This is a genomic window from Cryobacterium adonitolivorans (assembly GCF_004402695.1).
GTDB lineage: Bacteria > Actinomycetota > Actinomycetes > Actinomycetales > Microbacteriaceae > Cryobacterium > Cryobacterium adonitolivorans.
In genome coordinates this window covers 169,198-224,745 of the sequence record NZ_SOFL01000002.1, presented here as the reverse complement: position 1 = coordinate 224,745, position 55,548 = coordinate 169,198, and the positions used below count along the sequence as shown (strand labels likewise).

Here is a 55,548-nt window from a genome sequence, read left to right as displayed (position 1 = left end):
CTGGGCACCGGAGCCCTGGTGCAACCGCAGGTCTCCAGGCTCAACTCGATCACTCACGGCCGGGCCATCCTCGTGGGCATGGGCCTCATGCTCACGGGTATCCTCAGCGCCGTCGGCACGGCCGTCACGCTCTCCCCGGTGCTGGCTCTGATCACGGCCATCCTGCTGGGCGCGGCCTACGGCATCACGGTCGTCGCCGGCCTTGTCGAGATCCAGCGGATCTCCACCCCCTCGGATCTCGCCGGCATCACCGGCGTCTATTACAGCCTCACCTACGTGGGCTTCCTGCTCCCCGTGGCTTTCGCAAGCCTGACCAAGTTCGCGAGCTACCCGACCATGCTCGCGCTGCTGGCCGCCGCGTGCGCCGGCTGCCTGGTGCTGACCGCGGTCGGGCTGCGCCGCGCCTGAGCCGGGTCGAAACCGGGCTTCAGGACGCCTGGCGTCACGAGTTCGGGTGGGCTGCCTCGCCGCGGTTGTCCATCGCCTCACGCAGGAACACCAGCGGCAGCAGGAGCGTCGCCACGGCGGTGCTCAGCCAGACCACCAGCGCGGCCAGGATCCAGGACTGCCAACCCTCGATGGTGAGTCCGCCGGTGACAGTGAGGCGATCCACAACGCTACGAACGTCGACAACAGGCCGATGCCGCCCAGGAACGCCGGCGCTCACCGCGCGACGACCTTGGCGAGGAACGGTGAGAGCGTCGCGGCTTCTTCGGCCGTGTCGTCGAACCAGAGGCAGGGGTGATCGGTTGCACGCTGGATTCCTTCGTCTGGGCCGAGCACGTCTGGGTCGAGCACGTCTCGGTTGAGCACGTCTCGGTTGAGCACGTCTCGGTGATCTCCGACGACTGTGCACCCGGCGCCGGTGATCACAAGGCGAGTCGTCCGCACCGGGGCAACTCGATCTCGCGTTGCCACACCCGGAGGGGTAAACTTCGAACATACGTTCTATCTGTTGAGGTGATGTGCCATGAGTCTGATTAACGAAACCGTCGCAGTCTGGGTATCACCGGAGGGTTCTCCGGTTCGCCTGGTCTGGCGCGCCCGCCGGTTCAGGGTGACCGACACCCCCACCCCGTTGACGGCGTCGGTGTCGCTGCCAGACGAGCTGCTGCACTTCCTCACCCACCCGCCCAAACCGGTGGCCGCCTGGCGCTGCCAGGGCACCGCCGACGACGGCACCTCGCTCGTCTTCGACATCCAGCACGACGACGGCGGCGGCCGCTGGAAGTTGCTGCGCGCCTACGACTAACTCCCCCGGTGGCGCCCCGGTGCCCGCATTCCGTGCGGCCGGATGCGGCGCTAGGCTCCCACCGACAAGGGAGGTGCCGTGAGCGAGAACCAGAATGAACCCAGCCAGGGGCGCGGCGGGCACGGGAACGACGGCCAGGGGAAAAACGGCCGATGGGAGGCGCGGATCACCTTCCTTCGCAGCCGGGCGGCGGTGGCCCGCGCCGAGGTGTCCGCGATCGAAGCCATGCACCGGGATCCCGACGTTCTCGAGGACCTGCTGGCCAACGCCTCCCCCGACGAGGTGGCGATGGCCGAAGCCGTGGAACACCGGATCACCGAGCGCGTGATCGCCGCCCGGCAGGTCGCCGACGCCGCAGAGGCCGACTACGAACGCGCCGTGCTCGACGGAACCGAACTGCATCCCGACGAGGACAGCGCATAACGGACAACGCCCCGGCTCACATGCTTGCCCTGGTGGACGTGGGCCATTCGCCGGTCGCCCCCACCATCTCGGCCTCCTTGATGCGATGCACGGTCTTCAGGAACGAGTCCGGGTTGAGCGAGATCGAGTCGATGCCCTCGCCCACCAGGAACTCGGCGAAATCGGGGTAGTTGCTCGGCCCCTGCCCGCAGATGCCGATCTTGATGCCGGCCGCGTGGGCCTTGTCGATGGCCTCGCTGATCATCCGGGTCACCGCCTCGTTGCGCTCGTCAAAGAGCGCCGCCAGGGCGCCGGAGTCCCGGTCGACACCGAGCACCAGCTGGGTGAGGTCGTTGGAGCCGATCGAGAAGCCGTCGAACCTGGTGGCGAACTGCTCGGCCAAGATGACGTTGGCCGGGATCTCGCACATCATGTACACCTGCAGCCCGTTCTCGCCCCGCACCAGACCGTTCTTGGCCATCGCGGCGAGCACCCTGTCGGCCTCGGTGGTGGTGCGGCAGAACGGCACCATCACGATCACGTTGCTGAAGCCGATCCGCTCGCGCACCCGCTTGAGCGCCCGGCATTCCAGCGCGAAACCCTCGGCATACTTGGCGTCGTAGTACCTGGATGCCCCACGGAAGCCGAGCATCGGGTTCTCCTCCGCCTGCTCGAAGACGTCTCCGCCGATGAGGTGCGCGTACTCGTTCGATTTGAAGTCGCTCAGCCGCACGATCACCGGATGCGGGTAGTACGGCGCCCCCAGCTTCGCGATCCCCAGCGCCAGGGTGTTCACGAAGTACTCGCCGAGGTCGTCGTAGCCGCGGGTGAGCTCGGTGATCTGGCGCAGCACGGCCGGGTCGGTGACCCGCTCGGGATGTACCAGCGCCATCGGGTGGATCTTGATGAGGTTGTTGATGATGAACTCCATCCGCGCCAGCCCCACCCCGGCCGTGGGCAGCCGCCACCATTCGAAGGCCGCGGCCGGGCTGGCGATGTTGACCATCACCTGGGTGCGGGTGATCGGCACGGCGCCCAGGTCGATCTGTTCGGTCTCGGAGGCCAGGATGCCCGCATAGACGAATCCTTCGTCGCCTTCGGCGCAGGAGATCGTGATGGGCGCGTCCTCGGCCAGCACCTCGGTCGCATTGCGGGTGCCGACCACGGCCGGCACTCCGAGTTCACGGCTGACGATGGCGGCGTGGCTGGTGGGGCCGCCGTGATCGGTGATGATGCCCGCCGCCCGCGTCATGATGGGCACCCAGTCCGGGTCGGTCATCTCGGTCACCAGAATGGCGCCGTCGCGGAAGTTCTCGATGTCGGCGGGGTCCCGGATGACGCAGGCCGATCCGGAGGCGATGCTGTCGCCGATGGCCACCCCGGAGATCAGGAGCGGTCCGGTCTCGGTCAGGCGGCTCACCGAGAACCGGGTCAGGCTCTTCTGCGAGTGCACCGTCTCCGGGCGCGCCTGCACGAGGAACAGCTCACCGGTGAGGCCGTCCTTGGCCCATTCCATGTCCATCGCCCGGCCGTAGTGGGATTCGACGATGGCCGACCAGCGCCCGAGTTGCACGATTTCGGCGTTGCTGAGCACGAACGCCCGGCGTTCCCGTTCCGGAGTGTCGATCACCCGGGTGCGTGCGCTGCCGCCCTCGGCGTAGGTCATCTTGCGATCTTTCCGGCCCAGGGTCTTCTCGATGATGGGCTCGTAGTCCGGTTCGTCGAGAAGAGCTTTGAAGACCAGGTATTTGTCCGGGTCGACGGCGCCCTGTACGACGGTTTCGCCCAGGCCCCACGCCGCGCTGATCACGGCGGCGCCGGGGAAGCCGGTGTCGGTGTCGATGGAGAACATCACGCCGGAGCCGGCGAGGTCGCTGCGCACCATCCGCTGCACCCCGATCGACAGGGCCACGTCGAGGTGGTCGAACTTCTTCACCTCGCGGTAGCTGATGGCCCGGTCGGTGAACAGCGACGCGTAACAGCGCCGACAGGCGTCGAGCAGGTCGCGTTCACCGCTCACATTGAGGAAGGTCTCCTGCTGGCCCGCGAAGCTGGCGTCTGGCAGGTCTTCGGCGGTGGCGCTGCTGCGCACGGCGACGGGTAGGTTGGTCACCTCGGCGTCCCTGGACAGGGTGCGGTAGAACACCCTGATGTCGTCGGCGATGGCCGCAGGGAACTCGCCGGCCAGGAACGCCTCCCGCAGGTTTTGGCCGGTTTCGCGCAGGGATGCCCGACCAGAGTGGTAGCGGTCGAACTGCTCGCGGATCACGGATTCCAGTCCGTTGGCGTCGATGAACGCGCGGAAGGCATCCGCGGTGGTGGCGAAGCCGTTGGGCACCCGCACGCCGCGGGCCGAGAGCGAGCGCACCATCTCGCCGAGGGAGGCGTTCTTGCCGCCGACCTGCGGGATGTCCGTCAGGCCGATGGAATTGAACCAGACCACTTCGCGACCACGCATGAGCCCTCCCGAATTCGACGCATCCGCACGCCTCAGCCGCAACGTACTGCGCCCGAGCGGATGCTGCTAGCGTTCCCGAAGCCGCCGTGCTGTCGGTGAGGTGGTCAGTCGGTGGAGGGGTTTTCGTCCGGGATCTGCGGATCGCAGAGGCACTCTATCCTGCGGGGGCGCAGCTCCTCCGTGACGGAAGTACACCCTGCGACCCCTGAGTGACAGGTGCGGGTACGCTGAGCGTCATGGAGCACGCCAGCGTCGGCACGGATTTCGACCTTCCCGCAAACCTCGACCGATGGGTGACCGACCAACGCTGGTTCGCCGGCAAGGGCCACAGCCCCGTGCTGCGGAGCATCGGCCTCTGGACGCTGCCCACCGCCGAGCCCGACGTGCGGATCGCCTGCCACCTGGTGCTCGACACGGCCAGCCGGTACTCGACGCTGTACCAATTGCCACTGACCAAGCGCCCGGCGCCCCTGCCGGACACCGCCGCCCAGGCCCTCATCGAGCAGACCACCGACGGCGACGGACGTCCCCGGTACGTCTACGACGCCACCCACGATCCGGCCTATGCCGCTGCCCTGCTCGCCTTCATCCTCGCCGGCGGCACGGGAGCCGCGGCTCCGACGGGTGTCGGCGCACGGGGCGAGATCCTCGGAGCCACCCTCGCCGGCGGTGCGCCGGCCGGCGCAGTCGCCCTTACCGGACTCTCGGTCACGGCCAGCCGCGTGCTCAGCGGTGAACAGTCCAATACCTCCATCATCGTCGACCTCGCCGATAGTTTCGGCCGCACCAGCCGGCCGGTTATCTGCAAGGTGTTCAGGGTGGTTGCCGACGGCCAGAACCCGGATGTCTCGGTGCAGTCGGCCCTCGCCGGCGTCGGTTCGCGGTTCGTTCCGGAGCCGATCGGTGTCATCTCGGGCGACTGGACGGCACCGCTCTCCCCGACGCAGCACAGCGGCCATCTCGTGTTCGTCCAGGAGTTCCTGCCCGGCGTGGAAGACGCCTGGCGGGTGGCGCTCGGCGCCGCCGAAGCCGGCGAGGACTTCGACGGGCCGGCCCACGCCCTCGGTGCCGCGACGGCCGCCGTGCACCGGGACCTCGCACGGGCGTTTCCCACCGTGAACGCCACCGACGACGTGGTGAACCAACTGTGCGGAAGCATGCGGGAACGCTATCGCCTGGCGGCGCGGGAGGTTCCGGAGCTCGCCGGCTACCGCGACGCGATCGGCGCCGTCTTCGCCAGGGCACAGGCAGCCGCCTGGCCGCAGCTGCAGCGCATCCACGGCGACTACCACCTCGGCCAGGTGCTCGACGTGCCGGGTCGCGGCTGGGTCCTCATCGACTTCGAGGGTGAGCCGCTCCGGCCGCTCTCCGAACGTTCCCTGCCCGACATCCCGCTGCGGGACGTGGCCGGTATGCTGCGCTCGTTCGACTACGTGGGAGCCACCATCGGCCGGCAGGATCCGGCGGCGGAATCGGGGGCCGGCGTGTGGGCGGCCAGCGCCAGGGCGGCCTTCCTGCGGGGCTACCGCGACGCCTTCCCAGGCAACTCCCTCGCCGGCCAGGAGCCCCTGCTGGCCGCGTTCGAGCTCGACAAGGCTATCTACGAGAGCGTCTACGAAATCCGCAACCGGCCGTCCTGGCTGCCGATCCCGCTGCGGGCCGTACGACGCCTGGCCGAGCATGCGGGGTTCAGCGCCTCCGCGCCCCGCCACGCCGCGCAGGATCGTTCCACCCACGCATCCGCCGCACCGGCACACCACAACGGCTAACGGTCGCATTTCCGTTCTGCGCCACCGAGGTCGTGCCGAGGATCACGGCCACGAGCTCGCGGACACCCCGATCACGGCGGTGAGGAAGAGTCGAGCGAGGGTCGCGCCGATCAACTGCACGAGGATGTTGCCGGAGACCCGCCGTCAGGGAAAAGGGTGCCGTACGGCTCGGAGAACAATCGCCGCCATTCCTGACGCGGTCGGAGAAATTCCGGATCCGGTCGAGGACGGCCCGGGGGACGACTTCGGTCCGGTGACTCATCTGGGCTCCCGTCACAGGCCAGGGTCGCGCTCTACGGGAAACATACCCGCCCAACGCCCGCACCGCTGGGCCTGCCGGGGCTACGACCGCTTCTTCAGCTCCGGGAACTGGTCGTCGCGCCACTCATCGGCCAGCCGCACGTGCGCGGCCGCGGCCTCGTTCTCCCGCGCCCGCAGCTCCACCCGGCGGATCTTGCCCGAGTTGGTCTTGGGCAGCTCGAAGAACTCCACCCGGCGCACCCGCATGTACGGCGGCAGGCCGTTGCGCGCGTGCCGCAGCACCGCGAGGGCCGTGTCGGCGTCCGGCGGCCAGCCCGCCGCCAGGGCCACATAGGCCTTGGCGATGTTCAGCCGGGTGTCATCGGGGGCGGGCACGACGGCGGCCTCCATCACGGCGGGGTGCTCTATCAGCACGCTCTCCACCTCAAACGGCGAGATTTTGTAGTCGGAGGACTTGAAGATGTCGTCGGTACGACCGACGAAGGTGAGGTAGCCGTTCTCGTCGCGGACGGCGACATCGCCGGTGTGGAAGTAGCCGTCACGGAGCACTTCGGCGCTGCGCATGTTGTCGCCGTGGTAGCCGGACATCAGGTTCACCGCGGGCGAGGTGAGGTCCAGGCAGATCTCGCCCTCCTCGGTGAGGGCCCCGGTGATCGGGTCGACGAGCACCACGGCCACACCGGGCAGCGGCATCCCCATCGAGCCGGCCTTCAGAACCGAGCCGGGCACGTTGCCCACGATCGCGGTGGTCTCGGTCTGGCCGTAGCCGTCCCGGATGGTCAGGCCCCAGGCGCGCTGAATCTGGTTGATGACCTCGGGGTTCAGCGGTTCGCCCGCCGAGAGGATCTCGCGGAGGCTGTCCGGCTTGGCGCCGACATCCGCCTGGATCAGCATGCGCCACACTGTCGGCGGCGCGCAGAAGGTGCTGACGGCGGCGCGGTGCAGCTGGTGCGCCAGCGCGCCGGGGTTGAACCTCGAGTAGTTGTAGATGAACACCGTGGCCTCGGCGATCCACGGCGAGAAGAAACAGCTCCAGGCGTGCTTGCCCCAGCCGGGCGAGCTGATGGCCAGGTGCACGTCGCCGGGGCGAAGGCCCAGCCAGTACATCGTGGTGAGGTGCCCGACGGGGTACGAGGTCTGGCTGTGCACCACCATCTTGGGCTTGCTCGTGGTGCCGGAGGTGAAGTAGATCAACGACGGGTCCGAGGAGGACACGGCGACGTCGACCTTGTCGGCCGTGGCGCGGTGGGAGTCGGCGTAGCTGGTCCAGCCCGCCCTCGGCTCGCCAACGCAGATGCGGGAGAACTCGCCCGCAACGATGTCGAACTTGGCAGTGTCCTCGGCGTTGGCGATCACGTGCTGCACGCCGGCGCGCAGCACCCGGTCGGCCAGGTCGGAGGTGCCGAGCACCGTGGAGGTGGGCAGGATGACCGCGCCGACCTTCAGGATGGCGAGCATGGTCTCCCAGAGCTCCACCTGGTTGCCGAGCATGAGCATGACGTGGTCGCCCTTGGCGACGCCGTGCTGCACGAGCCAGGTGGCGACCTGGTCGGAGCGGGTGACCATCGCGTCGAAGCTGACCCTGAGTTCGCGACCGTCTTCCTCGACGATCCACAGGGCAGTCTTGTCGTTGCCGGTGGCGATGACGTCGAACCAGTCGGTGGCCCAGTTGAAGCTGTCGCCGACATCCGGCCAGACGAAGGCGGCGGACGCGCCACGGTGGTCGCTGCGCAGCTCGAGGAGCTGGTCGCGGGCGCGGCGGAAGGTGGTGGTACTCGAGCGCTCAGTCATCCTTCCATTTTCCTCACCGTGGATGCCTTCAGTGGCATGGACGACCATCCGGCTGGGAATATGTGCAGCGAGGGTGTCCAGCAGCCGCGAAGCGGGCCAGACTGCGGGCATGTCAGTCGCAACAGCCGTCTCCCCCATGCTCGCCAGGGCCGTCGACACGGTTCCTGAACCGGACAGCGTGCCCGGCGGGCTCAGTTACGAGCCCAAGTGGGACGGCTTCCGCAGCATCGTCACGTTCGACGGCACCAGCAGCACCATCGCCAGCCGCGGCTCCAAGATGCTCACCCGGTACTTTCCCGAACTCACCTACGCGTTCGAAGACCTGCTGCCGGAGCCCTGCGTGCTCGACGGCGAGATCGTGCTGCGCACCGGAGACCCGGGCGGCGAACACCTCTCCTGGGAACAGCTGTCGCAGCGGATCCACCCGGCGGCCAGCCGGGTGCGCCGCCTCGCCGACGAGACCCCGGCCACTTTCGTCGCCTTCGACCTACTCTCCCGCGGCGGCCACAGCCTGCTCGACACCCCTTTCGCTGAGCGCCGGGCGGCCCTCGAAGACCTGGTCGGGGCGCTGGGCGACCCCATCCACCTCACCCGCACCACGCGCGACGTCGCCCTTGCCCGCCGGTGGCTGGTCGAATTCGAGGGCGCTGGCCTGGACGGCATCATCGCCAAGCCGCTCGCGGCCGTCTATGCGCCGGGCAAGCGGTCGATGTTCAAGGTGAAACACCACCGATCCGCGGATGTCGTGCTGCTCGGCTACCGCCTTCACGTGAGCGGCAGCGGCGTGGGATCGCTGCTGCTCGGCCTCTACGACGACGACGGCGAACTGCACAGCGTCGGCGGGGCATCCGCGTTCAGTGATGCCTGGCGGTTGCGGCTGATCGACGAGCTGGCACCGCTGGTGCTGCACGACGAGGAGGGCACCGTGGTCACCGGGGAGACCGAGCGCAACCGGTTCTCGGCGAACAAGGACACCTCATACGTGCTGCTACGGCCCAGCCGGGTGCTCGAGGTGCGCTACGACCACATGGAGGGCGAAAGGTTTCGGCACACCGTGCAGTTCGAGCGGTGGCGACCGGACCGGGACGCCCGGTCGTGCACCTTCGACCAGCTGGAACGTCCGATCGCCTACGACCTCGGCGACGTGCTTGACCAACCGGCCGGCGAATGACGGGGTGTGACGTAACGGCGGGTCGCATTCCACCGGGCTGTCTGAGGCGTGCCCAGGGTTGCATCACCTCGAGAGAACGCTCCGGGAGGATCCCAGCGGCAGTACCAGTGCCGCTGTTTGGTCGTGCTTGCGCGCCGCCTCGAGCATCCGATGACGACCACGGTAGGACCTCCGATGACCGACACCGCACTTTTCCCCCGCAACGTCGCCCGCGGTGGAGGAGCTCTACACTGCGAACAACTTTCTCTTCGACGGCGACTGGGCCGCTGCGGCACGCACGCGGCGGGCCGACCAGGGTCGCGAGCGGTCGTTTGCAGACTTCCCGCCATCCTGCTGGAATCGAAGGCGGGACGTTTGCAAACGACGTGCTGCTTGCCCGCTGGTTAGTCCTTGCGGCCGGCAATGAAGTAGGCGATGGGGCCGGCGTAGTTGATGGCGATCACGGCGGCCCAGACGCCCTTGGGGCCGTTGACCTTCTTCGCCGGCCGGTGCGCCAGGTCGCTCCAGGCGAGCCCGGCCAGAACCAGCTGCACGATCCCCCCGGCCACGACGCCGAATTTCTGGCCACCGGTCATCTCGCTCCACTTCCGTGATGCCATGGTTCTCTCCCATCGTCGTTGCGCGGCTCCGGAACTGGCGGCGCGCGTTAGTCGCATCATGCCACCGGTGCACCACCCGCGCGACGAGCCGGGGATTCGGAGCTGTCAGTCGCGCTTATGCTGGTGTTGTCATACCGCGCGCGCAGACGCGGGCGCTCGGGAAAGAAGCCACCATGCACGCCGAAATCGCCAACCTTCCCCCGCTCGTGTTCGGCGAACCGGGCGAGTTCCGCGAACTGATGGTGGCCCTGGTCATGTCGGGGGCTAAGACCGGGTCCTCCAACCTGCGGGTCGCCTACGAGATGACCGACGAGGCGCTGCCCACCGTGGGCTCTCTGTATGCCCTCGTCGACTCCGGCAATACCCGGGTCGCCGTGCTCGAGATCCTCGAGGTTGTGGAGACTACAGTTCGCGAGGTCACCCTCGAGCAGGCGAAGCACGAGGCGCCGACGCTCGAGCACTGGCGCACGGTTCACCGCAACTACTGGGAGACGCTGGTTCCCGCCGTCCGCACCCACCTCGGCGAGCCCGACTGGCAGCTGACGGATGCCGAACCCGTGATCAGCAAGGTGTTCAGGGTCGTATAGCTCAGCGTCGAGTGACGCCAGGAGAAACTGAAGAAGAAAAGGAGCCGAACCTTCGGCGCCGGGGCTGGATCTCGATGCCGTCCCGGGGCATGATCGCCGACGCCGGCGGAACCGAGATCTATTACACCGAGCGGGGCACCGGCCAGGCGGTGCTGCTCAGCCACGGCTGGCCCCTGAGCTCCGATGTCTGGCAGGTTGAGCTCAGGCTGCATGTGCCGACCTTCATCGCCCACGGCGACGACGACCAGATCGTTCCGATCGGGGCCGCCTCGCTCAAGACTGCCGTCTACGGTGACTACCGGGCCGCTCTGGACAAGGACATCCTGGCGTTCCTCGCCGAATAACACTCACTCCCGCTGCCGGCGTCGAGGTCAGCCGGCGCGGCGGGATGCGGCGGCAATGCCGGCGCCGACGAGCAGGAGCCCGATTCCCACGACGGCCGCGAGGAGCCAGGTGACCAGGTCGAACCCGCCCGGCACCAGCTCACGGGCCGCCGTGAAAGCCGCGAGCGCGAGCATCAGGGCGCCCCAGAGGATGGTCGCGAAGAGCGGCCGTCGCCTGGGCAGCCGGTCGGCCGTTGGGGAGGCCGGATCTGTCGCTGGTGTCGTGTCCTGCGGCGGCGTCTTAAGCGGCGTCGTTTTCACCAGCGTCGGCGGAGTCGTGGAGAGCGGCGTCGTCGGTTCGCTGTCCGGTGCGCCGGTGGGCCTGTCCGGTCCGGCGGTGGGGTTGTTCGGGTGGGTCATGGTGTTCTCCTTGCAGGCTGATGGCTAGCGCAGTGCCGGTTGGTTGATGGTGACCTGGCCGAAGAGCGTCCAGACCCGGACTGTCGTGACGCCGGTGCCGCTGCCGTCGGCAACGAGACGATAGTCGTAGAACAGCACACCGCCCCGGTCGAGGTCGTCGATGCCCGTGTAGTCGACCCCGCCGGCGAGGCTGCTGGCCTCAACGGCCACGGTGCGGTTGTCGGGCAACAGCAGTTCCACGTCGCCGAACGCGATCCAGACGTCAACGGTGTGGTCGGCGCTGGCCGGCGCGGTGTCGACATCCGACAGGTCGATCACGGGTGCGCCGGCGATCATTGCGAAGCCGGTGGGGCTGCTGGTGCTGTACTGCCAGGTGGGATCGCCGAAGGGGACCACGTCGGTTCCCACGGGGATGAAGGCGGTCCACGCCATGGCAGCGGCCAGGACGAAGCTGAAGAAGTTCAGCCAACCGCCCTCCTTGCCCCGCACACCGGCCACGACGATGCCCAGGGCGATCACGGCGAGCGCGGCGGAGGCGCCCACGAGGAAGGCGCTGTTCGACCAGGCCCCGTCGGCCACGAAGGATGCCGCGAGGGCCCCAGCGCTGAGGGCGAGTCCGGCGACGACCGAGATGAAACCGGCGCCCAGGTGCTTGCGGCGATGGATCGCCCGGTAGGTGTGGGGGTCGAAGGCGGCTTCGGGAGCGGGCCGGCCGGGGTCCGACCCGTACGGGGCGGCGGAGCCGGCGGCAGCGGAGCCGGCGGCAGCGGAGCCGGCGGGCGCAGAGCCGTAGGCAGCGGAACCGTACGGCGCAGAGCCGTAGGGCGCTGATCCAGCCGGCGTGGACTTACCGGTCAGGTCATCCCAGAGTGACGGGCCGGCGGGGGCCGGCGACTCCGGCACCGGCGGAATCGGCGGGATGAAGGTCGCGGTCGGGGTCGGCTGGGACGTGCTCGCCGACTCGGACTGAGTGGTCGGCTGAGCTGTGGCAGGCTGAGCTGTGGCCGTCTGAGGCGCCGTGGGCGGCTGGGGCGCGGCGCTGGGCCGGTACCCTCCAGCAGCCTTGCTCGCCGGGTAGCCGGCCGGCCGGCTGCGCGGGGAGGGCACCCGCTTGGCGATGTAGATCACCAGCACGATGATGCCCGCGGTGAGCCCGATGGCCCAGCTGGTGCGCAGCAGCACCTCCAGCCACCCGGGCATCCCCCAGACCTCCGGCGGTCCCTGCCACCAGATTCCCTGCATCCACGGGACGAAGGTGAAGAACAACAGGGCACCGACGGCGATCATGGCCGGTTCGAAGACCTGCCGGGCGGCCTGCTCCACCAGGCTGCGGCCGGACTCATCGGGCATCAGCGCCCAGCCCACCGCATAGAGGAAGAAGATCGGACCACCCAGGATGGCGATCACAACGGCGATGCCGCGCACGATCAGCGGGTCGAGTCCCGTGCGTGCCGCTATCGCCCCGCACACGCCGGCCAGCCAGCGGTCCTGGCCGCGCACGAAGCCGAGGCCACGCACCCAGTCGAAGAACGCGGCGCCGCCCGGGGCCTGGGGCGGCCGGGTGGCACTGGGAGCGCCGTACGGGGCTGGCGGCGGGTTGTAGGACGGTGTCTCGGTCATGACTCCATCTTGCTGCCGCGCGGCGGGCCCGGCCATGGGGGAAGACCCTGATTCCACCCTGACCATGCGATTCGGGGTGCGAGTGAGCACTTCATGGGTGCTTGGATGGTGCAGTGACCCAGCTGCGTCCCACCGATCCCCGTTTCACCGGGCACCTCGTGCGGCCACGCCTGCGCATCGTGGCCGGCGTGTGCGCCGGGTTCGCCCGGCACTCCGGCCTTCCCGTCACCTTCGTGCGCACCGTGACGTTCGTTCTTGCCCTGTGCGGCGGCGCCGGGGTGTTGCTCTACGGCTGGCTGTGGGCCACGACCCCCGACGAATCGGCGGATGGCGCGGCCGGCAGCGATGCGCGCCGGGACCCTCTGCCCAAGGCCGCGCTCACCGGCTCCCACGCGACCCTGCCCGACACCCGCACCCAGCTGCGCGACCCGTCCCCCGGCGCGACCTCCGGTCCGACTGTCGCAACGGCCGACGCAGCGGCGGATGCCGGCGGCGGGGAGCCCCATCGCGCGCCGGTGACCGAGATCCTCCTGGGGCTCGCGCTCGTCGGCACGGCCGGCGCGCTGATCGCCAACCGGCTCGGCGCCGAACTGCCGCTGGATGCCATCATCCCCGCGATCGTGGCGCTCGCCGGCACCGGGCTGGCCTGGCGCCAGTTCGCCGAGCTGCGCAGCGGCGCCGGTCCCCGCAGCTCCGGCATGCTCGTGCGCGCCCTCGGGGCGCTGGTCCTGGTGGCGCTGGGCATCCTGCTGTTCTTCGTCACCAGTGAGCAACCCAATGTCTGGACCGTGGTCGTGGCCGCCATGTCGGTGCTCGTGGGGGTCGCGGTGGTTGTGGCCCCCTGGGCGGTGCGGCTGACGCGCGACCTCTCCGACGAGCGCGCAGCCCGCGAGCGTGAGGCCGGTCGGGCCGAGATGGCCGCGCACCTGCACGATTCGGTGCTGCAGACCCTCGCGCTCATCCAGCAGAAGGCGGGGCCGCACTCGGATGCCGCCAGGCTCGCCCGCGCCCAGGAACGCGACCTGCGGGAGTGGCTGTTCACCGGTGCCGCGAACGGTCCGGTCGACCTGGCCGCCGAGCTGCGCGGCATCGCCACCACGGTCGAACGCGAATTCGCCGTGCACGTCGACGTCGTCTCGGTGGGCACCGTCGACCGTGAGGTACCCGAGGCGTTGCTCGCTGCCGCGCGCGAAGCCATCCTCAACGCCGCCAGGCACGCCGGCGGCAGCGTGTCGGTGTACGTGGAGTCGTCGCCGACGGCCATCGAGGTCAGCGTCACCGACCGCGGGCCGGGCTTTTCGATCGGTGACATCCCGGCCGACCGCATGGGCGTGCGCGAGTCGATCCTGGCTCGCATGCAGCGGGCAGGCGGAACCGCCTCTGTACGCCCCGGCCCGGGTGGCACCGGCACCGAGATCCGGCTCTCCCTCCCCCTCGACGTCCAGGAAGACACCCCATGACCGACCCGACCACCGCCACCGCCACTGTCTGCGACCTCACCGTCGTCATCGTCGACGACCACTCGATCTTCCGCTCCGGACTGCGCTCGGAGCTGGACCCGGCGCTGCGGGTGCTCGGCGAGGCGGCGACGGTCGACGAGGCCATCGCCGTGGTCGTCGCTACCCAACCCCGGGTGGTGCTGCTGGACGTGCATCTGCCCGGCGGCACCGGCGGTGGCGGCGCCGAAGTGATCCGGGCCGCCGCGCCGCTGGCCCCGTCGACGCTGTTCCTGGCCCTGAGCGTGTCGGACGCGGCCGACGACGTCGTCACGGTCATCCGTGCCGGCGCCCGCGGGTACATCACCAAGAGTGCGTCAGGGGCCGAGGTATCGGATGCCGCCCGCCGGGTGGCCGGCGGAGACGCGGTCTTCTCGCCGCGTCTGGCCGGCTTCGTGCTCGACGCGTTCGGCGCGGTCGCCGGCGAAACCGCGGCGACCACCGACGAGCTCGACAGGCTCTCGGCCAGGGAGCAGGAGGTAATGCGGCTGATCGCTCGCGGCTACGCCTACAAGGAGGTGGCCAGTGCGCTCTTCATCTCCCCCAAGACCGTGGAGACCCACGTCTCCGCGGTTTTGCGCAAGCTGCAGCTCTCCAGCCGGCACGAGCTCACGGCGTGGGCCACGGCGCGCAAACTGCTCTAAGACCCTTCGGGTGGGCGGCTGAACTACGCTGTGCCGAACCGCTCCACGAAGGCCTTCATGATGGTGGCCGGCTCGGTCACCATCGAAGCGTCGATGGCGGCGATGACCTCGTCGTAGGCATCCGGCTCGAAATAGCCGTTGTCGTGGTAGACCCGCAGCCGGGTGAGGATGCCGGCCTGGGTGAGTTCGGGGTGGAACTGGGTGGCGTAGACGTTCCGGCCGATCCTGAACGCCTGAACCGGGCAGTCCTCCCCCGTGGCCAGCAACTCCGCCCCGGTCGGCAGCACCGTGCAGGCTTCCTTGTGGCCGACAAAGGCCTGGAAGGTCGGGGGGACCCGGCCGAACAGCTGGTCGGCGACGCCCGCCGCGGTGAGGCTCACCACGATGGGTCCAGCCACCTCTGACCAGGTGTCGTCGACGACGCCGTCGAGGTAGCTGGTGAGCAGGCCGATGCCGTAGCAGGCCCCGAGGAACGGGAAGTCCTCTGCCACCACGTTGTCGAGCAGGCCGGCTAGTTCGCTTTCGACGCGGTGCTGCACCGCGGATTTGGTCTCATCGGGGTCACTCGCGTTGAACGGGCTGCCGCCCACGATCACGCCGGAGTAGTCGGCGAGGGTGATCGGCGGCATCGGTGCGGCCTCGAGGCGCACCCGGTGCAGCTGCTCGGGGAACAGGCCGCCGGCGGCCAGAAAGCCGGCGTACTCGTCGTCGGCGGCTTCGTCCTCGGAACGGGTCGCCAGCAGTAGAAAGGGCTTCACCGCCCCATGCTACCGAGGAAGCCAGCCAGGGCACCTGATGTGACGGCTCCCTACTGGCATTGCCCGCGCACGCTGTAGATTTGAACCGATGAACACTCCAGCCGAGCCCAGCTCCATCGCCACTCCGTACGAAGACCTGCTGCGCCTGGTTCTGGAAACCGGCGCAACCAAGGCCGACCGCACCGGCACCGGCACGCTGAGCGTGTTCGGCGCCCAGCTGCGCTTCGACCTCAGCAAGGGCTTCCCGCTGATCACCACCAAGCGGGTGCATTTTCCGTCGCTGGCCTACGAGCTGCTCTGGTTCCTGCGCGGTGAGAGCAACGTGGGCTGGCTGCGCGAGCACGGCGTGCGTATCTGGAACGAGTGGGCCGACGAACAGGGTGAACTCGGCCCGGTCTACGGCGTGCAGTGGCGATCCTGGCCCACCCCGACCGGCGGCCACATCGACCAGATCGCCCAGGTCATCGAGACCCTGAAGACCGACCCGGATTCCCGGCGCATCATCGTGTCGGCCTGGAACGTCGCCGACATCCCTGACATGGCACTGGCACCCTGCCATGCCCTGTTCCAGTTCTACGTGGCCGACGGCAAGCTCTCCTGCCAGCTCTACCAGCGCAGCGCCGACCTGTTCCTCGGCGTACCGTTCAACATCGCCAGCTACGCCTTGCTCACCCATCTCGTCGCCGCGCAGACCGGCCTCGAGGTCGGCGACTTCATCTGGACCGGCGGCGACTGCCACATCTACTCCAACCACCTCGAGCAGGTCACCGAGCAGCTCAGCCGCACCCCGTTCCCGGCGCCCCACCTGAAGATCACCACCGAGCGCGACAGCATCTTCGACTACGAGTTCGAGGATCTCGAGGTCGTCGACTACGTGCACCACCCCGCGATCAAGGCTCCCGTTGCCGTCTGAGGATGCCGCGACGACCGGTGCCGCACCGCTCGGCCTGATCTGGGCGCAGGCTGTCGCCGGGGTCATCGGCGACGCCGGCAGCATCCCCTGGCGACTGCCCGAAGACCTGGCCCGGTTCAAGGAGCTGACCCAGGGCGGCGCGGTCATCATGGGCCGCCGCACCTGGGACTCCCTGCCGGAGCGGTTTCGCCCGCTCACCGGACGGCACAACATCGTCATCACCCGTCAGCCGGATTGGTCCGCAGCCGGCGCCACGGTTGTGCACTCCCTGGCCGAGGCGCTGGACGCCGCGGTGCCCTCAGCCGTCTGGATCATCGGCGGTGGCGACATCTACCGGCAGTCAATGCCGCTGGCCGACCGTCTCGAGGTGACCGAGGTCGACCTTGATGCGGCCGGCGACACTGTGGCTCCGGGCGTCGACGCCGCGTTCAGGCAAACCGACGTCAGCGAGTGGCTGACCTCCCGCACCGGGCTGCGCTACCGCTTCGTCAGCTACGAGCGGGTCACGGCTTAGCGGCTATCCGCCGCAGGGCGGAGATGCCGGGTGCTGCGGTCACGGGTCGTGCCTGGCCCGGCTGGGCTGCACGCGCGGGGGCTCACCGGGCATCTTGGGATAATCCGGCGGGAAGGGCAACTCGCCCAGCCCGGCGGCCAGGTCGCGTTCCCACCACTGAAGCAGCGTGTCGATGCGGCCCGGCTTCTCGTGCATCTGCGCCCAGGGGTCGCCGGCGTCCTGCAGCCGCTTCGGCACGGTCAGGATGGTGTGCGCCTTGGGGTCGGTACTCCCCAGTTCGTCCCAGGTGATCGGACACGACACCGGAGCGTGTGCCAGTGCCCGCGGGCTGTAGGCGCCGGCCATGGTGCGGTCCCGGTTGGCCTGGTTGAAGTCCACGAAGATGCGGGCTCCGCGCTCCTCCTTCCACCAGTTCGTGGTGACTGTCGTCGGCATCCGCCGTTCGACCTCGCGGGCGGCCGCGATCACCGCGTGCCGCACCACCTGGAACTCCTGGGTCGGCTCGATGGGGGCGAAGACGTGCAGGCCGCGGTTGCCGGAGGTCTTGACGAACGCCGTGAGGCCCGCCTCGGCGAGCACCGCGCGCAGCTCGATGGCCACCGGGATGGCGTCGTCGAAGTCGGTGCCGGGTTGCGGGTCGAGGTCGATGCGCAGTTGGTCGGGGTTGTCGGTGTCTTCAGCCCGCGACGGCCAGGGGTGAAAGACCACGGTGTTCATCTGTGCGGCCCAGACCGCGCCGGCCGGTTCGTCGATCACGAGCTGCGGATGTGTGCGCGCGCTCGGATAGACCACGGACACTGCCCGCATGAACTCGGGGGCGCCCTTGGGCGGGTTCTTGGAAAAGAACTGTTCGCCGTCGATGCCGCCCGGAAACCGTTGCAGGGAGACCGGGCGGTCGCCGTTGGCCCCGATGAAGGGCTCCCCCACCGCCACGAGGTACTCGGCCAGGTCGAGCTTGGTGATACCCACCTCCGGCCAGAGCACCCTGCTCGGGCTGGAGATGCGCATGACCCTCTCGCCGTGTGGCCCCTGGACAACAAGCTCCGTCGCTTCACTCGCCATGCGCCCAACCTAACCCGATCTACCTCGCGAGCCGTGAGCTAAGCCCCAGAATTTCGCGATTTGGGGTGCTTTTCTCACAGCTCGCGGACCGGCCAACGGGGTTACTGCGGAGCGCCCGCGATGTTGACCATCCAGGCGACCCCGAACTTGTCGACGCACATGCCGAAGCTGTCGCCCCACGGCGCAACCTCGAGCGGCATCGTCACAGATCCGCCGTCGACAAGCCGGTCCCAGTAGCCCCGCAGGACTACGGCGTCGGTGCTTTCGCCGCTGAGCGAGACCGAGTAGTTGTTGCCGGGCTTGTATTCCATGGCGTTCGGAGTGTCCGCCGCCATCAACGACAGGCCGTTAGGGGTGCTGAGCGCGGCATGCATGGTCTTGTCCTGCTCGCTCGGGTCCTCACTGGCCTGGTATTCCGCGAAGGTGCTGCGCGTCAATTCGCCGCCGAAGATCGAGTGGTAGTACTCCATAGCCTCCTTGGCGTTGTCGCGAAATCCGAGATAGGGGTTGAGCTTTGTGCTCATGATGGGTCTCCTCGCTGCCCGGACCTCATTGCCCGTGCCGTCGGTGTTGGGAAGATGCGTCTGCGTACGCTGCCGATTATCGACCGGTCGGCGCCGATGCGCGAGGTGTGCGCCCCGATCAGCACGCCCCGATCAGCACAGCTGCGCCGCCGGGAGCAGCTGGGCGGGCACGGGCCGCGAGATCAGGTAGCCCTGTGCGGTATCGCAGCCCATGGCCCGAAGCAGGTGCAATTGGCCGGTGCGCTCCACCCCCTCCGCGGTCACCCGCAGGCCCAGCGCGTGGGCCGTGTCGATGACTCCGCCCACCAGAAGAGCATCCTGGGGCGAGTCCTCGATCGCGTCGATGAAGGTCTTGTCGATCTTCACGGTGGTCAGCGGAAGGTCCCGCAACATCGCCAGCGACGAGTACCCGGTTCCGTAGTCGTCGAGCGCGATACTCAGGCCCGCCTCCCGCAACGCCTGCAGCTGGCCGATCGCCCGCGGCAGGTCGGTGATCGCGGACCCCTCGGTGATCTCCACCTGCAGCAGTTCGGCGGGCACCACGTGGGCGGCGAGTGCTGCGAGGACCTGCGGAACCAGCGTGCGGGCGGCGAGCTGAAGCGGCGACACGTTGATCGCGATGCTGCGAGGCTCACCGGCATCCAGCCATCGACGCGCCTGCGCGCACGCCTGGTCGATCACCCATTCGCCAATGCGGTGGATGTCGCCGGAGAGTTCCATGATCGGGATGAATTCGGCCGGCGACACCTCGCCGAGCACCCTGTCGTGCCAGCGCAGCAGGGCCTCGACGGCGGAGCACTCCCCCGTGACCAGGTCCAGTTGCGGTTGATAGTTCAGTACGAACGTCTCGGATTCGAACGCCGCCGCGAGCCGCCGACGGATGAGCGCATTCCGGGTGATCGGAGCGGCGCCCTGCCCGTCGAGCCTGGCCACTTGGCGCTTGCCTGCCCGCTTGGCCTTGATCATGGCTCCGTCGGCGTGCCTCAGCAACGCGTCGAGTTGGCTGAGCTCTAATTCGTCGACGACGTCGACGGCCATCGAGACACCCACGGATGCGGACAGGTGCAGCAGGTGGCCGTCGCTGGCGAACGGAGCGGCGGCGCTGAGCACCACCCGGTCCGCGACGTTGAGCGCCTGTGCCTCCGTCACGTTCACCAGGAGCACCACAAATTCGTCGCCGCCCAGCCGGGCGAGGACATCCGTGGGTCGCACCAGGCTGCGCAGGCGGTCGGCGAATCCGACGAGCACCTCGTCTCCAGCTCGGTGGCCGAAGGTGTCGTTCACGGCCTTGAACCCGTCAAGGTCGATGAAGACCACGGCCACGCCGGCCAGGTCGTCCGCCGTGAACGTCGAGCCACGCTCCTCGAGCTGCCGCCGGTTGGCGAGGCCCGTGAGGGGATCGTGCAGTGCGGAGTGGCGGAAGTCGGATGATAGCCGCTCGAACAGCTGGGAGACCGCGACAACGCCGGGCCCCGAATCGGTCAGCACCAGCACGTCACGATAGCGGGACTCCTCCGGCAGAGCGAGGATGCGCTGGGCGGCGTGGCCGAGTTCGAGGTGCCCGGGCAGTGAGAAGGAGTTCTCGGACACCATCTGCGCCGCGGTTGATCTCACGTGCAGCCCGCGCCCGTAGCCGAGCCGCCCCGTGAGCGTGTACTCCACGTGCTCGCGCGCCAACAGCGCGTATCGTTCACCGTCGTGCACAACCAGGGAGCGGAGCTGGCGCTCGGCCCGGAAGGTCCGGTCGATGTCGGCCAGCGGGGTGTCTGCCGGTACCAGGCGAGCGGGCGAGGCCAATTCACCGAGGCTGACGGGCCGGTCAGCCATAGGTTCCCGGGTTGCCGGCGGAGATTCTAAGCTCATACGAAATCAATACCGGAGCCCGTTGGCGTCACCTAACCCACCCGCCGCTGTTTGCCGCCTGTTAAGGTGCCGGGTACCCCCAAAACGGCCAAGCCGGGTGCACTGCACTGGAGCGCGAGGCGCCCTCTGACATCCGGTGGGTTAGTTCCAATGCGTGACGGCGAGGGCCAGGCCTGCCTGGTCGCCCAACAGCCGCGCGGCCACGTTGGGCAGCGGTATCACGGGATGCCAGCTGCCGTCGACGCTGCGTCCCGATGCCCAATCAAGGGTGTTCGAGAGTTCTGCCATGCCCGGTCGCTCGGTGAGGGTGCTGTTCCACTCCCACTGGATCTGGGTCAGGGCGCCGTCTTCGCTGAGCACCACTTCTACGATAAGCGAGTCCTGCCAGTCGCCGACCTGTTCGAGGTGCTCGCCGAATCCGAAGATCCCGCCCCTCTCCTCCAGGGACAGCAGCGTCACATCCAGGGCGTACCGTGCCACGTTGTGCGGGTTGGGGATCAGGAAGACCGTGATCAGCGGCACGGGCGACATCGGTGTGGGGATGCGTTTCGCCTCGGCGTTGAGGTCGACCGGGCAATAGTGATCTGCGGTCTGCTCGTGGATGAGTACGGGCAGCTGGCGGATCGCCAGGCGCACCTCCGCCTGCCAGACCCTCGCCTCCTCGAAGGCCAGCCCCCGCAGGCCGATTTCCACCCGCAGGGTGCCGAAGAGGAACCGTTTGAGGTTCTGGTAGACCTCCTCCGAATTGACCAGGCCATACCGGCCGGAATGCGAGCGGTGCACATAGGCCCGGGCCGACCCCACGACATAGCCGTTGCGGATGGCCACGAGTCCGTCGCTCTGCACGCCCATGACGGCGCTCGACAGTCCCAGCGCCACGTCGTAGTCGCGCGCGTTGGTGCCCACTATGCTCAGCACCCGGTCCGGAGTGAAGCCCCCGCTCAGCCGCCGAGTGTCGCCGTGCGCCGGGCCGGGGGCATCCGCCGGGTACAGGTACTCGCGCATGTACTCTGGCGCGAAGATCCGCGAGCCCTGCGGGCCGAAGGTGTTGAGGATCCATCCGCCGATGGGACCGCCCAATTGCGGATCGATGCCGCCGTGCGGTGTGCCGATGGTGCACAGTTTCGACACGGATGCGCGCGGGTCCCTGAGGTTCACCTGCAGCGCGGTCCGGCAGATCAGGCCGCCCATCGAGTGCGCCACGAGGTACACCGGTGGGTGCCCGGTGGACTTCTCCCGCACCAGGGCGATGAAGTCGGCCAACCCCTGGGCTGCTGTTCGGATGTCGTACGCCTGCGACGGAGTCCCGAAGGTGCCGGCGACGGCATCGTAGAACCTGTAGATCCACACCGAGTCGGCGCGCAGGGTGTCCGGTTCGGCGTCGAGCAGCACCCGCTGCTGGCTGCCCTCGATGCGCACGTCGTAGCCCTGTTCCTTGACCAGCCGGATCAACGGCCCCTCGTACTGGTAGAACTGCGGTGTGCCATTGGCCCCCACGCGCACATGGACGGATCCCTCGTTGAGGCCGTAGAACGGGTCATCCGCGGCGGCATCGATCGCCCCCTGGCCCCCGGCGAATCCCCGCACGTAGATGATCGGAAGCCGGTCGCCCATGGTGCTCTCCGTTCTGCGACGGTCAAGGAGTTAACCAGGTCATCTGGCCGTTGCCGGGTAAAGAGGATTGCGTTCAGGTCGTGAATAGCCCGAACGGTCCACGCGCGCAAGGGCCGACAACAACTCCATGCGTACGCACGGGATTTTCCCGTAGCGTAGAACAATGAGCAACGAGACCCTCACCCCCAGCTATGTGGAGCCCGGCAAAGACTTCGATCGCGACACGAATTACATCGAAGACCGCATCACCCGCGACGGCCGCGACGGCTGGCCGGTGGAAGCCGGGCGCTACCGTCTGGTCGCCGCGCGCGCCTGCCCGTGGGCGAACCGCACCGCCATCGTGCGCCGGCTGCTCGGCCTGGAGCGGGTCATCTCCCTCGGCCTGCCCGGCCCCACCCACGATAAGAACAGCTGGACCTTCGACCTGGACCCGAACGGGGTCGACCCGGTCCTGGGAATCGATCGAATCCAGCGGGCCTATTTCGCCCGGTTCCCCGATTACCCCCGCGGCATCACGGTGCCGGCGATCGTGGATGTGCCATCCGGCAAGGTCGTGACCAACAACTATCCCCAGATCACCCTTGATTTCGAGACCGAGTGGGTGGACTACCACCGGCCCGGCGCCCCAGACCTCTATCCGGTGGCCCTCCGCGCCGAGATCGACGAGGTCGCGAACCTGATCTTCCACGACGTCAACAACGGCGTCTACAAGTGCGGCTTCGCGGGCAGCCAGAAGTCCTACGAGCGGGCCTATGGCACCCTTTTCGCCCGGCTCGACTGGCTCGAGGAGCGCCTGACGACCCAGCGCTATCTCGTGGGCGACACCATCACCGAGGCCGACATCCGCCTGTTCACCACGCTCGCGCGGTTCGACGCGGTCTACCACGGTCACTTCAAATGCAACCGCAACAAGCTCAGCGAGATGCCGGTGCTCTGGGCCTACGCCCGCGACCTGTTCCAGACCCCGGGCTTCGGCGACACCATCGACTTCGAGCAGATCCAGAAGCACTACTACCTGACGCACAGCGACATCAACCCCACAGGCATCGTGCCCGCCGGGCCGGATGCGTCGGTGTGGCTTGCCGCGCACGGCCGCGAAAGCCTGGGCGGCCGCCCCTTCGGCGACGGCACCCCGCCCGAGGCGCCGCTCGAAAACGAGCGGGTGCCGGCTCTCTGACCCAGAGGCGCGGGTACCCTCGAAACGTGCACATCACTCCTGCGATCGCGTCGACCACGCTCGCGGCCGGCGATTGGCGTGACCTGGAGCGGCGGCACCAGGATCGCGCCGACGCCGCCACCCTGAGTCGCCGAGAACGGGCCGGCACCGGCCGCACGCATCCGGTCGACGACTTCCTGTTCACCTATTACCCGTTCCGGCCGGGGTTGCTGCGACGGTGGCACCCCGGCGCGAACGTTGTGCTGCAGGGGGCGGCGACCGAGGACCGCGCCGCGTGGAAGTGGTACCGCCCTGACGGGGACGACGTTCTCGTTGACGACGCTGGCTTCGTCGAGAAGAACGCGCGGAGCATCCGCTTCATCGTGACCCTGCTGGGCCGCACTGCCCAACGGCCCGGCAACTTCGGGTGCTTCGGCCTGCACGAGTGGGCAATGGTCTACCAGCAGGGCGAGCACCGGCACGGGTCTCCGCTGCGGCTCAGCCAGGACGACACCGATACCGTGGTGGAATCCGAGCGGATCGTCTGCACGCATTTCGACGCGTTCCGCTTCTTCACCCCCGCCGCCGTGACTCTCAATTCGAAGCAGGCCCACCCGGTGCTGCCAAGCCGGGAGAACCAGCCGCGACTGGAGCAGCCCGGCTGCCTGCACGCGGGCATGGACGTCTACAAGTGGGCCATCAAGCTCGGCCCCCTGATTCCCGGGGAGCTGCTTCTGGACTGCTTCGACCTCGCCCGCGACATCCGCGAACTTGATATGCAGGCCTCCCCCTACGACCTCTCCGAGTGGGGGTGTGCCCCGGTCGCCATCGAGACTCCGGCCGGCAAGGCCGAGTACGTGCGGCGGCAGCGCGGGTTCGCCGAGCGGAGCAACAGCCTGCGCGCCCGGGTGATCGCCGCGGTCGGCACGCTGCCGGATCCCACGCCCCCGGCTGACTAGCCACGGTCACGTCGACGGACTAAGCTTCGGTCTCGCGAACTTGGGCTGCCGCGTAGGTCCGGGCCGGTGTGTTCCGCACGCCGCCACCCTAGGCCGAACTCGCCCTGGTCCCGGCCTGAGTACAGTGCGATGGCGAGATTAGTGTTGTCTCATGAAGCTGACCAGAATCGACCCGCCCGGTCGGAGCTTTTCCCGCTGGCTGACCGACGAAGAGGTGGGCCAGGTGCTGGCCGCGAGCCGCGGGTGGCGCCTCAGCAACGACGGCAGTGTCGTGGCGGGCACTCTGCGAAAGACCTCCATCGCTCCGTCCCTCGCCGCGCTGGGCGCGGCGGCGTCCGCCAACCGGTGGATCAGCCGCCCCGCCAGGGCCGGCAGCGACGGTAGTGGGCCGACCCACATGATGTGGGGCGTGTTCGAAGCGCGCACCGACTCGGAGGTGGCCGAGCTGGTGGCCGCGACCGCGCCGTGACCACAGTTCATTGACCCGGTGCTCAATGTAAGTTGGACGGCATGACCCTCTTCGCCCCGCAGAAGACTCGCACCACCGTTCTCCGCACCGTCTTCCGGCTGATACTCGGCGCCTTCCTCCTGCTGGCCGGCCTCAGCCACCTCACCGTCAACCGTGAGGCGTTCCTGGCCCAGGTGCCCACCTGGCTGCCGCTCGGGGGCGACGTCGTGGTCGTGGCCTCGGGCATCGTCGAGATCATCCTCGGTGCGGCGTTGCTCGCGCTGGGACGGTACCGCGTGCAGGTCGGCTGGATCGTGGCCGCCTTCTTCGTTGCGATCTTCCCCGGCAACATCTCTCAGCTGGTCACCCAGACCGACTCATTCGGGCTGAACACCGACCTCGCCCGCGCCATCCGGCTGCTGTTCCAGCCCGTACTGGTGCTCTGGGCGCTCTGGTCCACGGGCGCCTGGATGGCGTGGCGCGAGTCCCGCGCCGCGCGGCGCACCGGCCGCGCCGAGCGGAACGGCTGACCTGTGGGCGGACCCAAGCGACCCGAGCAGGAACGCTGCGACGCCATCCTGGCTGCCGCGTATCAGATCGCCCTCACCGACGGCCTCGATGCCGTCACCGCACGACGCGTCGCCACCGCCGCGGGTATCTCCCCCGGCCTGGTGTTCTTCCCGGCCTGGCCGCCCTGGCACCGTGGGACCGTCTCGAGCGGATGATCCGGGTCGAGCTCGAACGCCTGGCCGAGTACCACGCGGGCGTCGAGTTGCTCTTCGCTTTCTACTTCTCCCGCCGCGACGGCCTCTTCCGCGACCGCATCGAGGCCTCCTTCGGCCGGTACCTCGAGGCGTTCCTGCCGGTCTGCCGCGAGGTGGCCGGCACGGCCGGAGCCCCTGGCGACGCCGCGGGAAGCGTCTCGGGCGACGACATCGCGGCCGCCGTTGTCGCGCTGATCCAGGGCGCCTCCATCCAGGCGATCCGCAGCCCGGCATCCGTCAGCTCCGCATCCGTCAGCTCCGCATCCGCCAAACCTGCATCCGTCCACGCCGAAGCGCTGCTCGCGACCATCCGGGCGCTGCGACCGCCCGCGCCCTGACGCACGCCCGCCGCTGCCAGTCGCGTCCGGCTCCGCCGACTTGCCGCACAGACCCCCTTCAGCGGGCGCGAAGCGGATGTTTGCCCGAAGTCGGTGACGCACGTCGGCGCCCGAAAGCTAGGGCAGGTCGCCCAGCCCGGTGGGCAGCGGGCCGTCACTCACGAGGTACAGGCGCTGCGTGGCGCGGGTCATCGCCACGTAGAGCGCTCCGGCGCCGCGTTCGGAGGCGGCCAGAATGGCGGTGGGGTCGACGACGATGACGGCGTCGAACTCGAGGCCCTTGGAGTCCTGCGGGGTGAGCAACGCCACCTCACGCAGCAGGCCGAGCGCCCCGCGTCCGACGATGTCGCCGAACTCGGCGTGAAGCTCCTTGGCGAGGGCATCGATGTGCTCCTCCACCACGATCACCGCCACGGTGCCGCCAACGCCCAGGGCACGCTCGCGCCGGAGGGCATTGACGGCATCCCCCACGATCTCGACCGGCCAGTCACTGGCGCGCACCGTGCGGGACGCCGTGATCGGCAGGCCGTGCGCCACCGCCATCTTCTCGGCAGCCGCGGCGATCTGGCTCGGGGTGCGGTAGTTCACCGTGAGCTCTTCGAGGCGCCAGCGGTCGGCCTCGAACGAGGCCTCGAGCACGGGCGCGAGGGCTTCCCGCCAGCTGCTCGCCGCGGCAGCCGCGGCGGCCTGGGCGATGTCGCCGACGATGGTGAACGACCGGCGCGGGCCGCGGCGCATCAGCAGCCGCCACTGCATGGGCGAGAGTTCCTGCGCCTCGTCCACAATCACGTGGCCGTAGGTCCAGCTGCGATCCAGGGCCGCGCGTTCGGCGGTCGTGGCCCGGTCGCCGAGTTCGGCGAAGTTGTCGGCGAGGGCCTTCGCGTTCACGAGCCCCTTCACATCCATGTTCGCGATCGCCAGCTCGGCGTTCTCGATGTCGCGCTTGCGCTGTTCCTTGGCCTCGCGCTTCTGCGCCGCGTCGACGGCGCTGTACTCGCCAAGGTGCTCGGCGGCCTCGTCGAGCAGCGGGACGTCGGCGATCGTGAACTCGGCCTGGCGCGGCCGGTACAGCAGGGCGCGCTGCGCGGCACGCCAGCGCGGCGTCAGCTCTTCGAGCCACTGCGGCCGGGCATAGAGGTCCTGCACGAGCTTCTGCGGGGTGAGCGGCAGCCACGCGGTGTTCAGGGCCACGCGCACGTCGTCGGCCAGGCGGAGGTCTTCGCGCAGCATCGGCAGGTCGGTGTCGTCCATCGACCGGCCCTGCTTCTTCAGCTGCTCGAGCCATTCGCGGGCCAGCGCGATGAGGGCGTGCTTGACGAAGGTGACGCGGGCCTCGTTGTGCGGCTTGCCGCCGGAGCGGGCTCGGTGGATGGCGGCCTCGATCAGCTGGGGCTTGAGCACCAGGGTGTCGCCGTTCACGAGCAGCTTTTGGGCTTTAGCCGGCACCTTCTGCCGGGACTTCACGGCCCGCGCGATGAGGTCGGCCATGAACGTCTGGCCCTTGAGCGCGGCGGTGGCGGGTGCGTCTTCGTGGCCGGCCTCGACGCCGGGGAACAGCTGGCCCACCGAGGCGAGCACCACCCCGGTCTCGCCCAGCGACGGCAGCACCGCCTCGATGTACTGCAGGAACGAGGTGGACGGCCCCACGATGAGCACGCCGGCGTTCTGCAGCCTGTCGCGGTGCGTGTAGAGCAGGTAGGCGGCGCGGTGCAGCGCCACGGCGGTCTTGCCGGTGCCGGGGCCGCCCTGCACGACGAGCACGCCGTTCAGCTCGGACCGGATGATGCGGTCCTGTTCGGCCTGGATCGTCGAGACGATGTCGGACATGTGCCCGGTGCGCTGGGCGGTGAGCGCGGAGAGCAGCGCCCCCTCCCCCTGGTGCAGGTTGGCGGTGTCGCCCTCCAGCAGCGCGGCATCCAGGATCTCGTCTTCGATGCGGATGATGCGGCGGCCGCTGGAGAGCAGGTGCCGGCGGGCCCGGGCGCCGAGGGGCGTCGCGGCGGTGGCCTGGTAGAAGGCGCTGGCCTGAGGCACCCGCCAGTCGAGCAGGATCGGCTGCAGATTCTCGTCGCGCAGGCCCACCCGGCCGATATACCGGTAGACGGGTTCGCCGTCTTCTTCGGGGGCAGTCTCCAGCCGGCCGAAGGCGAGGCGGTCGTCGACCTCGCGCAGCTGCACGATGCGGTCCTCGTAGGTGCGCGCGAAGGTGTCCCGCTCGGAACGGGACTGGTGGTTTCCGCCGACGTCGAGCATCCGCACGGCCTTCAGCTGGGCCTCGGCCTCCCGCTGCAGCGCATCGAGGCGCGCGTACAGCGTGGCGACATAGTCCTGTTCGCGCGCGAGCTCCTGATCAACCACTCATACACCCCTCAAATCAAACGACCAGTTTAGCCGCTGACAGTGCGGCTGGGTTTCGACCCCCAACCGGGAGCGCCAGGAAACCGAATCCGTCACGCGGCCGAAATGTCACCGGCACACGGGCTCCCTAGATTTGGGACACCGGATTCCGCACCTAGTCGCGGAAAGAGCCCGAATGAAGAGGTAAATATGAGTGGAAATGCCATGCGCCTGCAGGCGATCAGGGACGTCGAGGCCTATGTGCCCCCGGCCGTCAGCTTCACCGACGCCGAAACCCCTGGCCAGATCTTCGGCGAGAACGTATTCAGCAGCGTCGTCATGCAGAAGCGGCTACCGAAGCTCGTCTACAAGTCGGTCATGGCCACCATCGAGCACGGCGCCATGCTGGACCCGCTGGTCGCCGACGCCGTGGCCTCCGCCATGAAGGACTGGGCGATGGAGAAGGGCGCGTCGCACTACGCGCACGTGTTCTACCCGCTCACCGGCCTCACTGCCGAGAAGCACGACAGCTTCCTCGAACCCGTCGGCGACGGCACCGCGCTGGCCGAGTTCGCCGGCAAGACCCTCGTGCAGGGCGAACCCGACGCGTCCAGCTTCCCCAACGGCGGCCTGCGCAACACCTTCGAAGCCCGCGGCTACACGGGCTGGGACGTCACCAGTCCCGCCTACGTTCTGGAGAACCCGAACGGCAACACCCTGTGCATCCCCACGGTCTTCGTCTCGATGACCGGCGAGGCCCTCGACCACAAGACGCCGCTGCTGCGCTCGCAGCAGGCGATGGGCGAACACGCCGAACGCATCCTGCGCCTCTTCGGCCACGTCAAGCCAGCCAAGGTGGTGTCGTTCTGCGGTCCGGAGCAGGAGTACTTCCTCGTCGACCGGCACTTCTTCCTTGCCCGCCCCGACCTGCTCAACTCCGGCCGCACCCTGTTCGGCGCCAAGCCGCCCAAGGGCCAGGAATTCGACGACCACTACTTCGGCGCCATCCCCGAGCGGGTGCTCGGCTTCATGATGGACACCGAGCGGGAGCTGTTCAAGCTCGGCATCCCCGCCAAGACCCGGCACAACGAGGTGGCCCCCGGCCAGTTTGAGATCGCGCCGATGTTCGAACGCGGCAATATCGCCGCCGACCACCAGCAGCTGCTGATGACCACGTTCAAGACCATCGCCAAGAAGCACGGCATGGAGTGCCTCTTCCACGAGAAGCCGTTCCAGGGTGTGAACGGCTCCGGCAAGCACGTGAACTTCTCGCTGGGCAACAACCAGCTCGGCAGCCTGCTGGTCCCCGGCGACAATCCGCACGACAACGCCCAGTTCCTGGTCTTCTGTGCCGCGGTCATCCGCGCCGTGCACAAGTACGCCGGCCTGCTGCGGGTGTCGGTCGCCTCGGCGACCAATGACCACCGCCTCGGCGCCAACGAGGCTCCGCCTGCGATCATCTCGATCTTCCTCGGCGACCAGCTGGCGGATGTCTTCGAGCAGTTGGCCAAGGGCCCGGCGACCTCCTCGAAGGACAAGGGCACCATGGTCATCGGCGTCGACACGCTGCCGCAACTGCCCACCGACCCGGGCGACCGCAACCGCACCAGCCCGTTCGCCTTCACCGGCAACCGGTTCGAGTTCCGCGCGCCGGGCTCGATGCAGACCGTCAGCGGCCCGATGGTGACCATCAACACGATCATGGCCGAGTCGCTGGACTACATCGCCACCGACCTGGAGGCGGCCGTCGCGGACGGCACCGACTTCGACACCGCCGTGCAGGCCCTGCTGACCCAGATCATCACCGAGCACGGCGCCATCGTGTTCAACGGCGACGGCTACGCGGACTCCTGGCCCGTCGAGGCCGAGAAGCGGGGGCTGGCAAACCTGCGGACCACGCTGGACGCCCTGCCGGAACTGATCACGGAGTCCGCCCTGGAGTTGTTCGAGAAGTACCGGGTGTTCAATCACCGCGAGATGCACAGCCGCTACGAGATCGGCCTGGAGCAGTACGCGCTGACCATCGGCGTCGAGGCCCGCCTCACCCTCGAGATCGGCTCGACGCAGATCCTGCCGGCCTCCTTGCGGCACCAGACTGAGGTCGCGATCAACGTCGGCGCCGTCAAGGCCGCCGGCGGAGATGCCGACATCGCCGCCCTCCTGGAAGTGAGCACTCCGATTGCCAGGCTGCGCACCGCCCTGGCCGCGCTCAAGGATGCGTTGGATGCCGAGACCGGCCACTCCGCTGTGGCGAACACCGCCTTGGCCGAGGCCGAGCATGCCAGGGACGCCCTGCTGCCGGCCATGACCGCGGTGCGCGCGGCGGCCGACGTGCTGGAGGGCATCGTGGCCGACGACCTCTGGCCGCTGCCGACGTACCAGGAGATGCTCTTCATCCTGTAGCTCGACGAGCAGGCCGAACGCACAAAACGCCCCGGCCGGAACCCGCGTGAGCAGGTTCCGGTCGGGGCGTTGTGATGTGCGGCTACGCCGCCAAGGGCATCCGTGCCGGCTCGGCAGCGACCCGCAGGGCGTCGTCGGCCACGGTCACGGCCACCGCTCCCCCGGCCCCGAGCTCCGAGGCCACCAGCAGGTCGGCAATGCGGTCGTCAATCTCGCGCTGGATGACCCGCCGCAGCGGCCGCGCACCGTACTCGGGCTCGTAGCCGTGCTCGGCGATCCAGTCCACGGCCGCGTCGCTCACGGTGAGCGCGTGACCTTGGGCCGCCAGCCTGCCTTCGGTCTGGTTCAGCAGCAGCCGCACGATCTGGCGGAGCTGGGGTGCATCGAGCTTGCGGAACAGCACGACCTCGTCGATGCGGTTGAGGAACTCGGGCCGCATGGCCTCGCGGAGCTTGGCCATCACCCGGTCCCGCAGCGCCTTCTCCGACCCGAAGCCATTGTGCGCGCCGTCGAGGTCGGCGGTGAAGCCGAGTGCGCCACTGCGGCTGGCGAGCACCTCTGAGCCGATGTTCGACGTCATGATCACCACGGTGTTACGGAAGTCCACCGTGCGACCCTGGCCGTCGGTGAGGCGGCCGTCGTCGAGTACCTGCAGGAGCAGGTTGAAGACGTCGGGGTGCGCCTTCTCAATCTCGTCGAGCAGCACCACCGAGTAGGGGTTGCGCCGCACGTGTTCGGTCAGCTGGCCGGCCTCGTCGTAGCCGACGTAGCCGGGAGGGGCGCCGACCAGGCGGCTCACGGTGTGGCGCTCGCTGAACTCGCTCATGTCGAAGCGCAGCATCGCCTTCTCGTCGCCGAAGAGGGACTCGGCCAGCGACTTGGCCAGCTCGGTCTTGCCCACCCCGGTGGGGCCGAGGAAGAGGAAGCTGCCGACCGGCCGGGAGGCGTCGCCCATGCCGGTGCGGTTGCGCCGCACAGCCTTGGCGATCACGGTCACCGCGTCGTCCTGCCCGATGACCCGCTGGTGCAGGTCGTCCTCCAGCGTGACCAGGCGTTCGCGGTCACCCGCGGTGAGGCGGCTGGCCGGGATACCGGTGGCGCGGGCGATGATCGCGGCGATCTCGGCCTCGTCCACGACAGCGGACGGTGCCGGACGGGCGACATCCGAAACCTGGGCGACCTCGGCCGCGGCGATCTTCTCCGCCAGCTGCTCGGCTTCGTCCCTCAGCCGGGACGCCTCCTCGTACGCCTCGGCGGCGACCGCGGTGGTCTTGGCCGTTTCGAGGCCGGCCTGCTGCTCGCGGAGCCCGTCGATGTCGACCCTGGAGCCGAGCGCAAGTCGGGCGCGGGCGCCGGCCTGGTCGATCAGGTCGATGGCCTTGTCGGGCAGGAACCGGTCCGGAATGTACCGGGCGCTCATCTCGACGGCGGCGCGGATCGCGGCATCCGTGTAACGCACCGCGTGATGCTCGGCGTACCGACCCTGCAGACCGGCGAGGATCTGCACGGCGTCGTCGATGCTGGGCTCGCCCACCCGCACGGGCTGGAAGCGCCGTTCGAGGGCCGGGTCCTTTTCGACCTTGCGGTATTCGTTGAGGGTGGTGGCGCCCACGACGTGCAGCTCACCACGCGCCAGGCGGGGCTTGAGGATGTTGCCGGCGTCCATTCCGCCCTCGCCGGCGCCGCCGGCACCGACCACGGTGTGCAGCTCGTCGATGAAGACGATGATCTGATCGCTTCGCTCGCTGATCTCGTCCATGGTCTTGGTGAGGCGCTCTTCGAAGTCGCCGCGGTAGCGGGTGCCGGCAAGCATGGCGGGCAGGTCCAGCGCGATGACACGCTTGCTGCGCAGCTGCTCGGGCACCAGACCGTCGACAATGGCCTGGGCCAGGCCCTCGACCACGGCGGTCTTGCCCACGCCGGCCTCGCCGATCAGGACCGGGTTGTTCTTGGTGCGGCGGGACAGGATCTCGACGGTCTGTTCGATCTCGTCGCTGCGGCCGATTACCGGGTCGAGCTTGCCGGAGCGGGCGCGCTCGGTGAGGTCGATGCCATAGGTGTCGAGCATCGGAGTGTCGGAGGTGCTGCCGGACCTGGTTCCGGCTGCGGCGTTGGCTTCGTCGGCCTCTTCCTGCTGCGCGCCGGCCTGCAGGGATTCGGCGGTGACGCCGGATTCCGCCAGGACGCGGGCGGCGGGCGAGTCCTGGTTCACGACAAAAGCGAAGAACAGGTGCTCAGGGTCGATATAGGTGGAGCCGAAGGCGCGGGCCACCTGGTGGGCATCCAGCAGGGCACGCTGGGCCGAGGGCGTCAGGCCAGGCGCAGACTGGGATTCACGGTCGCTGGACTCCGGCAGGCGCTCCTCGGCGTCGGCCGCGATGGCGGCGGGGTCGCCACCGGCACGGCGGATGGCCGAGGCGGCCGGTTCCTGTTCGACCATGACCCGCAGCAGGTGCAGGGCGTCCACGTGGGCGTGACCGTGGTCGACGGCGAACTGGGCGGCCTGCACGAGGAGCTCGTGGGTGCGGCGGCTGAGCAGCCGGGTGATCTCGATGGGGCGGCCGGCCTGGGCGCGCTGACCCTGCAGGTAGCGCGCCAGGAACTCGTCGAATGAACCGTTCTCGGAACCGGTCGGGCCGAAGTATGTAGGCAAGGAAACCTCCTGGGGAGTCTGTTCGAGGAGGAAACCCAAGACTTGAGTGACCTCGACTCAAGTCAACGTCTGAGCGCGCGTTTCATTCCCGGGGCATCCTGATATTTCCCTGTGTGCGTCTCCCTACGACATCCCGCGAACTGTGAGAAAAGCACCACGATGCGCGATTCTTAGGTGCAAAGCTCACAGTTCGCGAACCCTGGGGCCCCTAGGAGGTGAGGTCGGCGCACTCAGGCGCAGCCCGGAAGGACTGGCCGAGGGTGCTTGAGGTGTCCTGTGTGGCCGTTGTGATGGTCTGCACGGTGGCCGCCACGTCGGACAGCACGGTTCCGGTGTCTCCGACGAGCGTCGCCAGCGCATCGATGAGGGCGGCGCCGCTGGTGCCCTCCACCGCGCTGGCGCTGGTCTGGAGGGTCTTCAAGGACTGGTCGACGGTGTCGATGGAGTCCTGCACCGACAGGAGCTCCGGATCGTCGCCGAGATTCTCCGGCGGCGACATCACGGTGTCGACCAACGTGGTAGCCGAGGCGGAGATCGTGTCCATTTGGCCGGACACGGCCGTGCCCACCGAATCACCGCCTGTGGCCGCTGCCGACGCAAGCCCCTGAACGTCGGTCTTCAGGGTGGATATATCGCTGCAGACTTTGCCGGCCCAGGTGACCTGCGCATCGGTCGGCGGCGATGCCGTCTGGCCGTCCGACGGTGTTGCCGTTGACGAGGCCGATGGCGGGGAACTACTCGGTGACGGCTCGGTACCGTCCGCGGGCGCACATCCGGCAAGGAGCACCAGCAGGGCCATGAACACGATGGGCTTTTTCACTGGTGGTGCTCCTCACTGGATCTGCCGCTCACTGCGGCTGGTGCGGACTCTGTGGTTACTGCGTGTCGCCCTCAGAGTCGAGTTGGATTGCGAGGTCGAAGGCCTCCACGATCTTGCGCGCCGATGACAGCAATCGCGGAGTGCCCACGATCGGGGCAACGGCGACCAGAACATCCTCGACGTCCTCAACGGTCAGTCCCACCTCGGCGGCCGGTCCGACATGCATGAAGTACGATCCGACCGGCGCATCAACGGCCACCAAAGCCGCAATGCGGGCGATCATCAGCGTGCGCGGGTCCAGGTCGGTGCGGGCCAGCGAGACAGCGTTGATCTCGGCCGCCACATCCAGTACCGGGGTTGTTCCTGTGGCCATGGGTATCGCTCCATTTCCGGGGCTGGGCCCCGTTGGTGTTCGAGTTTCCGGTTTCTTCGGAGTTCGGCAGGCGCACCTCATCGGCACTCCGGCCTCACGCCGCAGACGGTAGCAATCAATCCCCCTCCGGCCGATGGCTCCGGCACGGAATCGTCCGAAACGGATGAGGCGGTCGCGGCTGGGCTCATCCGTCGGGTGGGCTATCTTCGATGCCATGACCCAGCCACCTCCAGCGCTCGCGGGCTTCACCGAGTCGACCCTCAGCCACGGTGGTTACTCGCACCAGGTTTTCAGGGCCGGACGCGGGCCTGCCGTGGTGCTCATCCACGAAATCCCCGGGCTCCATCCCGGCGTGGTACAACTGGCGCACCGTCTGCTTGACCGCGGCTTCACGGTGCACCTGCCGAGCCTGTTCGGTACGCCGGGTGCGGAGGCGACCACTGGCGCGACGGTGCGCACGATCGGCCGCATCTGCGTGTCGCGTGAGTTCCGTGGGCTCACGAGGCAGCCAGCCGGCGCCACGGGATGGCTGCGGGCGCTGGTTCGCCAGGCGTGGGCCGACGGCGCGGGCACGGATGACGGTGACTCCGTTGGCGGCGCCGGGGTCGGGGTGATCGGAATGTGCCTCACCGGCGGCTTCGCCCTGGCCACGGCGCTCGAACCGGCGGTGCTCGCCTCGGTGATGAGCCAGCCGGCGCTGCCGCTCCCCCTCAAAGCCTCCGGGCGAGCTTCGCTCGGGCTGGAGCCTCGGGACATCGACGCCCTCAGGGAGCGCACCGCCGACGGCCCCTCGGGGCTTCGTATTCTGGGGCTGCGATTCACCGACGACCGCGGCTGCCCGCCCGAACGATTTCACACCCTTCGCGCAGAGTTCGGCGCCGGTTTCGAGAGCATCGAGATCGATTCATCGCCGGGCAACCCGGCTGGAATCGCGTCATCGGCGCACTGCGTCCTCACGGTCAGCCTCGTCGACGAGCCAGGGCATCCCACCCGGGCCGCTCTTGAGCGCACACTTGAATTCTTGGCGGAACGCCTGATCCGTCGACCTGAACCGGGGTCAGCCCCGCTCGAGCTCCCTGGCCAATGAGTCCAGTTCGGCACCGCCGGCCATCAGCCGGGTCAGCTCGTCGATGGTGATGCCCTTCCGGTCGAACTCGCCCAGGCTGGCCCCCCGGTTGAGCACCAGGAACCTGTCCCCAACCGGGTACGCATGGTGCGGGTTGTGGGTGACGAAGACGACGCCAAGGCCGTGGTCCCGGGCCTGCGCCACATAGCGCAACACCACACCGGCCTGTTTGACGCCGAGCGCCGAAGTGGGCTCGTCGAGGATGACGACCCTGGCGCCGAAGTAGATGGCCCTGGCGATGGCGACGGACTGCCGCTCGCCGCCGGACAGGGTGCCGATGGGTTGGTCGACGTCACGCAGGTCGATGCCCATCCGGCCCAGCTGCGCGAGAGTGATCGCGCGCATCTCGGCGACCCGGATGCGGGAGAACGGGCCGATCCCGGCGCTGAGTTCGGCGCCGAGGAAGAAATTGCGCCAGACCGGCATCAGCGGCACGATCGCCAGGTCCTGGTAGACCGTGGCGATGCCGGCGTCGAGTGCGAGGCGCGGGCCCGTGAAGCGCACGGCGGCCCCGTCGAGCAGCAGCTCGCCGGAGGAGTGCGGGTGCACGCCGGCGAGAACCTTGAGCAGGGTCGACTTGCCCGCACCGTTGTCGCCCAGCACGCAGAGCACCTCGCCGGCGCCGACCGAGGTGGAGATGTCGCTGAGCGCGATGACCGAGCCGTAGACCTTGCCGATCCCGCGCACCTCGAGCACGGGCGCGGCGGTGCGTGGTGCGGCGGTGGTGCCGTCCGCGGCGTTCATGCGCGCACCCCCGCCTGGCGACGCACCGAGAGATTCACCAGCACGGCGAGCAGCAGCATCCCGCCCAGGAAGGCCTTGAGCCAGTTGTTGTCCCACTGGGCGAACACGATGCCCTGCAGGATCATGCCGTAGATGAGCGCGCCGAGGGCGGCGCCGATGGCGGAACCGTAGCCGCCGGTGAGCAGGCAGCCGCCGACGACGGCGCAGATGATGTAGATGAACTCCTGGCCGATGCCCGTGGTGGCCTGCACCGTGGCCACGTCGAAGAGCGAGAGCATGCCCACCAGCCAGCCGGCCGCCGCTGTGCCCATGAACAGGCCGATGCGGGTGCGCCGCACCGGGACGCCGGTCTGCACGGCACTCTGCAGCTGCCCACCGATGGCGAAGATCCAGTTGCCATACCGGGTGCGCAGCAGCAGCCAGCTGGCGACGGCGGTGATGCCGAGCCACCAGAACACCGATACCTTGAGACTCACTCCCAGAACCGGGATCGTCGAGCCGAAGATCGCCTTACCGGCGTCGAAACCGGGCACCAGGGTCATGCCCTGGATGGCGACCTGGCCGGTGACGAGCTTGGTGCCGGCGAGGTTGAGCCCCTGCAGGATGAAGAAAGTGCCCAGCGTGACGATGAAGCTCGGGATGCCGGTCTTCACGACAAGGAACCCGTTGAACGCGCCGACGAAAAGGGCGATCAGCAGGGCGAGCAGCATCGCGAACCACAGGTTCATGCCCCACTGGGTGGTGAACGCGCCGACCAGGAGCCCCGTGGTGCCGGTCATGGCGCCGGCCGAGAGGTCGAACTCGCCGCCGATCATGAGCATCGCCACCGCGACGGCCATGATACCGAACAGCGACGCGGAGTAGAGCCAGGTGGCCACGCCCGCCGGCGACAGGAACGACGTCGTAGCCGCGGAGAAGTAGACGAAGATCACCAGGGCCGCGACGAGGGCGCCGATCTCCGGGCGGCGCAGCAGACGCACCAGCGGATGCGTGCGCGCGAGCCGCTCGTCCGGCGCGGTACCCGGCGTGGTCAGCACCGTCATCGGGTGCCGTTGCCAGCGAACGTCGCCACCTGCTTGGCGTTCTCCTTCGTCACGAAGCCCGGCCCGGAGTACACCGGCTGGCTACCCCCGACAACGTTGCCGTTCGTGTAGAACAGTTCGAAGAAGTCCACCGGGAGGTAGCCCTGCAGGTAGGGCTGCTGGTCGACGGCGAAGAGGATGCTGCCGTCGAGGATGAGGCTCGTGACGTCGGCGGAGACATCGAAGGTGCCGATCTGGGCATCGCTGCCCGCCTCGGCCACGGCCTGCGCGGCGGCCACTCCCACCGCCGAGTTGAGCGTGAGGACGCCGTCGATGCTCGGGTCGGCCAGCAGGGCGCTCGTGATGGTGCTCTGGGCCTCCGCGACGTTGGCGATGTCGACCTGCACGTTGGTCAGGCTGCCGTCGAGGGTGTCCGCGGCCCCACGGCAGCGGTCCTCGAGTCCGGCGTTTCCGGCCTCGTGGATGACACAGATGACATTGGTCGCCGCCGCCTCGGTGAGCTGGGTGCCGGCCCCCTGACCGGCCAGGTACTCGCCCTGGCCGATGTGGGTCATGGCGCCGAGCGCGGCGGACTCTTCGGCGCCGGAATTAATGGTGATGACCGGGATGTCGGCGGCAACGGCAGCCGTGATGGCACCGCGGAGGCCTTCGGGGTTGGCCATCGACACGATGATGCCGTCCACCTGGGCGGCGACCGCCGTCTCGATCAGCTGGCTCTGCTTCTGCACGTCGGGGTCGCCCTGGTAGGTGATGCTGGCGCCGTAGCGGTTTCCGGCGGCCTCGGCACCGGTCTTCACGACGTCCCAGAACGCGTCGCCGGGCACCGAGTGCACCACGAGGGCGTAGGTGCGACCGGAGTCGCCGGCCGGCGCGGCGCCGGTTCCTGAGCCGGCGCCGGCGACCGGCTGCCCGGTGCAGGCGGTGAGGGCGAGCAGGGCGAGGCCGGCGCTCGCGCCGAGGATGGTCCGGCGGGCAGAGATTCTCGACACGGGTGGCATCGTCCTTCGGTTTCGGGCGCGGAACAGCTTGGCCTTTTCAGGCGCAGTCCATTTTAGGCGCCCAAACGGCCAACGTCGCAGTCGAGTCCCCCGTATTGATCGCCTCAGGCCTGGCGGGCGGCCTGCTCCAGACGGTCCCGGTAGCCGGCCCAGCAGTCCGGGCTGGCCGGGGGCATGTTGTCGTTACCGGCCCGCATCCCGGCCGCCCCATCGATCAGTTCCCGCACGATGTCGGCATGGCCGGCATGCCGTTGGGTCTCGCTGATCAGGTGCACCAGGATCAGGTGCAGGGAGACCACATCGCGGCCTTCCGCCCACCACGCCACCCGACCGATGCCGTCCAGGGGCACCACGTCGAGGGTGGCCTCGGAATGCGCCCACACTCGCCGGTACAGGTCGACGACCGCGTCGCGAGACTCGTCGAGGGTGGCCCACATATCGGAGTTGTCCTCGGTGTCGTCGTCCAGCCACGGCAGCGGCTCCGGAAACGGCCGGCCGAAGGTCGCACCGAGGTAGCCGGCCTCGACCCCGGCCATGTGCTTAACCAGTCCCAGCAGGTTGGTGCCGGTCGGCACCAGGGGCCGGCGGATGTCGTACTCGCTGAGTCCCTGGAGTTTCCAGAGGAGTGCCTCCCGGCCTACCTGCAGGTAGCGGCGGAGGTCTGCTTTCATGTCGGCGTCGGCCATGCCGACCAGCCTCCCAGATCGCGGGGCGCGTCCACAAGGATCGGCGAGAATAGATAGATGAGTGCCGCCGGCGAGTTCATCGACGCCACCCTGCAGCGAGAAAGCTCCTGGGAGCGCGCGGACGCCGATCTGGCCCGGCTGGGCGGCAGCCTCACCTTCTACGGTGCGTCGGTGGGCGCGGTGCGCGGCACGATCCGGGATGCCGGCCGGCGCTATCCCGGCCTCGGCCACGACGAGATCACGGCACTGTGTTCCGAGTTGTGGGCACTGCCGGTCTTCGAGCGCCGTCTGGCGGCCGTGGTGCTGCTGCAGTCCCACGTGCAAATACTGAGGGCCTCCGACCTCACCCGCATCGAGGGGTTCCTGCGAACCGCGCAGGTACCCGCCCTCCTGGACCCCCTCACGGCGGATGTGGTGCGGCCGCTGATTGATGCCCTGGCCGGTCCGGCGCGCGGCCGCGCGCAGATCGTGCTCGACCGGTGGGCCCAGGAACCCAGCGCCGAACTGCGCCGGGCCGCCGGGCTGCTCGGCGTCGCCGGCGGTGCAGCCTAGGAGCTATCTCGGTGTTGGCGCCGGGGCGAGAGAAATTTGCTGGAGGGCCCAGGAGTTGCCGTCGGGATCGCTGAAGTAGGCGTAGCGCACGCCCCCGCCCATGTCGCTGATGCCCGACACCTCGACGCCGTTGGCGAGGAGAAGGGTTCTGGCGGCCTCGACGTCATCCACGACCAGGTGCAGGTTCTGCACCGGGGGCGCATCCGGGGCGCTGATGCCCACACCGACCACAACGGAGCACGCAGATCCCGGCGGAGTCAGTTGCACGACGCGCATGCCGTTACCTGGCTCCACGTCGTGATCGACGTGGAAACCGACGCGATCCGCGTAGAAGGCCTTGCTGCGGTCGACATCGGCAGAGGGCAGTGGCACTAATTCCAGTCGCATGTCCACGGTGCTTTCCTTCGGTTCTGGCGCGGGTTGGGTCGCGCGGTATGGCGTCGTGCCGAACTTTACGCTCTGTGCGCCCAGTCGACGATCAAGCGGAGGCCCTCGGCTAAGCCGGGTTCGCCCGACCGGTTGAGGAAGGCGTGACGACGACCTTGCCCCGAATGCTGCCGTCGGTGAGGCGGCGCATGGCCGTCGCGGCCTCGGCGAGCGGATACACCTGGTCGATGACGGGCGTGATCGCCCCGCTCTCGAGCAGCTCCGCGAGGGTGTGCAGGTCGTCCTGGCGCACAATCGACACCAGGCCGGTGAGCTTCTGGGTCACGAACGGCGAGAGCAGCAGAGCTCGCAGGGCCCGCTCGAAACCGCCGGTCACCCGGCCGCCGCCTTCGCCGCCGACCAGTACGAGGGTGCCGCGTGGCGCGAGCAGTTTGCGCAGCGACGAGACCGAGCGGTTGCCGCCAGTTTCGAGCACGAGGTCGTAGCGCTCGCCCGACCGGGTGATGTCGCCGCGAGTGTAGTCGACGGCCACATCCGCCCCGAGCGAGAGCACGTAGTCGAGCTTGGCGGTGCTGGCGACGCCCGTCACCTGCGCGCCGAACGTCTTGGCCAGCTGCACGGCATAGCCGCCGACGGCTCCGGAGGCCCCGATCACGAGCACCCGCTCCCCCGGGCCGGCGGCCCGCATCTGGGCGAGGGCCTGCAACGCCGTGACGGCCGAGGTCGGCACGGCCGCGGCCTGTCCAAAGCTCAGGGCCCCAGGCTTGGGCTCGAGCTTGTCGGGCCGGGCGATCGCGTACTCGGCCAGGGATCCCTCGCAGACGCCGAATACCTCATCCCCCGGTCTGAACCGGGTGACATTGGCGCCGACGGCCTCGACGCGACCCGCGACATCCATGCCCCGCACCCGGGTTTTCGGGGCGCGCAGGCCAACGGCGGGGCGCACGAGGTAGGGCAACCCGGCCATCAGGTGCCAGTCGCCGATGTTGAGGCTCGCGGCCTCCACGCGCAAGAGCACGTCGTCGGCCCCGACGGCCGGCCGCTCGATCTCGGCGGGGTGCAGAACCTCGGCCGAACCGTAGCTGTGGTGGACGATGGCCCTCATGATGTGCCTCCAGGTCGAGTGGGGATGGAAGTTGCGGGGTACTGGAACACGTCGTCGAGTGGTCGATTGAACACCCGCGCGATCTGGAACGCCACCTCGAGAGAGGGCGAATAACGTCCCTGCTCGATGGCGATGATGGTCTGCCGGGTCACGCCCACCCGGTCGGCCAGCGCTGCCTGGGTCATCTCGCCGTGCGCGAAACGCAGGCCGCGGATGTTGTTGGTCACGCTCGTCGCCTTCACCACGACTGGAATCCCCGGCGGTAGGCGACGATCTTGGCGACGGAGCCCAGCAGAGCGGAGAGCATGAAGCCGAGGTAGATCACGTTGGCGATCCAGAAGAAGCCGACTTCCGCCAGGGCGAACAGCATCGCCAGCACGGCGCCGAGAATGACGAACGACTGACCGATGTACTGGCTCGTGCGGTGGATCTCCGTATCGCGCTGATCCTTCGCGGTAGCATCCCGTGGCGAGAGGATGGCGGCGACGATGTTGAGCAGGATCGAACCCACGATCGCGCCACCGATCGTCCAGAGCATCGCCGCGGCGTAGGGCACCTCGGCGAGAGGCTCGCCATGGGCGCCGCCGAGCACCCAGCCGAGATAGATCCCGTACGCGATGATCGTGACGCCGGCCATGATCCAGGCGCGTTGTTCTTCGTGTGCCATCTGCAGCTCCCTGCCTGGTCGCCGGATGGTGTCCAGCGTGTAAAAGATTGTTGACACGATGAATGTATGCCGGTCTAGACATCGTGTCAAGTATTTTTTACTTATCCAGCGCTCCGCGGAGGATCGCTTCGGCGCTACCGCCGTTCGGCCCAGGCGATAGTCAGGCGGATGCCCTCAGGCACCGGCGCTGCGACGAGTTCCCGGGCGAATTGCTCGCGCCGCGCCTGCGGAGCGACGGTCGGGCTCAGGAGTGCGCGAGCAGCCAGTCCAGCGCCGGCGGGCACTCGTTGAGGATCGAGATGTGGCCGTCGTCGGCAGAGTCCCAGCGCTCGGCGTTCGGGATCGCGTGAGCCAGCCAGGCCCCGTGCGCGGGGGGCACCACACGGTCTAGGCCGCCCTGCGCGATCAGTACCGGCACCGAGATCGCCGTCACGTCGAATCCCCACGGCACCACGAAGGCCATATCGTCATCGATGAGCCCGTCGGGACCGGCTGCCGAGGCCTTCCCCACGTCTGCTCCCAGCGACGCCCAGTCGCCCCCAAGGGCGGCGTAGTCCCGCTCCACGAAACTAGCCGGATCGAACTCCGCCGTCGCCTGGTAGTGCTCGCGGGCCGGTCGGCCGGCGAGGGCGGCGCGCAACGCGCCATCCGATGCCATGCCGTCGAAGAAGTCGAGGCCGTCGGCGTCGAAGGGTGCGATCGCGGCCAGGCACGCGGCGGCGATCACCCGCTCGGGCAGCAGCGCCGCACTGGCCAGGGCGTGCGGCCCGCCGCCTGAGGCGCCCATCACCGCGAACCTGCCCAGGTTGAGGGCGTCGGCGATTGCCGCGACATCCGCCGCCGCCGACCCGACGGTGCGGCCGGGCAGCGGCGTCGACCCGCCGTAGCTGGGCCGCCCATACGAGAGCAGACGGATGCTCCGCTGGGCCGCCGCCGCGAGCAATGGCTCGAGCAGGGCCCCGGTCTGCGGCGAGCCGTGGTGCCAGAGCACCGTGAGCCGTGCCGGGGACGCGTCGCCTGGCGGGCCGTCGCCTCCGTAACCTCCGTCGCCGCCCGCACCGGAATCATCGGCGAGGCCGGGACCTCCAGTGCTATCGTGCACCCGGAGCACACGGCCATCCGAGCGTCGCAGATCCCGCACTGACACCATCGGGCCAGCGTAAGCCGCGTTCAGCTGACCAGCCAGAGCGGCGCGCGGGTCAGGCCACGTTTCTATCGGGTTCGGCCCTGTCAGCTTCGGTCCCGGCGGGTTCGGGCTGCGCGGCGTCCCGCGGCTCCGGCGACATCAGCGGGGTGATGTAGGAGAAGCCCGTCGCGGTGTTCTTGGTCATCGACAGCACGAGGTCCATGTGCGGCTCGAGTGCGGTGACCTTGTCGAGCGGCGATCCCACGATGAGCTGGAAGCCGAGGCCCTTCCAGGCCGCGACGGCCCGGCCGGCGAACTCGGAGTCCGACTTCACGAAACCCTCGTCGAGGAAGACCGGGGCGAAGCGCGGCCGGGTGCGGCTCTCGTCGCCGAGTTGGAACCGCAGGGCGGCGCCGACGACGAAAGCGACGAGCTCCTGCGATTCACCACCGCTCTTCCCGCCGAGCGACGAGTACGTGCTCACCTCCACCCCGTCGGGAGTCGTGCGCACTGCGGTGATCTCAACGTGCCTGCGGACGTCCAGGAGCAGGTCGCGGTCCGAGTCGGCCTTGGCTGCGTGGCGGGCGGCGACGGCGCGCCCCTGGCCGGCGACGTCGAGCTCGTCCGGCCGGCGGATGAGGTTCATGAACGCCTGGAGCCTGGTGAACCGGCTCTCGGTCTGCTCGTCGGTGAACTCCTCGGTCGAGCCGGAGGAGAGCAGCTTGAGCTCCTTGCGGAAGGCCGAGGCGTCGCCCTGGTGCAGCCGGCGCAACGAGATCTGCAGCCTGTCGCGACCGGCTCCGAACGGCAGCGTCCTGAGGATGTCGTTGATGGGCCGCAACCGGTCTTCGATCTCCTCGATCGAGGTGGTGAAGGCGCCGATGAGAGGAACGAGGTCCTGCCCGCTCCACGCGGACAGGCGCCGCTTCCACTCCTGCCGGCGCTCGTAGAGGCCGAGCGTGTAAACGGCGTCGAGGATGTCGTTGTAGCTGGAGTAGGACTCCATCGCCACGCCGATGTTGGGGTCGGGCCAGCGGCTCTGGAAGGTCTCGAAGATGCCGAGCAGGGTGTCCCTGGCACTGCGGGCGGTGTCGCGGTCCTGGCTCGACTGCTCGGTGAGCCGCTCGCGGAGACGCTTCACGCCGTTCGCGAAGGTGGCCAGCTCGGCGCTGTCGCTCACGGCGGCGAACTGCGCGTCGAGGACGGCGGCGTGTTCGTCCGGCAGGGTGACCGACTCGTCGGCGGTGATGCGCTCGAGCCTGTCGTTCACAACATCCTGGCGGTCCACGATTGCGGCATGCTCCTCGCCGAGCACCGCGGCCTCCCGCTCGGTCTGGTGCTTGTGCTTCTGGGCGGTCTCCAGTTCGGCCGACAGCCGCGCCTCTTCGTCCTGGAGCCCGCGCAACACGTCGCTGCCGGCGAGCAGGCGTTCCCGCTCGGCCTCCTTGGCGCCGATGCGCGCCTGGGCTCCAGCCACGTCGATGGCCGCCCACACGGTGTCGAGCAGGTGCTGGTGGGCATCCTTCAGGCGTCGCAGGGCAATGATCTGCCCGGCCTTGGCGGAGGCCTGCTGCGCGAGAGAGTCGGCGGAGGCCTTCAGCGCGGCCAGCTCCTCGTTGATCTCCGCCAGGCGGACGGTGCTGGAGAACCCGATGATGGCTCGCTGCTCCTTGTTCCACCCGTGAGCGCCACGCTTGCCTTGGCGGATCTGGCCGCTCTGGGTGACCCTGGAGCCGTCGCCGGCGAGCTCGGCCGGACCATTGACGCAGAGCGCGTCGATCGCGGGCGCCTGCACGCGGTCCTGCACCCAGCGGCTGAAGGGTGAGTCCTTGAAGGTCAGTTTGCCGGAGACGTACCGCGGGTCATGCTGCACCTGCTGGTGCGGGTGCAGGGTGACACCTTCGAAGTGGATGCGCACCGGGATGTGCAACGGGTCGATGGCGCGGCCGAGGGCGGCCAGCCGGTTCTCGTCGACGAGCAGCACCCGCACGACCGAGCCGAGGGTGACCTCGGCGGCTTGGCGCCAATCGTCTTCACCGGGGGCGATGTCGATGAGCTCGGCCACGAATGGCAGTTCCTCGGCGGGTATTCCTGCGGCCTCGGCGATCATCAGGCGGGCGTTGTGCAGGTGCTGGGGAACCAGGCTGGCGCGCCCCTTGAGGAAGGCGTGCTCCTGCTTGAGGGTGCGGATCTTCTCTTCGACCGGGTAGGCGGTGCGCTGCAGGGAAACCCGCTCGAGATCGAGCTCCTGTTCGGAGGCGGCGAACCTGGCGATGAATCCCTCTGCGGCCAATTGCGCGGCGGCGAAGCCGTCGGCGGAGGTGATGGCGACATCACCTGCGACGCCGTCGGCTGCGTCGTCAGCGGTGCCGGCGACGGCGCCCAACAGGGAAATGCGGTCGTTGAACCTGGCGCGTTCCGCCGCCACGTCGTCGCGTTTGGCGGTGAGCACATCGAGGTCGTTCTGCAGGCCGGCGAGCGCGTCGCCGCCGTTGTCGCGCTGCTGGTGCAGCAGGTCGGCGACCCGGCTCCTCAGCTCGGTCTCGGCATCCCGGGCCGCGCTGTGCTGGACCTGGTTGTCGCGCCGGCGGGCGCGGTTGGTGTCGGCGGCGGTATCGAGCAGGCCGTGCTCGGTGAGCAGCTGCCAGAGCACGAAGGGGGTGTCACCGTCGCGGTGCACGCCGAAACGGTCGATCAGGTCAGCCTTCTCGGTCGCGGTCTCGTAGTCGCGGTGCAGTTCGGGCAGGCGTTCGAGCACCTTGGCCTTCTGCGCCTCGGTGACCATGGCGCCGTAGGAGCGTTCCAGGTCTTCGAAGTGGTCGACGGCCTTGTCGGCGGCGGCATAGGTGGCGGGCTCTTCGAGCACCATCGACTTGTAGAGGCCGTCGACGGTCTTCACCTGCTGGCCGGCCTGGATGCGGGCCAGAAGCCGCAGCGCCTTGCCGCCCTCGCCGTTGGCGCCGATGCCGAGCCGGGTGTACAGGGTCTGGGAGAAGGCGGCGTACGTGTCGAACACGTCGAGGTCGGCGAACCGGTTCTTCAGGGCGCGCTTGTCGAAGCGGGCCTCGGTGACGTCGGCGAGCTCGCGCAGGTCGAGCCGGCCGTCGCGGGTGGCCATCTTCATGGTCACGTCGGCGAACTTGGTGGCGCCGCGCGGCACGAAGTAGGCGCGCAGCACCGTGAACCGGCGCTGGTTGTCGTCGATGAAGGTCATCGCTATCGCACCCCAGGTGGCCGAGTCGGCGCCGCGGAGCACCTGGTCGTGCATCTGGCCGGTGTCGGCCTCGCGGCTGGAGTCGGTCTTGCCGCGCAGGTACGTCATCAGGTTGCGCTGGTCGACGCTGCGGGCCCGCCCGGAGCCGGCGTCGTTGGACGCACCGTTGAACGGGGTGTCAGAGGGCATCATCAGCGCCAGGTAGGCGTCGAGCAGGCTCGACTTGCCGGTGCCGGATGCGCCGGAGACCAGGGTGGCGGAAGCGGCGAAGTCCACCTCGTGGTGGCCCTGGAAGCCGCCCCAGTTGACCATCTGGAAGGACTCGGCGCGCCACTGGGTGGTTCCCTCGGTGGCACCGTCCATGTGGAACAGCGGGGAATCGGTCATGAGACGGCCTCCAGGGCGGGGTCGGCGGGTTCGGACGTCTCGGGTTCGGGCTCAAGGAACTCCCGGCCGTTCTGCTCCACCAGCCATTCCCACAGTTCGCCGAGCCGTTCGATGGGCAGCAGCACCTCGATCACGGCCGAGATCCGGAACCTGTCGGGGTCGCTGGTCTTCAGCAGCACCCGCGCCTTCGCGAGGCTGTCAACGGCCGCGGCGGCGCGACGGGCGTCACCGAACCTGTCGGTGGCGTGCTCCGGCCGGAAGTGCGCGACGTTCTCGACCAGGTTGTCCCGGTCGACGATGACGATGTCGACGCCGCTGGCGCGTTCGCTGCGGAACCTCTGCCGCAACAGCACCAGCAGGATGGTCTCCTCGCGGGTGTACGCCACGTCATGCAGCAGGGTCGGGAACCTGTCGCCGCCCTCGCCGACGGCCTGTCGTTTGAAGGCCACCTCGTAATGCAGGTCGACGTGCAGGTCGAGGAAGAGGTCATTGAGGCGCGACTTGAGCAGGCTCTGCGAGGCGAGCAGGGTGCGCCATTCGGCCGGCTGCAGGGCCGCCGAGATGTAGCGGTGCTTCAGCAGCAGCACCAGGGTGCGGCGCTGCTCCACGGTCAGGCCGCCCTCGTCGCCCTCGAAGAGCGAGAAGCTCTGGGCGCCGTCCTGCTCCTCGGCGGTCTCGGCGCTCCCGGCGCCCTCGAAGGTCTCGTCGGTTACGTCGGCGGCCACGTCGTCAGTCATGATCAGATCCATAGTTCAGGGCGGCCAGGGCCGCGGTGTCGTCGTCGGTCAAAGTAATGCGCGGCACCCTGAAGGTGCGGCGGGAGCCGTCGGGTCGCACGGTCTCGAAGTCCTCGGTCTCGACGTTTTTGGTGCCGATGTCCGCGGTGCCAGCGCCATCCGCCGCAGCCGCGGCATCCGTGCGGTCCACGGCCTCGACCTGGGTGGCGATCTGCAGCAGCCCGAGGATCTCTACCGGCCGGCGCATCGCCGGTTCAAGGCTGTTGAAGGCGTCTCCGACGGATGCGGCACCGTTGGCGGTGAATGCCGACACCATGGCATCGCGGAGCTCGGCCAGCAGCGGGCCGCCCTGGGTGCGCATCGCATCGAGGGTCGGCGGCTCCGGAGCGAACGCCGAGACGTCCTCCAGCGGTGGCGGCGCCTTGTGGGCGCCGGGGTCGTAGAAGCGTTCGCGCAGGTGCTCGAGCTCCAGGGTGCCGGGCATCAGCTCGGCGGTCACCGTGGAGCGCGGCCCGGCGGTTTGCATCCAGACGGCGAGTTCCTTGTTGATCTCACGCAGCAGCCGTTCCAGCTCCCGGTCCTTGACCACGTCGTGGTTCACGATGTGCTCGCGCAGTGTGGTGGTCAGGCCGTTGCGCTGGGTGAGGACGTCGTCGACACCCTTGCGGATCAGGCTGACGGTGCCCATGAAGCTGCGCCGGTCGGCGGCGCTGAGCTGGAGGGCGAAGGGGTGCAGCATGATCGACTCCAGGTCGTTCTTGAGCTCGGCGAGCAGGGCGTCGTTGCGCAGCAGCACGAAGGCGCCCTCGAACGCACGGCCCTCTGCGGTCGACGACATCAGCGCATCCGTCTTGGAGAGATACTCGTCGAGCACCTCGCTGATCGGCCGTTCCTCGGCGCGGAAGTCGTTCACGATCTGCCGGTGCATGCCGGCGACGGATTCCTCGACGCGCTTGAAGTCGCTGGGCAGCTGGGTGATCAGGTCGATCAGGTTGGCGTAACCCTCGTGCATCTGGTCGTTCGAGGCCGCGGCGATCTCGCCGCCGGTGGCGAGGCGGTCACGTTCGGCGGCCTTTTCGGCGATCTCCAGGTCCAGCCGGCGGATGCGTTCGTCCCGGTCCGGGTTCGCCTGGGTGGCGCGGTGGCGCACGGTGTCGACGATGGTGGTGAGGCGCGATTCGCTGATCAGCGCGCGGTCGCGGGAGAGCCCGTCGACAAGCAGCAGGGCCTCGAGGGCGTGCGAGGTGAGCGAGTACTGCTCCTCGTCGTCCTCCCCGGTCTCGCGGTAGAGCCACTGGTCGTTCATCCACTGCACGCAGAGGGCCCGGCCGTTCTTGCCGGGAATCTCACTGCCAATGGATCGGAGGTCGGCGAGGTAGGCATCCACCTGGGTGTGCAGCCTGTCGGCCTGCACGCTGCGGCGGTCGCGGCTGAACGACGACTTGAACACCGCGAGCACGAACGGTGCCCACTTGCGGTCGAGCAGCCGCAGGGTGGGTCGGTCGAAGGCGCCCCGCACCCGCGCTAATTCACCCGCAATGTCGCTCACTCGTGCCCGTTCCTCTCTCGCCGGCCCGTCCCCGGACCTCCTCAACCGTAGTCGCCCCGGCGACCGGGAAACGGCGACGGCGGCGTGCTGTGCAGTCGCCGCGGGCGGCGTGCCCAGAAGGTCAGTAGTCGCCGGGGCCCTGACCGGCTGCTTCGTCGGCCTTGAGCTTGAGCAGGGCCAGATCGACGAGAACGAACATTTCGGTGCGTTCGGCCCGGCGGAGCTGATACTCGGGGTCCAGCGCGTCAATCGACAGTCGCATGAGGCGGGTGTGCATGGCGTCCTGGAGCTCGTTGCTGGCCGCTTTCTGGGCGTCCCGCACCAGGCGGGCGACCTGTTCCTCGTCTTCGGCCACGGCGGCCAGGGCTACGGCGAGGAGTTTGTGCACCTTCCGGCGCAGCTTGAGCTTCCGGAGGTCCATCAGCTGGTCCTGGGTGAGGTCGTATCGCCAGGTCGACGAGGTCAGTTCCTTGCGCTGCACCCGCACCCGCTCGGCGGACTCCTGGTTCTCCTCGGCGAGGGCGAGCATCTCCCGGCGGGCCGAAGCGGCGAACCTGGCCATGTCATAGTCGGCGTGCTCGGCAAGGCCCGCGACGATGATGTCGTTCTTGACGGCCATCCGGACCGAAGACAGCGCGATGAGCAGTCCCTCATCGACGATGCGCGAAATCGGCACCCGGGCGTGCTGCGTCGCATCCGTCACAGTTTCATTTTACGGACCCGCGAGCCGTGACTTTGGCGCCAAATGCTCCAGTTCACGGCCGCGAGCCGTGAGAAAAGCACCGAAACCCGGAGATTTTCGGTGCTTAACTCACAGCTCGCGGAGTTGAAGGGCGGCCCTGGGCTTGCGGGGTGCTCCCTCGATCGAGGTCGACGGCGAGGAGCTCGGCCGCCTGGCCATGCAGCGCCTGCTTGACCAGATCGGCGCCCCCGGCGATGACGCCCAGGCCCGTCACGAGCGCTGAAGGGGCCCTATCGCTCAACTCCCTGGGTCACGCAGTAGCGAATTGCCGACAATGGCCTAATCGCGCACCCGCAAGGGGCCGTTAGCGGCAACTGGGCGAATCCGTGCCGGCGGATGACTCAGGCGGTCAGCTGCGCGGCGGCGCGCTCGAGGTCGGTGCGCGCCGCATCCGTGCCCGCAGCCCAGGTGAGGTAGCCCCCGTCGAGGTTGACCGCGTCGCGGCCCAGCTGAGCGAGCAGCCGCACGGCCGTATGGCCGCGCTGGCCCACTTTGCAGTGCACGATCAGCCGGCCCTCGGGCAACTCCGCCTGACGGGCGCGGATGTCGTCAAGTGGAATATTGACCGAGCCGGGGACCGCGGCCTCGGCGTACTCGCCCGCCGTGCGCACGTCGATCAGGGTGGCGCCGGCCGCTCGGGCCGCGTCCAGTTCGTGCCACTGCACCGACGGGGTCAGACCTTCGGCCGCGTTGAGCGCCACGTAGCCGAGCATGTTCACCGGGTCCTTGGCCGAGGAGAACTGCGGCGCGTAGGCCAGTTCGAGGTCGGCGAGTTCGGATGCCGTGATGCCGCCGGCCATGGCCGTCGCGATCACGTCGATGCGCTTGTCGACGCCGTTGCCGCCCACACCCTGGGCGCCGAGGATCGCGTCGGTGTCGGCGTCGACGACGAGCTTGAGCGCCATCGACTCCGCTCCCGGGTAGTAGCCGGCGTGCGAGGCGGGGTGGGTGTGGATAACCCGGATGTTGCGCCCGCGGGCCGCGAGCACCTTCTCGTTCCAGCCCGTCGCGGCGATGGTGAGTCCCATCATGCCCACCACGGCGGTGCCGAGGGCCGGGCGCACCCGGATGGACCTGCCGGTGATCACGTCGGCGACCATACGGCCGTGGCGGTTGGCCAGGCCGGCGAGGGCCACCAAGCGCTGTTCGCCCGAGATCGCGTCGGTCTTCTCCACGGCGTCGCCGATGGCGTAGATGTGGGGGTCGCTGGTGCGCAGCTGGTCGTCCACCGCGATACCGCCACGGTCGCCGATCGTGAGGCCGGCGGCCTTCGCCAGGGCGGTGTCGGGCCGCACGCCGATCGCGGCGAGCACGAAGTCGGCGGCCACGACACTGCCGTCGCTGAGCGTGGCGGTGTCCGCGCCGAGCTCGACGACCTGGATACCCAGCCGCACGCTGACGCCCGCGGCCCGCAAACGCTCGGCCACCGGGCCCGCCATCTCGGGGTCGAGCGGCGGCAGCACCTGATCATCGAGCTCCACCAGGGTGACGTCCAGGCCCCGGTGCGCGAGGTTCTCCACCATTTCGAGGCCGATGAAGCCGGCGCCGATCACGAGGGCGCTTCGGGGCGCCGCGGCGAGGGCGGCCATGGCGGCGTCGACGTCGTCGATGTTGCGCAGGGTGAGCATCCGCTCGCCGCCGGGCAGCGGCGGGCGCACGGGCGAGGCGCCCGGCGAGAGCACGAGGGCGTCGTACCCTTCGGTCGACTCCCGGCCGGTGCTGAGGTCACGCACCCGGACAGTCTTGGCCGCGCTGTCGATGCCGATCACCTCGGTGCCCACCCGCACGTCGAGGGCGAAGCGGCTGGCGAGGGACGCCGGTGTCTGCAGCAGCAGGCTGGATCGCTCCTCAATGACGCTGCCGAGGTAGTACGGGAGGCCACAGTTGGCGAACGAGACATGGTCGCCCCGTTCGAACACCGTGATCCGGGCGTTCTCGTCGAGGCGGCGGAGGCGGGTGGCAGCGGACATGCCGCCGGCGACGCCGCCGATGATGACGTATCGGGTTTGGGTCATGACTCCAGTCTGCGATACCCCAGGGGGTACTCGCAAGTTGAGGTTCGTGCGGCGTGACCACGGAAGACGCCTCCGCCGGGCACGAACGCGTCCGGCGGCCGCACCCTCGTGGGTGCGACCGCGGTAGCCTGCGCCGTCGTCGCTGCCGTCATCGCCGTGACGAGGATGTCGTCCCAACCGATCAGCGTGCCGTCCTGGGCCACGACGACGATGCGGTGCGCGCCCGGCTTCGCTGTGGCGGGCACCGAAACCGGTCGAGTCGGACGAGCCCAGTCCGAAGCCGAGCATGCCCTCCTCGACGATGAAGAATCCGCCGACGGCAATCACGGAGCCGGACGGGAGGACTTTGGTGTGGGTGTTGTCGTTGTCGCGCACGATCCAGCCGCTGAGGTCCACGTCGACCGGGCCCGGGTTCACCAGCTCCACCCAGTCGCCGGGCGTGCCGCCGTTCGACTCGGTCTCGTTGATGCGCACATCGGCCGTCGCGGGAACGACACAGTCGTTGACGGCGCCCGTGGTCGCGGTTGCCGTGTCAGCGAACGCTCCGACGCCGTCGGGGCAGGGCCGTAGGTCGCGCTCGCGTGGGCCGTCCAGTCGTAGGCGTCGATCGGCGTAACGCCGTCGGTGTCGGAAAGGCGGGCGTTGTCCGCGCTGCCGAGGCCGAAGCCCAGGACCGGCGCCTCGACAACGAGGTACCCGCCGGCCGCGATGGTCGAACCGGTCGGCAGGACTGGGGCGTGGCTGTCGTCGTTGTCCTTCAGAACCAGGCCGGACGCATCCACCGGCGCCGTGCTGATGTTGACGAGCTCGATCCAGTCGCCGGCGTAGCCGTCGCTTGACTCCACCTCGTTGAGTCGCACGGTGTCGGAGGCCGACACGACACAGGCGTTGGCTGCGCCACGGGTGGGCGCCGTGGTCTCGCGGAACTCTCCGGTGCCGTCGGGGCAACGACCCCAGCTGGTGCCGGCATGCGCGGCCCAGGCGTAGGAGTCGACCAGGGTGGTGCCGTCGGCCAGGAAGAGGCGGGCGACATCGGCAGTGCCAAGGCCGAAGTTGGTGGCGCCGGCGCCGCCCACGTCGACGGCGAGGAAGCGCCGGGTTCGATAACGGTGTTCGCCGGCAGCGCGAAGGTGCGCTCGTCCTTGTCGTCCCTGACGATCCAGCCGGAGACATCCGCCGCCACCGTGGCGGTGTTGATGCGGACCGCGGGAGCCTCTGCAGCCAAGGCGGCCACGGTCGGGCTCAGGGTCGCGGCGAGTGGAACCGCCAGGGCGAGGGTGAGGATGGCGGCCGGGATTGGCCGACGCCAGTGAGTGCGCACAGGGATGCCCCCTTCGAGGCTGTGGGTGACGAGCCTCGGATGGGCCCGGTCCACCGTGGCGATGCCGCGAAAAATCCCGGTGAACGGCGAACGAACGCTCTCACTCGGCTCGCAGCCGGAGCACACGGTTCCGTGATTGGTTTGAGAGTGCAGAACCGCACCTCGTTCTCGGGAAAAAGTGACATTCCAAGGACGGGATTGGACACAGGGTCCCTGTTTCCGACCGTTGTCCTCACAAACGCCCGTCACTCAGCCGCCCGCCTTCTGCCCGGGCTACATGAGCGACCGCCTATTGCACTGACCGCCCCGTGCCTATGCTGGAACGACCATGCGACTCCTCCTGATCCGCCACGGCCAGACGCCCGCCAATGTACTCGGGCAACTCGACACCGCCCACCCGGGCCCGGGCCTGACCGAGCTCGGCGAACGTCAGGCCGCCGTTATTCCCGAGGCGCTCAGGTTCGATTCCATCGACAGTATTTTCGCGTCCACGCTGCATCGCACCCAGCTCACGGCCCGGCCGCTCGCCGTCGACCGCGGCCTGGACATCCAGGTCACCGACGGCCTGCACGAGATCGAAGCCGGCGCGCTCGAGCGACGCAGCGATCACGCATCCGTTCGCACCTACATGGAGACGGTGTTCGCCTGGGGCGCCGGCAACCTCGATGTGGGCATGCCCGGCGGGCCGGATGGCCACGCGTTCTTCGCCCGGTTCGACGCCGACATCGCCGTGGCCGCGGCCAGCGGCGCGACGGCGGCGGTGTTCAGCCACGGCGCCGCGATCCGGGTCTGGGCGGCGGCTCGCGCCACGAATGTGCCGCCGATGTTCGCCGGGCTGCACGACCTGGCCAACACCGGCGTTGTCGAGCTGACGGGGTCGCCCGACGAGGGCTGGACGCTGCTCTCCTGGGCGGGGGTGCCATTGGGTGGTATGCCGTTGGTCGACACGAATGCCGTGGACCCGACCGGCGAAGCGCTCGACGCCTCGTAGTCAGGTGCTTACCCGGCGCTCCCCCGTGGCACCCGGGGCACCTTCGGTCGAACGAGCGCGTGACTGTCGCGCAGCAGCTGCTCCACGTGCTCGTCTTCCACGACCCCGTCTAGCACGACGGTGATCCAGTGCTTCTTGTTGAGGTGGTAGCCGGGGGTGATGTGCTCGGGAAACTCTTCCCGCAGCGCACGCCCTTCTTCGGGGTCGCATTTCAGCGAGACCTTGAACGGTTCACCGGCCAGGGCGCTGAGAGCGAAGATCTTGCCGTTGCCGCTGGTCTTGAAGACGCTGGTCTCCTCGCCGAACGGAAACGACTCGGTGGCCTGGGGCAGGCTGAGGCAGAACTCGACGAGGGAATCCGGGGTCATGTCTGTGACCTTAGCCGCTTGTCACGGCGGCAACAGGGAGTGATCGTTGGCGCCTCAGGCCAGGACGCCGGCCATGGCGCCGGCGGTCAGCTCCACGGAGCGCAGTCGGTCACCGATCTGCTGCGACGCGTGGGCGAGGATGAGTTCGTCGGCCTGGGTGGATGCGACCAGGTCGTCGAGAAACGTGCGCACGTCCGCCGAAGTGCCCACGGCCGTGTACCGCATCATGTCGGCCAGGCGGCGCCCCTCGGTGGTGGTGAGGAAGGCATCGATCTGGTCGTCGGAGTACTCGGGCGACGCCGGTCCGCGGGCGATCATGCTGCGCACCCTGGAGCGACGCATGATCTCGAACTGCTGTGCGGCATCCGCCCCATCGTCGGCCGCGATCACATTGGCGGCCACCATCAGATAGGGCTCGGCGAGCTGCGCCGACGGCCGAAAGTCTCGCCGGTAGGTGGCGACGGCCTCAAACAGGGAGTCGGGGGCGAAGTGCGACGCGAACGCGTACGGCAGGCCCAGCGCGGCCGCCAGACCGGCACCGAAGAGGGAGGACCCCAGGATGTAGAGGGGAACGTTGGTGCCCGCTCCCGGCACCGCCCGCACACCGGGGATGATCGATTCGTCGCGCAGGTACGCGGCCAGCTCCATCACGTCCTGCGGAAACTGGTCGGAGGCCCGCGGGTCGCGGCGCATAGCCCTGGCCGTGGTCTGGTCGCTGCCGGGCGCCCGGCCCAGGCCCAGGTCGATGCGGCCGGGGTACAGCTCCGCGAGGGTGCCGTACTGCTCGGCGATGGTGAGCGGCGAGTGGTTGGGCAGCATCACTCCGCCGGATCCGAGCCGGATGGTGGAGGTCTGCGAGGCGATGTGGCCGACGAGCACGCTGGTGGCCGACGACGCGATTGTGGGCATGTTGTGGTGCTCGGCATACCAGACCCGCTCGTACCCGTGCTTTTCGGCGGTCTGGGCGAGCGCGACGCTGGCGGCGAAGCTTTCCCTGACGGTCTGCCCGGGGGCGATGGGGGCGAGGTCGAGTATGGAGAGCGGTGTCGTCATGTTCGGGGTAACGGTTTTCGGAGGCGAATCGATACCCGCGTTCACCGGATCCGACCGACACCCGGCAGAAACCGGCCGACCCGGGCCGCGTAGTCCGAGTACGCCGGGTGCTCCTCAACGAGCATTTGCTCCTCCCAGCGGGTCTTTCCGGCCAGGAGACCGATCAGGGCCACCCACGCCACGACGTGCATAAGGGAGGAGCCGATCAGGACCAGTCCCAGCGCCCCCACCATCAGCCCCGTGTAGATGGGGTTGCGCACCACCGCGTAGACCCCATTGGTGGCCAGCGGGGCGTCCTCGCGCGGTATCGGGCTGGCCGTCATGGCGGGGCCCAGCGTTGTGGACCCCTGCACGGCCAGAGCCACCCCCACCGCGAGGAGCGCTATCGCGGTGGCCACGACGAAGCTGTTCACCGGCCACACTGTGCCATGCGGCAAGACTAGGA

At 68.9% G+C, this 55,548-nt stretch carries 55 protein-coding genes and 1 pseudogene (2 of these 56 cut by a window edge); 21 read left to right on the top strand and 35 right to left on the bottom strand.

Features of this window, described 5'->3' with window-relative positions:
- Positions 1–408 carry the 3' end of an MFS transporter gene (locus E3O42_RS01335; protein ID WP_134452133.1) on the top strand. 795 nt of this gene lie to the left of the window's left edge, so only the last 408 of its 1,203 coding nucleotides appear in the window; its start codon lies beyond the left edge, outside the window; it ends in the stop codon at positions 406–408.
- Positions 409–442: 34 nt separating this feature from the next.
- Here the strand turns inward: E3O42_RS01335 and E3O42_RS17860 are convergent, their stop codons facing one another.
- The gene (locus E3O42_RS17860) at positions 443–613 is read right to left on the bottom strand and encodes a hypothetical protein (RefSeq protein WP_166787858.1); all 171 of its coding nucleotides are present in this window, start codon (positions 611–613) and stop codon (positions 443–445) included.
- Positions 614–663: 50 nt separating this feature from the next.
- Entirely contained in the window at positions 664–828 is a 165-nt protein-coding gene (locus tag E3O42_RS17855; RefSeq protein ID WP_166787857.1) for a hypothetical protein, read from the bottom strand.
- 142 nt (positions 829–970) lie between these two features.
- Here E3O42_RS17855 and E3O42_RS01325 point away from each other — a divergent pair, with 142 nt between their 5' ends.
- Complete coding sequence (locus tag E3O42_RS01325) at positions 971–1,252, top strand: hypothetical protein (RefSeq protein WP_134452131.1); 282 nt, start codon at positions 971–973, stop codon at positions 1,250–1,252.
- 78 nt (positions 1,253–1,330) lie between these two features.
- Complete coding sequence (locus E3O42_RS01320) at positions 1,331–1,675, top strand: hypothetical protein (RefSeq protein WP_134452130.1); 345 nt, start codon at positions 1,331–1,333, stop codon at positions 1,673–1,675.
- Between the two features lie 16 nt (positions 1,676–1,691).
- Here the strand turns inward: E3O42_RS01320 and ppsA are convergent, their stop codons facing one another.
- Positions 1,692–4,112, bottom strand: a complete 2,421-nt coding sequence (ppsA, locus tag E3O42_RS01315; protein WP_134452129.1) for a phosphoenolpyruvate synthase — start codon at positions 4,110–4,112, stop codon at positions 1,692–1,694.
- Between the two features lie 236 nt (positions 4,113–4,348).
- Between ppsA and E3O42_RS01310 the strand changes: the two genes are divergently transcribed.
- On the top strand, positions 4,349–5,881 hold the full coding sequence (locus E3O42_RS01310) for a maltokinase N-terminal cap-like domain-containing protein (RefSeq protein WP_134452128.1): 1,533 nt from the start codon (positions 4,349–4,351) through the stop codon (positions 5,879–5,881).
- 342 nt (positions 5,882–6,223) lie between these two features.
- Here E3O42_RS01310 and E3O42_RS01305 read toward each other — a convergent pair whose 3' ends face one another.
- Entirely contained in the window at positions 6,224–7,933 is a 1,710-nt protein-coding gene (locus E3O42_RS01305) for an AMP-binding protein (RefSeq protein WP_134452127.1), read from the bottom strand.
- 109 nt (positions 7,934–8,042) lie between these two features.
- On the opposite strand from E3O42_RS01305, the gene E3O42_RS01300 reads away from it, so the two are divergent.
- Positions 8,043–9,104 (top strand): ATP-dependent DNA ligase, encoded by a 1,062-nt coding sequence (locus E3O42_RS01300; protein ID WP_134452126.1) that lies wholly within the window; start codon positions 8,043–8,045, stop codon positions 9,102–9,104.
- Between the two features lie 383 nt (positions 9,105–9,487).
- Here E3O42_RS01300 and E3O42_RS01295 read toward each other — a convergent pair whose 3' ends face one another.
- A complete protein-coding gene (locus E3O42_RS01295) occupies positions 9,488–9,703 on the bottom strand; it encodes a PLDc N-terminal domain-containing protein (protein ID WP_134452125.1) in 216 nt (71 codons plus the stop codon).
- Positions 9,704–9,876: 173 nt separating this feature from the next.
- Between E3O42_RS01295 and E3O42_RS01290 the strand changes: the two genes are divergently transcribed.
- Entirely contained in the window at positions 9,877–10,290 is a 414-nt protein-coding gene (locus E3O42_RS01290) for an ASCH domain-containing protein (RefSeq protein ID WP_166787856.1), read from the top strand.
- An 11-nt stretch (positions 10,291–10,301) separates the two neighbouring features.
- On the top strand, positions 10,302–10,634 hold the full coding sequence (locus E3O42_RS18245) for an alpha/beta fold hydrolase (RefSeq protein ID WP_198414025.1): 333 nt from the start codon (positions 10,302–10,304) through the stop codon (positions 10,632–10,634).
- Positions 10,635–10,661: 27 nt separating this feature from the next.
- On the opposite strand, the gene E3O42_RS01280 is transcribed toward E3O42_RS18245, so the two are convergent.
- Together E3O42_RS01280 and E3O42_RS01275 are read right to left on the bottom strand one after the other, a co-directional pair.
- Positions 10,662–11,033, bottom strand: a complete 372-nt coding sequence (locus E3O42_RS01280; RefSeq protein WP_134452123.1) for a hypothetical protein — start codon at positions 11,031–11,033, stop codon at positions 10,662–10,664.
- 24 nt (positions 11,034–11,057) lie between these two features.
- Positions 11,058–12,653: a PspC domain-containing protein gene (locus E3O42_RS01275; protein ID WP_166787855.1), complete on the bottom strand. Its 1,596-nt coding sequence runs from the start codon at positions 12,651–12,653 to the stop codon at positions 11,058–11,060.
- Positions 12,654–12,766: 113 nt separating this feature from the next.
- Between E3O42_RS01275 and E3O42_RS01270 the strand changes: the two genes are divergently transcribed.
- Together E3O42_RS01270 and E3O42_RS01265 are read left to right on the top strand one after the other, a co-directional pair.
- A complete protein-coding gene (locus E3O42_RS01270; RefSeq protein ID WP_241984546.1) occupies positions 12,767–14,113 on the top strand; it encodes an ATP-binding protein in 1,347 nt (448 codons plus the stop codon).
- Positions 14,110–14,793, top strand: coding sequence for a LuxR C-terminal-related transcriptional regulator (locus E3O42_RS01265; RefSeq protein ID WP_134452121.1), 684 nt, complete (start codon positions 14,110–14,112; stop codon positions 14,791–14,793). The genes E3O42_RS01270 and E3O42_RS01265 overlap by 4 nt, the downstream gene beginning before the upstream one ends.
- A 23-nt stretch (positions 14,794–14,816) precedes the next feature.
- Here E3O42_RS01265 and E3O42_RS01260 read toward each other — a convergent pair whose 3' ends face one another.
- Positions 14,817–15,551, bottom strand: coding sequence for a glutamine amidotransferase (locus tag E3O42_RS01260; RefSeq protein WP_134452120.1), 735 nt, complete (start codon positions 15,549–15,551; stop codon positions 14,817–14,819).
- Positions 15,552–15,639: 88 nt separating this feature from the next.
- Here E3O42_RS01260 and E3O42_RS01255 point away from each other — a divergent pair, with 88 nt between their 5' ends.
- Positions 15,640–16,464 carry a thymidylate synthase gene (locus E3O42_RS01255; protein WP_134452119.1) on the top strand — a complete coding sequence of 275 codons (825 nt, stop codon included), beginning with the start codon at positions 15,640–15,642 and terminating at the stop codon, positions 16,462–16,464.
- Positions 16,454–16,978: a dihydrofolate reductase gene (locus E3O42_RS01250; protein WP_134452118.1), complete on the top strand. Its 525-nt coding sequence runs from the start codon at positions 16,454–16,456 to the stop codon at positions 16,976–16,978. The genes E3O42_RS01255 and E3O42_RS01250 overlap by 11 nt, the downstream gene beginning before the upstream one ends.
- A 39-nt stretch (positions 16,979–17,017) precedes the next feature.
- On the opposite strand, the gene ligD is transcribed toward E3O42_RS01250, so the two are convergent.
- The 4 genes from ligD to E3O42_RS01230 all read right to left on the bottom strand — a co-directional run bounded on the left by ligD (position 17,018) and on the right by E3O42_RS01230 (position 22,041).
- Positions 17,018–18,040 (bottom strand): non-homologous end-joining DNA ligase, encoded by a 1,023-nt coding sequence (gene ligD, locus E3O42_RS01245; protein WP_134452117.1) that lies wholly within the window; start codon positions 18,038–18,040, stop codon positions 17,018–17,020.
- Between the two features lie 101 nt (positions 18,041–18,141).
- A complete protein-coding gene (locus E3O42_RS01240; protein WP_134452116.1) occupies positions 18,142–18,564 on the bottom strand; it encodes a VOC family protein in 423 nt (140 codons plus the stop codon).
- Between the two features lie 132 nt (positions 18,565–18,696).
- Positions 18,697–20,391, bottom strand: a complete 1,695-nt coding sequence (locus tag E3O42_RS01235) for a putative bifunctional diguanylate cyclase/phosphodiesterase (protein WP_134452115.1) — start codon at positions 20,389–20,391, stop codon at positions 18,697–18,699.
- Between the two features lie 177 nt (positions 20,392–20,568).
- Positions 20,569–22,041, bottom strand: a complete 1,473-nt coding sequence (locus E3O42_RS01230; RefSeq protein ID WP_134452114.1) for an esterase/lipase family protein — start codon at positions 22,039–22,041, stop codon at positions 20,569–20,571.
- A gap of 163 nt (positions 22,042–22,204) precedes the next feature.
- On the opposite strand from E3O42_RS01230, the gene E3O42_RS01225 reads away from it, so the two are divergent.
- From E3O42_RS01225 to E3O42_RS01200, 6 genes are all read left to right on the top strand, one after another.
- The gene (locus E3O42_RS01225; protein WP_134452113.1) at positions 22,205–23,218 is read left to right on the top strand and encodes a glutathione S-transferase family protein; all 1,014 of its coding nucleotides are present in this window, start codon (positions 22,205–22,207) and stop codon (positions 23,216–23,218) included.
- Between the two features lie 26 nt (positions 23,219–23,244).
- Positions 23,245–24,156 (top strand): 3-methyladenine DNA glycosylase, encoded by a 912-nt coding sequence (locus tag E3O42_RS01220; protein WP_134452112.1) that lies wholly within the window; start codon positions 23,245–23,247, stop codon positions 24,154–24,156.
- Between the two features lie 151 nt (positions 24,157–24,307).
- Positions 24,308–24,625, top strand: a complete 318-nt coding sequence (locus E3O42_RS01215) for a hypothetical protein (protein WP_134452111.1) — start codon at positions 24,308–24,310, stop codon at positions 24,623–24,625.
- A gap of 41 nt (positions 24,626–24,666) precedes the next feature.
- Positions 24,667–25,134, top strand: coding sequence for a DoxX family protein (locus tag E3O42_RS01210; protein WP_134452110.1), 468 nt, complete (start codon positions 24,667–24,669; stop codon positions 25,132–25,134).
- A gap of 3 nt (positions 25,135–25,137) precedes the next feature.
- The gene (locus tag E3O42_RS01205; protein ID WP_134452109.1) at positions 25,138–25,329 is read left to right on the top strand and encodes a TetR family transcriptional regulator; all 192 of its coding nucleotides are present in this window, start codon (positions 25,138–25,140) and stop codon (positions 25,327–25,329) included.
- On the top strand, positions 25,326–25,706 hold the full coding sequence (locus E3O42_RS01200) for a hypothetical protein (protein WP_134452108.1): 381 nt from the start codon (positions 25,326–25,328) through the stop codon (positions 25,704–25,706). The genes E3O42_RS01205 and E3O42_RS01200 overlap by 4 nt, the downstream gene beginning before the upstream one ends.
- Before the next feature lie 117 nt (positions 25,707–25,823).
- On the opposite strand, the gene E3O42_RS01195 is transcribed toward E3O42_RS01200, so the two are convergent.
- Positions 25,824–28,064 carry a HelD family protein gene (locus E3O42_RS01195; protein WP_134452107.1) on the bottom strand — a complete coding sequence of 747 codons (2,241 nt, stop codon included), beginning with the start codon at positions 28,062–28,064 and terminating at the stop codon, positions 25,824–25,826.
- A 189-nt stretch (positions 28,065–28,253) separates the two neighbouring features.
- On the opposite strand from E3O42_RS01195, the gene E3O42_RS01190 reads away from it, so the two are divergent.
- Complete coding sequence (locus E3O42_RS01190; protein WP_134452106.1) at positions 28,254–30,446, top strand: glutamine synthetase III family protein; 2,193 nt, start codon at positions 28,254–28,256, stop codon at positions 30,444–30,446.
- Between the two features lie 82 nt (positions 30,447–30,528).
- Here E3O42_RS01190 and E3O42_RS01185 read toward each other — a convergent pair whose 3' ends face one another.
- From E3O42_RS01185 to E3O42_RS01175, 3 genes are all read right to left on the bottom strand, one after another.
- On the bottom strand, positions 30,529–33,099 hold the full coding sequence (locus E3O42_RS01185) for an ATP-dependent Clp protease ATP-binding subunit (RefSeq protein WP_134452105.1): 2,571 nt from the start codon (positions 33,097–33,099) through the stop codon (positions 30,529–30,531).
- Positions 33,100–33,307: 208 nt separating this feature from the next.
- Positions 33,308–33,919 (bottom strand): hypothetical protein, encoded by a 612-nt coding sequence (locus tag E3O42_RS01180; protein ID WP_134452104.1) that lies wholly within the window; start codon positions 33,917–33,919, stop codon positions 33,308–33,310.
- Positions 33,920–33,974: 55 nt separating this feature from the next.
- Complete coding sequence (locus E3O42_RS01175) at positions 33,975–34,292, bottom strand: carboxymuconolactone decarboxylase family protein (RefSeq protein ID WP_134452103.1); 318 nt, start codon at positions 34,290–34,292, stop codon at positions 33,975–33,977.
- Between the two features lie 214 nt (positions 34,293–34,506).
- Between E3O42_RS01175 and E3O42_RS18800 the strand changes: the two genes are divergently transcribed.
- Positions 34,507–35,379, top strand: a complete 873-nt coding sequence (locus E3O42_RS18800; protein ID WP_134452102.1) for a dienelactone hydrolase family protein — start codon at positions 34,507–34,509, stop codon at positions 35,377–35,379.
- Here the strand turns inward: E3O42_RS18800 and E3O42_RS01165 are convergent.
- From E3O42_RS01165 to E3O42_RS01150, 4 genes are all read right to left on the bottom strand, one after another.
- Entirely contained in the window at positions 35,350–36,162 is an 813-nt protein-coding gene (locus E3O42_RS01165; RefSeq protein WP_134452101.1) for an ATP-binding cassette domain-containing protein, read from the bottom strand. The genes E3O42_RS18800 and E3O42_RS01165 overlap by 30 nt on opposite strands.
- Complete coding sequence (locus tag E3O42_RS01160; RefSeq protein WP_134452100.1) at positions 36,159–37,205, bottom strand: ABC transporter permease; 1,047 nt, start codon at positions 37,203–37,205, stop codon at positions 36,159–36,161. The genes E3O42_RS01165 and E3O42_RS01160 overlap by 4 nt, the downstream gene beginning before the upstream one ends.
- Positions 37,202–38,203 (bottom strand): substrate-binding domain-containing protein, encoded by a 1,002-nt coding sequence (locus tag E3O42_RS01155; RefSeq protein ID WP_134452099.1) that lies wholly within the window; start codon positions 38,201–38,203, stop codon positions 37,202–37,204. Before E3O42_RS01155 ends, E3O42_RS01160 begins: the two co-directional genes overlap by 4 nt.
- Positions 38,204–38,307: 104 nt before the next feature.
- Positions 38,308–38,889: a DinB family protein gene (locus E3O42_RS01150; RefSeq protein ID WP_134452098.1), complete on the bottom strand. Its 582-nt coding sequence runs from the start codon at positions 38,887–38,889 to the stop codon at positions 38,308–38,310.
- Positions 38,890–38,946: 57 nt separating this feature from the next.
- On the opposite strand from E3O42_RS01150, the gene E3O42_RS01145 reads away from it, so the two are divergent.
- On the top strand, positions 38,947–39,441 hold the full coding sequence (locus E3O42_RS01145; protein WP_134452097.1) for a DNA alkylation repair protein: 495 nt from the start codon (positions 38,947–38,949) through the stop codon (positions 39,439–39,441).
- Positions 39,442–39,444: 3 nt separating this feature from the next.
- On the opposite strand, the gene E3O42_RS01140 is transcribed toward E3O42_RS01145, so the two are convergent.
- The 12 genes and pseudogenes from E3O42_RS01140 to E3O42_RS01090 all read right to left on the bottom strand — a co-directional run bounded on the left by E3O42_RS01140 (position 39,445) and on the right by E3O42_RS01090 (position 52,446).
- Complete coding sequence (locus E3O42_RS01140; protein ID WP_174844201.1) at positions 39,445–39,834, bottom strand: VOC family protein; 390 nt, start codon at positions 39,832–39,834, stop codon at positions 39,445–39,447.
- Positions 39,835–39,937: 103 nt separating this feature from the next.
- Entirely contained in the window at positions 39,938–40,933 is a 996-nt protein-coding gene (locus tag E3O42_RS01135) for an NAD(P)-dependent alcohol dehydrogenase (protein ID WP_134452096.1), read from the bottom strand.
- Positions 40,930–41,178 (bottom strand): helix-turn-helix transcriptional regulator, encoded by a 249-nt coding sequence (locus E3O42_RS01130; RefSeq protein WP_134452095.1) that lies wholly within the window; start codon positions 41,176–41,178, stop codon positions 40,930–40,932. The genes E3O42_RS01135 and E3O42_RS01130 overlap by 4 nt, the downstream gene beginning before the upstream one ends.
- Entirely contained in the window at positions 41,172–41,657 is a 486-nt protein-coding gene (locus tag E3O42_RS01125; RefSeq protein WP_198414023.1) for a hypothetical protein, read from the bottom strand. Before E3O42_RS01125 ends, E3O42_RS01130 begins: the two co-directional genes overlap by 7 nt.
- Before the next feature lie 187 nt (positions 41,658–41,844).
- Positions 41,845–42,750, bottom strand: coding sequence for an alpha/beta fold hydrolase (locus E3O42_RS01120; protein WP_134452094.1), 906 nt, complete (start codon positions 42,748–42,750; stop codon positions 41,845–41,847).
- Between the two features lie 49 nt (positions 42,751–42,799).
- Complete coding sequence (locus tag E3O42_RS01115; RefSeq protein ID WP_134452093.1) at positions 42,800–46,327, bottom strand: ATP-binding protein; 3,528 nt, start codon at positions 46,325–46,327, stop codon at positions 42,800–42,802.
- Positions 46,324–47,064, bottom strand: coding sequence for a DUF4194 domain-containing protein (locus E3O42_RS01110; RefSeq protein WP_134452092.1), 741 nt, complete (start codon positions 47,062–47,064; stop codon positions 46,324–46,326). Before E3O42_RS01110 ends, E3O42_RS01115 begins: the two co-directional genes overlap by 4 nt.
- A complete protein-coding gene (locus tag E3O42_RS01105) occupies positions 47,057–48,613 on the bottom strand; it encodes a DUF3375 domain-containing protein (protein WP_134452091.1) in 1,557 nt (518 codons plus the stop codon). The genes E3O42_RS01110 and E3O42_RS01105 overlap by 8 nt, the downstream gene beginning before the upstream one ends.
- A 121-nt stretch (positions 48,614–48,734) precedes the next feature.
- Positions 48,735–49,316 carry a hypothetical protein gene (locus E3O42_RS01100; RefSeq protein ID WP_134452090.1) on the bottom strand — a complete coding sequence of 194 codons (582 nt, stop codon included), beginning with the start codon at positions 49,314–49,316 and terminating at the stop codon, positions 48,735–48,737.
- Between the two features lie 380 nt (positions 49,317–49,696).
- Positions 49,697–51,370, bottom strand: a complete 1,674-nt coding sequence (locus tag E3O42_RS01095) for an FAD-dependent oxidoreductase (RefSeq protein WP_241984554.1) — start codon at positions 51,368–51,370, stop codon at positions 49,697–49,699.
- A gap of 348 nt (positions 51,371–51,718) precedes the next feature.
- Positions 51,719–51,844: pseudogene (locus tag E3O42_RS18360) on the bottom strand (hypothetical protein); the annotation flags it as partial.
- A complete protein-coding gene (locus E3O42_RS01090; RefSeq protein ID WP_166787853.1) occupies positions 51,784–52,446 on the bottom strand; it encodes a lamin tail domain-containing protein in 663 nt (220 codons plus the stop codon). The pseudogene E3O42_RS18360 and the gene E3O42_RS01090, both read right to left, overlap by 61 nt.
- Positions 52,447–53,019: 573 nt before the next feature.
- Between E3O42_RS01090 and E3O42_RS01085 the strand changes: the two genes are divergently transcribed.
- Complete coding sequence (locus tag E3O42_RS01085; RefSeq protein WP_134452088.1) at positions 53,020–53,682, top strand: histidine phosphatase family protein; 663 nt, start codon at positions 53,020–53,022, stop codon at positions 53,680–53,682.
- 8 nt (positions 53,683–53,690) lie between these two features.
- Here E3O42_RS01085 and E3O42_RS01080 read toward each other — a convergent pair whose 3' ends face one another.
- The 3 genes in view from E3O42_RS01080 to E3O42_RS01070 are tightly spaced (at most 54 nt apart) and all read right to left on the bottom strand, a layout consistent with a single transcriptional unit that may run on beyond the window.
- Positions 53,691–54,050, bottom strand: coding sequence for an MmcQ/YjbR family DNA-binding protein (locus E3O42_RS01080; protein ID WP_134452087.1), 360 nt, complete (start codon positions 54,048–54,050; stop codon positions 53,691–53,693).
- Positions 54,051–54,104: 54 nt separating this feature from the next.
- Positions 54,105–55,103 carry an LLM class flavin-dependent oxidoreductase gene (locus E3O42_RS01075; RefSeq protein WP_134452086.1) on the bottom strand — a complete coding sequence of 333 codons (999 nt, stop codon included), beginning with the start codon at positions 55,101–55,103 and terminating at the stop codon, positions 54,105–54,107.
- 41 nt (positions 55,104–55,144) lie between these two features.
- A protein-coding gene (locus E3O42_RS01070; protein ID WP_134452085.1) for a methyltransferase family protein crosses the window boundary here: on the bottom strand, positions 55,145–55,548 show its 3' portion. Its footprint extends 58 nt past the window's final position; only the last 404 of its 462 coding nucleotides appear in the window; the start codon falls outside the window, past its right edge; it ends in the stop codon at positions 55,145–55,147.

Excerpts from the sequence above, each read along its gene's own strand:
- E3O42_RS01175 (WP_134452103.1), bottom strand. The coding sequence starts at position 34,292 with ATGGCCACAGGAACAACCCCGGTACTGGATGTGGCGGCCGAGATCAAC.
- E3O42_RS01295 (WP_134452125.1), bottom strand. The coding sequence starts at position 9,703 with ATGGCATCACGGAAGTGGAGCGAGATGACCGGTGGCCAGAAATTCGGC.
- E3O42_RS01210 (WP_134452110.1), top strand. The coding sequence starts at position 24,667 with ATGACCCTCTTCGCCCCGCAGAAGACTCGCACCACCGTTCTCCGCACC.
- ppsA (WP_134452129.1), bottom strand. The coding sequence starts at position 4,112 with ATGCGTGGTCGCGAAGTGGTCTGGTTCAATTCCATCGGCCTGACGGAC.
- E3O42_RS01255 (WP_134452119.1), top strand. The coding sequence starts at position 15,640 with ATGAACACTCCAGCCGAGCCCAGCTCCATCGCCACTCCGTACGAAGAC.
- E3O42_RS01155 (WP_134452099.1), bottom strand. The coding sequence starts at position 38,203 with ATGCCACCCGTGTCGAGAATCTCTGCCCGCCGGACCATCCTCGGCGCG.
- E3O42_RS18800 (WP_134452102.1), top strand. The coding sequence starts at position 34,507 with ATGACCCAGCCACCTCCAGCGCTCGCGGGCTTCACCGAGTCGACCCTC.
- E3O42_RS01200 (WP_134452108.1), top strand. The coding sequence starts at position 25,326 with ATGATCCGGGTCGAGCTCGAACGCCTGGCCGAGTACCACGCGGGCGTC.
- E3O42_RS01265 (WP_134452121.1), top strand. The coding sequence starts at position 14,110 with ATGACCGACCCGACCACCGCCACCGCCACTGTCTGCGACCTCACCGTC.
- E3O42_RS01240 (WP_134452116.1), bottom strand. The coding sequence starts at position 18,564 with ATGAGCACAAAGCTCAACCCCTATCTCGGATTTCGCGACAACGCCAAG.
- E3O42_RS01225 (WP_134452113.1), top strand. The coding sequence starts at position 22,205 with ATGAGCAACGAGACCCTCACCCCCAGCTATGTGGAGCCCGGCAAAGAC.
- E3O42_RS01135 (WP_134452096.1), bottom strand. The coding sequence starts at position 40,933 with ATGAGGGCCATCGTCCACCACAGCTACGGTTCGGCCGAGGTTCTGCAC.
- E3O42_RS01110 (WP_134452092.1), bottom strand. The coding sequence starts at position 47,064 with ATGACTGACGACGTGGCCGCCGACGTAACCGACGAGACCTTCGAGGGC.
- E3O42_RS01080 (WP_134452087.1), bottom strand. The coding sequence starts at position 54,050 with ATGACCCCGGATTCCCTCGTCGAGTTCTGCCTCAGCCTGCCCCAGGCC.
- E3O42_RS01095 (WP_241984554.1), bottom strand. The coding sequence starts at position 51,370 with ATGACCCAAACCCGATACGTCATCATCGGCGGCGTCGCCGGCGGCATG.
- E3O42_RS01075 (WP_134452086.1), bottom strand. The coding sequence starts at position 55,103 with ATGACGACACCGCTCTCCATACTCGACCTCGCCCCCATCGCCCCCGGG.
- E3O42_RS01310 (WP_134452128.1), top strand. The coding sequence starts at position 4,349 with ATGGAGCACGCCAGCGTCGGCACGGATTTCGACCTTCCCGCAAACCTC.
- E3O42_RS01325 (WP_134452131.1), top strand. The coding sequence starts at position 971 with ATGAGTCTGATTAACGAAACCGTCGCAGTCTGGGTATCACCGGAGGGT.
- E3O42_RS01085 (WP_134452088.1), top strand. The coding sequence starts at position 53,020 with ATGCGACTCCTCCTGATCCGCCACGGCCAGACGCCCGCCAATGTACTC.
- E3O42_RS01215 (WP_134452111.1), top strand. The coding sequence starts at position 24,308 with ATGAAGCTGACCAGAATCGACCCGCCCGGTCGGAGCTTTTCCCGCTGG.
- E3O42_RS01120 (WP_134452094.1), bottom strand. The coding sequence starts at position 42,750 with ATGGTGTCAGTGCGGGATCTGCGACGCTCGGATGGCCGTGTGCTCCGG.
- E3O42_RS01145 (WP_134452097.1), top strand. The coding sequence starts at position 38,947 with ATGAGTGCCGCCGGCGAGTTCATCGACGCCACCCTGCAGCGAGAAAGC.
- E3O42_RS01305 (WP_134452127.1), bottom strand. The coding sequence starts at position 7,933 with ATGACTGAGCGCTCGAGTACCACCACCTTCCGCCGCGCCCGCGACCAG.
- E3O42_RS01275 (WP_166787855.1), bottom strand. The coding sequence starts at position 12,653 with ATGACCGAGACACCGTCCTACAACCCGCCGCCAGCCCCGTACGGCGCT.
- E3O42_RS01190 (WP_134452106.1), top strand. The coding sequence starts at position 28,254 with ATGAGTGGAAATGCCATGCGCCTGCAGGCGATCAGGGACGTCGAGGCC.
- E3O42_RS01300 (WP_134452126.1), top strand. The coding sequence starts at position 8,043 with ATGTCAGTCGCAACAGCCGTCTCCCCCATGCTCGCCAGGGCCGTCGAC.
- E3O42_RS01160 (WP_134452100.1), bottom strand. The coding sequence starts at position 37,205 with ATGACGGTGCTGACCACGCCGGGTACCGCGCCGGACGAGCGGCTCGCG.
- E3O42_RS01280 (WP_134452123.1), bottom strand. The coding sequence starts at position 11,033 with ATGACCCACCCGAACAACCCCACCGCCGGACCGGACAGGCCCACCGGC.
- E3O42_RS01115 (WP_134452093.1), bottom strand. The coding sequence starts at position 46,327 with ATGACCGATTCCCCGCTGTTCCACATGGACGGTGCCACCGAGGGAACC.
- E3O42_RS01235 (WP_134452115.1), bottom strand. The coding sequence starts at position 20,391 with ATGGCTGACCGGCCCGTCAGCCTCGGTGAATTGGCCTCGCCCGCTCGC.
- E3O42_RS01165 (WP_134452101.1), bottom strand. The coding sequence starts at position 36,162 with ATGAACGCCGCGGACGGCACCACCGCCGCACCACGCACCGCCGCGCCC.
- E3O42_RS01150 (WP_134452098.1), bottom strand. The coding sequence starts at position 38,889 with ATGGCCGACGCCGACATGAAAGCAGACCTCCGCCGCTACCTGCAGGTA.
- ligD (WP_134452117.1), bottom strand. The coding sequence starts at position 18,040 with ATGGCGAGTGAAGCGACGGAGCTTGTTGTCCAGGGGCCACACGGCGAG.
- E3O42_RS01290 (WP_166787856.1), top strand. The coding sequence starts at position 9,877 with ATGCACGCCGAAATCGCCAACCTTCCCCCGCTCGTGTTCGGCGAACCG.
- E3O42_RS01230 (WP_134452114.1), bottom strand. The coding sequence starts at position 22,041 with ATGGGCGACCGGCTTCCGATCATCTACGTGCGGGGATTCGCCGGGGGC.